Source organism: Streptomyces sp. NPDC008086 (assembly GCF_042957325.1).
GTDB lineage: Bacteria > Actinomycetota > Actinomycetes > Streptomycetales > Streptomycetaceae > Streptomyces.
In genome coordinates this window covers 616392-673114 of record NZ_JBIBIA010000006.1, presented here as the reverse complement: position 1 = coordinate 673114, position 56723 = coordinate 616392, and the positions used below count along the sequence as shown (strand labels likewise).

Below are 56723 nucleotides of genomic sequence, written 5' to 3'. Positions count from 1 at the left end.
GGGCTGAAGGTCTGCCCGGACCTCGACACGGTGATGTACACGCTCGGCGGCGGCATCAACGAGGAGCAGGGCTGGGGCCGGGCCGACGAGACCTTCCATCTCAAGGAGGAGCTGGCGGCGTACGGCGTGGGGCCCGAGTGGTTCGGGCTCGGCGACCGGGACTTCGCCACGCACATCGTGCGGACGCAGATGATCGGCGCCGGATACCCGCTGAGCGCGGTGACCGAGGCGCTCTGCGACCGCTGGAAGCCGGGAGTCCGGCTCATCCCCATGACCGACGACCGCGTCGAGACCCATGTCGCCGTCGATCTGGACGGCGAACGCCGGGCCGTCCACTTCCAGGAGTACTGGGTGCGGCTGCGGGCCTCGGTGCCGGCGGAGGCGATCGTGCCGGTCGGCGCGGAGCAGGCCAAGCCGGCACCGGGCGTTCTGGAGGCCGTCGCCGCGGCGGACGTCATCCTCTTCCCGCCGTCCAACCCGGTCGTGTCGGTCGGCACCATCCTCGCCGTGCCCGGCATCCGCGAGGCCATCGCCGACGCCGGGGTGCCCGTGGTGGGGCTCTCCCCGATCGTCGGGGACGCGCCCGTGCGCGGGATGGCCGACAAGGTGCTCGCGGCGGTCGGCGTGGAGTCGACGGCCGCGGCGGTCGCCGAGCACTACGGCTCGGGACTCCTCGACGGCTGGCTCGTCGACACCGTGGACGAGCACTCCGTGGCACGGGTCGAGGCGGCCGGGATCCGCTGCCGTGCCGTGCCGCTGATGATGACCGACCTCGACGCGACCGCGCGGATGGCCCGGGAGGCGCTGACGCTGGCGGAGGAGGTGCGGGGAGCTTGAGCGAGGTGTCATCCGACGGTTACCGGGTCTGGGCCGTCGCCGGGATCCCCGAGGTCCAGCAGGGCGACGACCTCGCCAAGCTGATCGCCACCGCCGAACCCGGCCTGGTCGACGGGGACGTCCTCCTCGTCACCTCGAAGATCGTGTCCAAGGCGGAGGGGCGGATCGTCGAGGCGACGGACCGCGAGGCCGCGATCGACGCGGAGACGGTACGGGTCGTGGCGCGCCGCGGCGCCCTTCGTATCGTCGAGAACCGGCAGGGCCTGGTGATGGCCGCCGCCGGGGTCGACGCCTCCAACACCCACACCGGGACCGTGCTGTTGCTGCCCGAGGATCCGGACGCGTCCGCGCGGGCGATCCGGGACGGGCTGCGGGACGCCCTCGGCGTGGAGGTCGGGGTCGTCGTCACCGACACCTTCGGGCGTCCCTGGCGCGCCGGCCTCACCGATGTCGCGATCGGCGCCGCCGGTATCCGCGTACTCGACGATCTGCGTGGGGGCACGGACGCGTACGGCAATCCGCTCAGCGCGACCGTCGTGGCTACGGCGGACGAGCTGGCCGCCGCCGGTGACCTCGTCAAGGGCAAGGCGGCGGGGCTGCCGGTCGCCGTCGTGCGCGGACTGGCGAGCGCGGTGACCGAGGACCACGGGGAGGGGGCCCGGGCCCTGGTGCGCGACGCGCGGGACGACATGTTCCGGCTCGGGACGTCGGAGGCCGTACGGGAGGCGGTGACCCAGCGGCGTACCGTACGGGCCTTCACCGACGAGCCCGTCGACTCCGGGGCCGTACGGCGGGCGGTCGCCGCGGCCGTCACCGCGCCGGCGCCGCACCACACCACGCCGTGGCGGTTCGTGCTGCTGGAGTCGGAGGAGTCGCGGACGCGGCTGCTCGACGCCATGCGGGACGCGTGGATCGCCGATCTGCGGCGGGACGGCAAGAGCGAGGAGTCCATCGCCAAACGGGTGCGGCGCGGGGACGTGCTGCGCAACGCGCCGTATCTGGTGGTGCCCTGCCTGGTCATGGACGGTTCGCACACCTACGGCGACGCGCGGCGGGACGGGGCCGAGCGGGAGATGTTCGTCGTCGCCACCGGGGCCGGGGTGCAGAACTTCCTGGTCGCGCTGGCCGGGGAGCGGCTGGGGTCGGCGTGGGTGTCGTCGACGATGTTCTGCCGGGAGGTCGTACGGGAGGTCCTCGGGCTGCCGGAGGACTGGGATCCGATGGGGGCCGTGGCGGTCGGGCATCCGGCGGAGGAGCCGCGGGCTCGGGCTGAGCGGGACGCGGGGGCGTTTGTCGTGGTTCGGTGACGGGGTGGGCTGGCCGGGGGCTGACGGGGTGAGTCTCAAGGTGGCGGTAACAGTGGTGAGGGCGGGCCTAGGCTCGTAGGGCGCCCGGTCGTAGGACGCCCGCTTGCAGGGGTGCCTTCCGGGGCATGTTCGACGGCTCCTTTTCGGTGCTCATAGTTAGTTGTAGACCCCTCCGCATTCCTCAGGACCTCAGACGTGGCAGGACGTTTCGCTCCGCGACCCACGCGTACGACTGTGCGTGGTGGGCATGTCGCCGTGCCCGGGGGTGTGCCGCGGCAGGCTGTCGTGGCGGGGAAGGTGCGGACCGTCGTGCCGGACGGTCCGCTCGATCTGGGGCTGGTGCTGGGGCCGCTGAGGCGGGGGCCCGGGGACCCGACGTTCCGGGCGATGCCGGACGGGTCCGTGTGGCGGGCCTGTCGTACGCCTGCCGGGCCCGGGACGCTGCGGGTCGGTGTGCGCGGGGCCGAGGTGCGGGGCGAGGCGTGGGGGCCGGGGGCCGAGTGGCTGCTCGAACAGTTGCCGGAGCTGCTCGGGGCCGCCGACGATCCGTCCGTGTTCGTGCCTCGGCATCGGCTGGTGGCGGTGACTCGGCATCGGCGGCCGGGGCTGCGGTTGACGCGGACCGGGCTGGTGCTGGAGTCGTTGATTCCGTCGATTCTGGAGCAGAAGGTCACGGCCGATGAGGCTTACCGGGCGTGGCGGTTGCTGGTGCGGAAGTTCGGGGAGCCGGCGCCTGGGCCCGCGCCGGAGCGGATGTGTGTGATGCCGGACGTGGAGACGTGGCGGTTGATTCCGTCCTGGGAGTGGCATCGGGCCGGGGTCGACAACAAGCGGGCGTCCACGATCTTGCGGGCTGTGCGGGTGGCTGCGCGGATGGAGGAGGCGGCTCGGATGTCTCCGGGGCAGGCGCAGGCTCGGTTGGAGGTTGTGCCGGGGGTGGGGCCGTGGACGTCTGCGGAGGTTGTGCAGCGTAGTCATGGGGCGGCGGATACGGTGACTGTGGGGGATCTGCATCTGCCGGGGATCGTGGGGTGGGCGCTTGCGGGGGATCGGGACGCGGATGACTCCGTGATGTTGGAGTTGTTGGAGCCGTATGCGGGGCAGCGGCATCGGGCGGCTCGGTTGATCTTGTTGAGTGGGCGGGTGCCGGCGCGGCGGGCTCCTCGGATGCCTCGGGGGGATATCGGGCGGTTGTGAGGGGTGGGCGCCGGGCCGCTTTTCGCCGTTGTCCTCTTCGCCCCCGGCCGCCCCACCCGTCCCGTCCTTGACCGGGGCCCCGCACGCGGTGGTGGTACTGGATCTGCCAGCCGATCCGTCAGCCGTCGGGCCCAGTGACGACGCGCCCGTAACGCTGCGCCGGTCGGCGACGGGAACCTGGCCTCGGAGTCCGGCCCTTGCCTCGCTGCGGGCGCCGCTACCGCGGCGAACAGCTCCGCAGCACGTGGTGGATCGAGGCGCGGTCTCGAGGACTGAGGTGATTTGGCTCTATCGGTGGCTGTTCCTCGGGAGAAATCCTTGATCCACGCGGCGCCTCACCCTCAAGACGGGGGCACCAGCGCGGCGCACACCTCCCAGATATGAAAGAGGCATCACTGTGCCGACGGCAAGGCAACCCTCGAAGCGTCCTCTGAACCGCCCTCTGGCGATGCTCCTCGCCGCTGGAGCCGGGCTCGGCATGTTCGCGGTCTCCGGCGGTACCGCCTACGCCGCACTGCAGCAGCCCGGCGGAGGCCTTGTCCCGCTGTGGGTCCAGGGCGGGCCGGTCAGCCTGCCCAGCGGGACCAACAGCGTCAAGGTCACCCTCGTGGGAACCAGTTCGAGCTGCATGGCTGTCAACAGCACCAACAATCTCAACTCGGGCTTCCTGGTCAGCGAGGGCGATCAGATCACGATCGACGAGTACACGGACAAGGCGTGCCAGGGGACACAGATCGGGGCCGGCATCGCCTACACCCTGACCTACGACGGGCCGAGCCCGCGAGACAGCTTCTCGCAGGTACTGGTCCGGGGGCAGAACGCGAGCGTCTCCGTCTGCTCCAACAGCGGCTGGACCGATGGGAACCCCAGCACGTGTCGGCCAGCCTGACATCCGTACCTTCCGAAAACCATTCGTTCTGGCCGTCCTCCCTTTCGGGTCCGGCCCTCTTCCCCCTTTCTCGTACTCGAAGCAAGGAACCGCAATGAGCATGCTCACTCGCGCCCGCCGCATCGTTCCCGTCGCCTTGTTGGCGGGGGTCTCCGCCGTGGCGCTGGCGGCCTCTCCAGCCTCCGCCGCCGTGAACCAGATCAACGTCAGCACCTCGGCCATTCCGAGCGGGGCCAACTGCGTATACATCACGGCGGAACCCTCGTCCGGCTCCGGCCGGATCGGCGGCCCGTACTCCTTCAGCACGGGCGGGAGTTTCGAGATCGGCAGCTTCCCGGTGAACGCCGGTGAGACCGTCCGCTTCGAATGGCACAGCAACAACTGCGGCCGGCAGTCGACACTGCGGACGACCTCCTATGTCGCCCCGAACGTGAGCACCTGGAACATCAGCTGATTCGCGCCCACGGGCGCGGTCCGTGGGCACCCTGCGCAGAGAGCCGGCCGGTTCACGTGAACCGGCCGGCTCTCTGCCGCGCGGACCCGATGCCGCCGAGGGCTACCCGCGCCGCGAAGTCACAGGTGACCGGGCGCAGTTGGTTCGATATACCCAAGCCAGCGCAGGATCGCCTCCGACTGGCTCCGCACGTCGAGCTTTCGGTAGATACGGCTCAGATAGTTCCGGACGGTCTTGTCGGTCAGGAACAGCTCGCGGGCCACCTCCCCGACCCTGCGGCCGGAGGCGAGCAGGTCCATGACCTGACGCTCCCGCGGCGACAGTTGCGGCCGTCGGCCCGCTACCGCGACGCTCGCGGCGTCGGTCTCGTCCCGCGTTCTCCCCGTCCTGGCCCTGGAGGCCAGCCTGTGCTGCTCCGCGGCGATCGCCGGGTCGAGGCAGCTGGCGCCACGGGATGTGCACACCAGAGCCTCCGCGAGCAGACAGGAGTACCGGTTCTCCAGCAGGTAGCTCACTGCACCGAGATCGAGTGCCAGAGACACGTCGTCCCAGTCGAGCCAGGGCGCGAGTACCGCGGTGGGCGGCAGCGGCCCCTCCGTCTCGGCTGCGAAGCGCTTCAGTTCCTGCGCCATACCGATGCCATGGAGCAGCAGGATGTCGTCGCTCGGGCACATGTCACCTGGCTCTCGCACCGGCCGGACGCGGAGCCGGGCCAGGGGGGTCGGTGCGATGCCGTGTCGGCTGAAAAGAGCAATGGACAACGATGTCACATTGGCCGGGGCAGTCTGGTGATCGTTCTGACCGTGCACGATGTCTCCTCGTGAGGAGGGTGTGCGGAGCCTGGGGGGTGACTCACTCCACATACTTGAAACTTCTAGCATGCTTCTCACGTGCCCGTGCGGTGAGTTTGCGGAATATCACATGAACTGGCGGCTGTGCCGCCGCGAGCCTCGCCGTTCTTTCCCCGGAGCCCGGGCCCTGGTCGCCGACACAATCCCGCCCGGGCAACCGGCCAGACCGAGGCGGGAGTCATAGCGGAACCGGTGTTGCCTCCGACGGAGAGGCCGCACGGCGTAGGGCGGGTCGAGCATGAGGCGGCCGAGGGTGCGCACCGTCCGGTTCCCCGAGGAGGCGACGCAGGCACCCCGCAAGCGGGGCGACCCAATCGGCGGGAAGGGGTCACACGTATCGATCGCACAGGCGATTTGGCGGACGCTGCCGTACGGCAGGAGTCATCCACCGCGGCACGACTTCCTCAGCGGCCGTGGCGGCAGCGATCCGGACACCGTCCCTCGCGTCCGTGCCGCGTGGAGCCGGCACGGGAGCGGCGACCCGCTGAGGCCGGGCTTGCCAGACCCGTACCGTGCCCACGGCCGTCTTGGCGACGGAGGCGCGTCGCTCGGCCCTGAGCGTGAGGAGAGTCGTGTCGAGCGGACTGCGGCCGAAGGGGCTCCTCCCCTCCAACCCCGCCCAGGAGGCTCCGCTCCCCCGACCCCCTCGGCCTGGATGGTCTCGTCCTCAAACGCCGGGCGGGCTGAAAGGTCGGGCCCGACGATGGGCATCACCCACGGCGGCCGGGAGGGGCTCGTGCTGGATGCGCAGGGGGCAGGGATGGTGTGGCCTCGTCGTCGAACGCCCGACGGGCCGGCGATGTCCGTCGCGGCGCCGAGGAGTGATCGTCTTCGGCCGCGAGTCCATGTCCGCTGTGGGTGGGTGAGGGCTCGGGACGGCAAATGGATCGCCCTTACCCACTCAGCGGCCGGAAGATCCGGTCCGGCCCGGAGGGTGGCCTCAGGACCGGCCCGGGCGCTTCCCTCCGCGAAGCGGACCCCGTCCCCCTACAGGTCCGGTGAGAACCTCACCGCCCCCGCCGGGATCCTCGCGTCGCACCACACTCGTACGCCCTCGCGGAGTTCGTTGTCGGCGCCGATGATGGCGCCGTCGCCGATGACCGTGCCGGTGAGGACGGAGCGTTCGCCTACTCGGGCTCGGGTGCCGATGAGGGAGTCGGTGATGATGGCGCCGGGTTCGATGACGGCGCCGGGGAGGATGGTGCTGCCGAAGACGCGGGCGCCCTCCGCGACGAAGGCGCCCTCGCCCACGACGGTGCCGCCGGTGAGCTTGGCATCGGGGGCCACGGTGGCCGTGGGGAGGATGAGGCGGTCGCCGCAGCGGCCGGGGACGGCGGGGGACGGGGCGTGGCCGAGTACGAGGTCGGCCGAGCCTCGGACGAAGGCGGCGGGGGTGCCGAGGTCGAGCCAGTAGGTCGAGTCGACCATGCCCTGGAGGTGGGCTCCGGCGGACAGGAGGCCGGGGAACGTCTCGCGTTCCACCGAGACCGGGCGGCCTGCCGGGATCGTGTCGATGACGGAGCGGCGGAAGACGTAGGCACCCGCGTTGATCTGGTCGGTGACGATCTCCTCGGGCGTCTGGGGCTTCTCCAGGAAGGCCGTCACCCGGCCCGTGTCGTCCGTGGGGACCAGGCCGTACGCCCTCGGGTCCGTCACCTTGGTGAGGTGCAGGGAGACGTCCGCGCCCGTCGTCTCGTGCGTGCGGACCAGGGCCCTGATGTCCAGGCCGGTCAGGATGTCGCCGTTGAAGATCAGGACGGGGTCGTCGGGGCCGGAGTGGAGTCGGGAGGCCACGTTGCGGATCGCGCCGCCCGTGCCGAGGGGCTCCTCCTCCGTGACGTACTCCAGACGAAGGCCCAGCGACGAGCCGTCGCCGAAGTACGGCTCGAAGACCTCGGCCAGGTACGACGTGGCCAGGACGATGTGGTCCACGCCCGCCGCTCTCGCTCTCGCCAACTGGTGTGTGAGGAACGGAACCCCGGCCGCCGGAACCATCGGCTTCGGCGTGTGCACGGTGAGCGGACGCAGCCGAGTGCCCTTGCCGCCGACCAGGAGGATCGCTTCTGTCACCTGTCGTCTCTGCTTCCTGCCGGGACCGGCCGAACTGTCTTTCGGCCGGCCAGTGTATGCAGTCCGTTGTTCGGCGCCTTCGACGGCAGTGCGGTACTTCGCGTTCCTCCCCCTCCCCCGTCAACTCCCGGGGGCTTTCCACTCGCCTTCGGCTCAGCGGCCCTGGTAGCGGGCCGATGCGGCGCGGGCCGAGCCGAGCTTGCGGTAGAGCTGGATGCCGGGGCACTCCGTGGAGTAGCCGTCGCGGTGGCCGGAGATCACATTCAGTCGTACGTTCTTTCCCTTTCGGTACAGATTGCCACCGCCGGACGTCAGGTATGTCTTCCCGCGCGGATTGGCACCGTAGAGGCCCAGCTTCCAAGCCGTGAGCCGGGCCACGGCCTTCACCGAGGCGGCGGTCGGCCTGGTGGTGCCGTAGCTGCCGAGGACGGCGATCCCCATGCTGTTGGAGTTGAAACCGAGAGTGTGGGCGCCCAGGACGGCCTTCGCCACGCCCCCGGCGCGTCCCTCGTAGATGTTTCCGCACTTGTCGACGAGGAAGTTGTAGCCGATGTCGCGCCAGCCCATGCTCTTGACGTGGTAGCGGTAGATACCGCGAATGAGCGAGGGGGCCTGCGAGCACCGGTACTTGCTGCCGGTGGCCGTGTGGTGCACGAAGGCCGCCTTCACCTTCTTCGTGTAGGCGAACCTCCGCTCCCGCCAGCTCTCGTTCGCGCCCCAGCCGCGCCGTGTGACGATGCGCGGCCGCGGCCCGATGTACGGCTTCGCCCGCTGCGCCTGCGTCAACTCGGACCCACGCAGGGCCAACAGCTCCCGCTCGGTCGCTTTGCGGTCCAGCGCGGCGATCTCGGCGGCGCCGACGGGGGCGAGTGCCGCGTTGGCGCCGGAGGCGGCGAGGGCCTCGGCGGTCTCTACCGTCTCCGTCTTCAGGGATCCGGGGCGGGTGGCGCCGCCGGCGTCGCCGCCCTTCACCGGGGCGGCCTCACCGGGGTCGACGAGTTCGAGGCGGAGGCCGGCGGGGAGGGTGGTGGCGTTCTCGGGGGCGGCCGTCGAGTCGTCGCCGCTGACGTCCTCTGCGGCTTCCTCCGCGTCATCCGACCCGGACTCCTCCCCGTCCTCCGCCCCGACTTCCTCCTCGCCCTCGGGTTCGGGTTCGTCGGTCGGCCGGGGGCGTACGGTCTCCGTCTCCGTCTCCGGGGTGACCCTCACCTCCACGGCGTCCGACTCCCCGACCCACAAGGGCGCCGTGGAGCCGCGTACCCGGCCCGAGACGGGCTCGTCGGTGCCCGGGTCGGCGGCGTGTTCGCTGTTGTGCGTCTCGAGTTCCTGCCAGCCGGACCAGACGCCCGTGCCGACGGCGCGGGTACGGACCAGGACTCGGCCGTGCAGTTCGGCGCCGGGGCGGTCCCAGGTGACGCCGACGAGGGAGAAGTGCGGTACGTCCCGGGGGGACAGCCCCTGTTCGACGGGGGTACCGAGGATGCGGTCACGGTTGAGGGGGGTGAGGGGCAGCGACTGGGTGCTGCCCTGGACGTTCGCGTCGGCGTCGTCGTGACGCCCCGTCGGCCCGGCCACCGTCCTCTCGCTGGTGGCCGCTTGCACTCCGGGCGCCGGTCCCGCGGTGGTCGCGGCGGCGGGTGGGGTGAGCGGGAGGGCTAGAGCGGCCGCGCACGTGACACCGATCGAGGAAGCAAGAAATCCACGCATACCACTGATGTTGGGCATGGTCATACAAACCTGTCCATCGGGGAACTGACGACGCGTCTGGCCGCCGTTCGTCCGAACCGGTGGCGGACGGGCGGCCCCACACGGGGGTGCTCGCCCGCTCGCCCGCGTACGCTTGCGCGAGTGAACGCCACCGATCGCACCCCTGCCGACCTGCTGCGTTCCGCGCTTGCCGCGGATCCTGGACGACCTCTGGTCACCTTCTACGACGACGCCACCGGGGAACGTGTCGAATTGTCCGTGGCCACCTTCGCCAATTGGGTGGCCAAGACCGCGAATCTGCTCCAGGGGGATCTCGGGGTCGGGCCGGGTGACCGGGTCACGCTGCTGTTGCCCGCGCACTGGCAGACGGCGGTGTGGTTGCTGGCGTGTTCGTCGGTGGGTGTCGTCGCGGATGTGGGGGGCGACCCTGCGGTGGCCGACGTGGTGGTGAGCGGGCCGGAGGGGCTGGAGGCCGCGCGGGCGTGTCGGGGGGAGCGGGTCGCGTTGGCGCTACGGCCGCTGGGGGGTCGTTTTCCGCAGCCGCCGATCGGTTTCGCCGACTACGCCGTGGAGGTGCCGAGTCAGGGGGACCGCTTTGCTCCTTACGCTCCGGTGGATCCCGAGGAACCTGCGCTCATCGTGGCGGGGCGGGAGTTCAGTGGTGCGGAGGTCGTGGAGCGGGCTCGGGCGGAGGCGCCGGGGCTCGGGCTCACCGGGCCCGGGTCGCGGATTCTCTCGGCGCTGTCCTATGACACGTGGGAGGGGCTCAATGCTGGGCTGTACGCCGCGCTTGCCTCCGGCGGTTCGGTTGTGTTGTGTCGGCATCTTGATTCGCTGGCGGAGGACGCCTTGGCCAAGCGGATCGACGACGAACGGGTAACCACGACGGCCCGCTAGCCTCCCCGACAAGCAGTCCTCGCCCCCGCCGCCCCTACCCGTCCCATCCCCAAGGGCTCCGCCCCTTCGACCCCACTGGGGCTGCCGCCCCAGACCCCGCCATCGGCCCTCCGGGCCTCGTCCTCAAACGCCGGACGGGCTGGGGTGCCTGGGCCTGCGTAGCCCCTGCGGGTGGGTGGGGGATCGGGATGGCACAACCTCGTCCTCGAACGCCGGACAGGCTGAAAGTGCCTCTGTGGGTAGGTGGGGGCTCGGGACGGTCTTGTCCTCGAACGCCGGACGGGCTGAGAGTGCCTGGGCGGGTGGGGCCAGGGTCTCTTCGGTGAGCGGAGGTTGGGGGCGGAGTCCCCTCGGGGCGTCGTGGACCCGGACGTGGTTCGGGCAGGGAGTCGTAGGCACGGCAGGTCGCTGGACGGCGTACCCCCACGAGCCTGCGGTCGCCGACGGCGGCAAGGGGACGTGTCGGGGGGTGTCCGCCCGCAGAGTCCGGTGTCAACACGCGGCACCTCCTGGCCCACGCCCGCCCGCCGGACCGAGGACGGACACCCCCCGGCACGGCCCCGACCCAGCCACCCACCGAACCGCGCCACACGCACCCCCACCGGACACCAGCAGGCCGCCGCAGGCATCGTCACCCGTTCAGCCCCCCACCACCCACCACCCACCCCCCATCCGCGCCATGGTCGTAACAGCAGCCCACACCGCACGCAGCACGCAGCACGCAGCACGCACTGAGGGGTGGACCAGCCGTGACCGACACCGCACGCGCGCGTAGTAGGAGGGGGCCCATGCGGCGGTGGGTGCGGCGTGGGGCGGTCGGGGTGGGGGGTGTGCTGGTGGTCGCCGGCGGGGTCGGGTGGGCCGTGTACGCGAAGCTGGACGCGAACATCACGCCCGACGAGGCCGCCGCGGCCGAACTGGCCCGGTACGAGAAGGAGCGCCCCACCTCACTGGTGCGCGACGCGCAGAACATCCTGCTCATCGGGTCGGACTCGCGGGCGGGCCGGGCGAACCGGCGCTACGGACGCGACTCGGGGACCGAGCGTTCCGACACCACGATCCTGCTGCACCTCTCCGCCGAGCGCCGCAGCGCCACCGCCGTGTCGATACCCCGCGACCTCATGGTGAACGTCCCGAGCTGCCGCCGCCGCGACGGCACCCGCACCCAGCCCATGTTCGCGATGTTCAACTACGCCTTCCAGAAGGGCGGTTCGGCCTGCACGATCCGTACCGTCGAGCGGCTCACCGACATCCGCGTCGACCACCACATGGTCGTCGACTTCCACGGGTTCAAGGAGATGGTCGACGCCGTCGACGGCGTGGAGATCTGCCTCGCGAAGCCCATCGACGACAAGGCGGCCAAGCTACGCCTCCCGGCCGGCAAGGTGACCCTCGACGGCGAGCAGGCCCTCGGCTACGTCCGCGCCCGCAAGTCCCTCGGCAACGGCAGCGACACCGACCGCATCGAGCGCCAGCAGCGCTTCCTCGCCGCCCTCGTGCACAAGGTCCAGAGCAACGACGTCCTGTTGAACCCGGTCCGGCTCTACCCCGTCCTGGACGCGGCGACGTCCTCCCTCACCACCGACCCCGCCCTGGCCAGTTTGCGCGGTTTGTACGAACTCGCTCGCGGAGTGCGCGACATCCCCACCGAACGCGTGCAATTTCTCACCGTCCCTCGGGAGTCGTACGCATACAACGCCAATCGCGACCAACTCGTGGAGCCCGAAGCGCGGCGGCTCTTTCAACGGCTCCGCGTCGACGCCCCGGTGGAAGTCGTGAATTCGCCCGAAACGTCCCAGGGTTCATCACGCGATTCTTCGCACAAGGGTTCGCACGACAGCGACGGGAAGCCCCGCAGCGGTCCGGCGGATCACCCGACCGACCCCACTCCCCCGGCGCCCACCTTTCAGGGCAACACCGCCGCCGAGAACCCCTGCGAGTAAAACGCTCACCAAGTCGGCGAACCCCAGTTCAAAGAAATGCGCCGGATTGCCCAGTTGTATGGACGTGGAATTTGTCACCGTCGTCGCTCCACGCTGAACTGGGCGGATAGTGTGAGCGATCCGGTGCTCCCTGCCGTAGTTAGGCTTGCGCACTGTTTGACCGAGAGACCCGAGCGCCTTGGAGGGGGAAGGCGCCGCGTGGCCCCGACGGAGGATTCAGACAACCGTGGACGCGCAAGGCCGTGGGCGGGCGGACGACATCGATCCCGCAGACCAGTGGGTGCTCAATCCGAACACCGGTGAATACGAACTGCGACTGACTCCTTCCGCTCCGCAGTCGTCGGTTCCGGGACCGCGCAGATCCGCCTCCCGGGCCGGCGCAGCCGCACGAGCCGGCGGAGCGGGCGCGGCGGGTGCGACGAACAGCGCCGCCGGCGCCGGAGGTACCGGAGGCGGCGTACGCAGCCGGACCGCCGCCCCGGCCCGCGACGGACGGGACGGCCGCGACCCGCGCCCGGACCGCAACGCGCCCGGCCGGGAGGTCCCCTCGCAGCGCAGGCGCCGCGGCGCGCCCGAGGAGCCCTCGGCGGGGCGGCGCGGTCGCCGGCCGGTGAAGAAGAAGAGCAAGGCGAAGAAGGCCCTGCTGTGGACCGGCGGTGTGACGGCGTTCGTCGTGGTCGCCGCCGCGGTCGGCGGGTACCTCTACCTCGAGCACCTCAACGACAACATCCAGTCCGTCTCCGACGACGGCGCGAGCACCGGTGGCTTCTCCAAGGACAAGGCCATCAACATCCTGCTCATCGGCACGGACAAGCGCACGGGTGCCGGCAACGACAAGTACGGCGACTCCGGCAGCGCGGGACACGCCGACACCACGATCCTGCTGCACGTCTCCAAGGACCGCTCGAACGCGACCGCGCTCAGCATCCCGCGCGACCTGATCGTCGACATCCCGGACTGCCCGACCACGCAGGAGGACGGCTCCCAGAAGGTCATCCCGGGCGAGACCGGCGTGCGCTTCAACACGAGCCTGGGCCAGGAGGGCCGTTCGCCCAGCTGCACCAGCCGTACCGTCACCGAGCTGACCGGGATCAAGCCGGACAACTTCATGGTGGCCGACTTCAACGCGGTGAAGACGCTGACGACGGCGGTCGGTGGCGTCGAGGTGTGTCTGGGCAAGGACATCGACGACCCCGACTCGCACCTCAAGCTCAGCGAGGGCAAGCACGTGATCGCGGGCGAGCAGGCGCTGGCCTTCGTCCGCACGCGGCACGCCGTCGGCTTCGGCGGCGACCTGAGCCGGATCGGGCTCCAGCAGCAGTTCCTCAGCGCGCTGATGCGCAAGCTGAAGTCCAACGACACGCTCTCCAGCCCGACCAAGATGATCAAGCTGGCGGAGGCGGGCACCAAGGCGCTGACCGTCGACTCCCAGCTCGACAGCATCGACAAGCTGAAGGACCTCGGTCTGGAGCTGGGCAAGCTCGACACCAAGAACCTGACCTTCACGACGGTTCCGGTGATCGACAACCCGGCCGAGAAGGTCAAGGCGACGGTCGTGCTCAACGACGCGACGGCTCCCCAGGTCTTCCAGGCGATCCAGAACGACGTCTCCTTCACCGCGGTCAAGCAGCAGAAGAAGAAGGAGGCCGCCGCCGTGGCCGCCCGGCTCAAGGGCACCAAGGCCGACCCCTCCGAGGTGCGGGTGCAGGTCTACAACGGCGGGGCGCCCTCGGGCAGCGCCCAGGAGACGCTCACCTGGCTGCAGACCGAGGAGGGCGTGACCAAGTCGGAGAACGCGGGCAACGCCCCGGCGACGCTGGCGAAGACGACGCTGGAGTACGCGCCGGACCAGGCGGACCAGGCACGCCGGCTCGCCGCCATCATGGGGTTGTCCGGGTCCGCGATGAAGCCCGGCAAGAGCGTGACCAACTCCCAGGGCCTGCCCACCATGACGCTGACCCTGGGCAAGGACTTCAAGGGAGCGGGCGTCTCGCTCACGGCCCCGACGAAGGCCCCGGACGTGGAGAAGTCCACGGCCGACAAGGTCGAGTGCGCGAAGTAGCCCCCGGCCTGCCGCTCCCGCCACGAAATCAGCGTCGGGAACGCAACTGTGCCGGACTCTCGTTGGTCTGACACACGACGCCGGTGTGTCGGCCGGCGTCGGCCGGGCGCGGCGCGCTGCCGCCCCGGCGTGGATTTTGCCGACGCGTGGCCAACCCGGTCCGGACCCACAGAGGTCTGACAGGTAGCGAACCGGTGTCGGACAGGGTGGTCTGCCATGGTGCGCTGCGCACCGGACAGGGAGGTCCGGGGCGGAGCGAAGCCGTGTCGGGCAAAGGGCGGGGAAGGGCAGAGAGTTGGCGCAGAGCAGTGTGCGAGGGGAGGCCCCCGCGGTGGAGGACACCATGTCCCTCACTCCGCAGGCCGACCAGGACACGCCGGCCGACCAGGGCGGCCGGCACGGTGGCGGGGGTCGCAAGGGCGGCCGGGGTACCGACGGCAGGCGCCGCAGACGGCGTGCGCTGCGCTGGTCGGCGACGGTTCTGGCGGTGGTGATACTGGGCACCGCGGGTGCCGGGTATCTCTACTACCAGCACCTCAACGACAACCTGAAGAAGGACGACCTCAACATCGGCGACGCGAAGGACCGCGCCGCCAGGACCGAGGCGAACGCGGCCGGTCAGACGCCGCTGAACATCCTGCTGATCGGCTCGGACGCCCGGGACAGCAAGGAGAACCAGAAACTCGGCGGCGCCAAGGAGACGTTCGGCGGCGTCCCGCTCGCCGATGTGCAGATGCTGCTGCACGTGTCCGCCGACCGCACCAACATGTCGGTGGTGAGCATGCCGCGCGACACCCTGGTGGACATGCCCAAGTGCACGGACCCGGACAGCGGGGACGTGTACCAGGCCCGCGAGCGCGCGATGACGAACCAGTCGCTGGGCCGCGGCGGCCCCGGGTGCACGGTGGCGACGTGGGAGAAGCTGACCGACATCCACATCGACCACTTCATGATGATCGACTTCTCCGGCGTGGTGTCGATGGCCGACGCGATCGGCGGCGTCCCGGTCTGTGTGAACGCCAACATCGAGTCCAAGGACAGCAAGGGCCACGGCTCCGGGCTGAAGCTGGAGAAGGGCACCACCTACGTCAAGGGCGAGCAGGCCCTGCAGTGGCTGCGCACCCGGTACGGCTTCGAGGACGGCAGCGACCTGGCCCGCGCCAAGGCGCAGCACCAGTACATGAACGCGATGGTCCGCGAGCTGCGCAAGAGCGCCAAGCTCAGCAACCCGGGCAAGCTGCGCGCGCTCGCCGAGGCGGCGACCAAGGCCCTCACCGTCGACCCGGGCCTGGGCACGGTGGCGAAGCTGTACGACCTGGCGGGCGAGCTCAAGAAGGTGCCGACGTCGCGCATCACGATGACGACGATGCCGAACGCGTACGACACGATCCAGACCGGCCGGGTGGTGCCCACCGAGGACGCGACCAAGCTGTTCCGGCTGGTGCGTGAGGACATCGCCCTCGACGGCAAGGACAAGAAAAAGAAGTCCACCGAGGACAAGGGCTCCACCGACCCGGCCGCGGCGGACGACGAGATCGCCGTCCAGGTGCAGAACGGCACCCGCACCGACACGCTCGCCCCGGCCTCCGGTCGCGCGACCACCGTCGCCGGACTGCTCGTCGACAAGGGCTTCACCCGGGCCGTGGCGGACGCATCGACGACGCCGGTCGAGGACACCACACTCGTCCGCTACCCGAGCGCCGACCTGGAGGGCGACGCCCAGCGGCTCGCCAAGGCCCTCGGCATTCCCACCAGCGCCGTGGAGAAGTCCACGAACGTCTCCGGCGTCACCCTCGTCGTCGGCGCCGACTGGCGGGAAGGTACGGCGTACAAGGCGCCGAAGCAGGACGACAGGACGCCGGACACGGCGGAGGCGCTGAACGCCTCCGACACCAAGGCGTGCATGAAGGTGGACCCGGACTTCACCTGGTGACGGGCACCGCCCGCCCGGTGGGGCTCAGTTGGCGCTGAGTACCGCCGGGCGGCGCGAGGCGATGACCTTCTTCGCCAGGGAGCGCGGGCTGGTCAGGAAGCCGTAGCCCCAGGACATGTGCATGGTGGCGAGGGCGACCGGGATCTGGAGGCGTGCCTTCAGCGGGAGTCCCTTGCCGGCCGGGACGGAACCGGCGGCGATGGCCGCCAGATAGCCGCCGGGGACCACCAGCGCCCACGGGGTGACCAGGGCGCCGGCCACCAGGCCCGCCGCGATCGCGCACACCGCGGTCGGCGGGGCGAGGTAGCGCAGGTTGATGGAGCCGGCGTGGTAGCGGGCGACGACGTGCCGCCAGCGGCCGTAGTCCTTGTACTGCTTGGCGAGGGCCTTCACGCTCGGCCGCGGGCGGTACGACACCTTCAGCTCGGGCGAGAACCAGATGAGGCCGCCGGCCTCGCGGATCCGGAAGTTCAGCTCCCAGTCCTGGGCGCGGATGAACTCCTCGTTGTAGCCGCCCTGTTGCTCCAGCGCCTCGCGCCGGAAGACACCGAGGTAGACGGTCTCGGCCGACTGGGCCTCGCCACCGGTGTGGAAGGCGGCGTTGCCCACACCGATCTTCGAGGTCATCGCTGCGGCGACGGCGTGCTCCCAGTCGTTCTCGCCCTCGGCGTGCATGATGCCGCCGACGTTCTGCGCGCCGGTCTCCTCCAGGAGCCGTACGGCGGTGGCGATGTAGTTCGGCGAGAGGATGCCGTGGCCGTCGACGCGGACGACGATCGGGTGGCGGGAGGCCTTGATCGCGGCGTTGAGCGCGGCGGGCGTGCGGCCGGTGGGGTTCGGGACGGTGTGCACGCGAGGGTCTTCGGCCACGAGCTCGGCGGCGATCTCGTCCGTGCGGTCCGTGGACGGACCGAGGGCGATCACGACCTCCATCTCGCCGGCGTACTCCTGCGCGAGGATCGCTTGGACGGCTCCGCGCAGATGCCGCTCCTCGTTGAGGACGGGCATGATGACGGACACGGCGGGGAGCTGCACGTCGGGATTGGCGTTCATAGGGGCCTCACGTTACCGCGAACGGGGGACAGCGGTGCGCGCCACCGGGGTCGCTGCCCCGGTCAGCAGATCGTATGGGCCTACGGTGCTCACGGATCCCACGTACGGCCCCCAGGGCAACCCCAGCGGAGGTATCCCCCCATGCCCACGCCGCCCCGCCGCTCCCCCGCCTCGCCGCAGCGCAGTCCGCAGCCGTCCCGTGGCGGGGCGCGGCCGGTCGCGCCCGTACGGCGCAGGCGGCCGCGCTGGGCCATGCGGACGGTGACCACGCTGTCGGTGGTGATCCTGGCCTCGGCCGGTATCGGGCACGCCGTGGTCACCAGCCTGGACGCGAAGATCGCGCGCGTGGACCCGTTCAAGGACATGAAGAACCGGCCGCAGGCCGGACACGGGATGAACGTCCTGCTGGTCGGCACGGACGGCCGCGACCGCATCAGCGACGAGGAGCGCCGCAAGTACCGGCTCGGCGGGGCCCCCTGCCACTGCACCGACACGATCATGATCGTGCACATCTCGGAGGACCGGGAGCGGGCGAGCGTGGTGAGCCTGCCGCGCGACTCGTACGCCGAGGTGCCCGGAGGCGACGGGCGCAAGACGCATCCCATCAAGATCAACGCGGCGTACGCGGAGGGCGGTCCGAACCTCACCGTGCGCACCGTCGAGCACATGACGCACGTCAAGATCGACCATTATCTGGAGGTCGACTTCACCAGCTTCATGAAGACCGTGGACGTGGTCGGCGGCGTGCAGATCTGCACCGCCGAGCCGCTGAGGGACTCCTACACCGGGCTGGACCTGCCGGCCGGGCGGCATCGCCTGATGGGCGGTGAGGCGTTGCAGTACGTCCGCGCGCGGCATGTCGACAGCGACTCCGACCTGGGCCGGGTGCACCGCCAGCAGCGGTTCATGGCGGCGCTGGTCGAGCGGGCGACGTCGTCCGGGATCCTGCTGAACCCGATGAGGTTCCGGGACGTGACGCGGGCCGTGCTGGGCTCGGTGCGGGCCGACAAGGGCTTCGGGACGGGCGAGCTGCTCGACCTCGGGCGGGCGATGCGGAACTTCTCGCCGTCGTCGTCGGAGTTCACGACCGTGCCGATCGGGCAGCTCGAGTACGAGGTGAAGGGTGTCGGCTCCACGGTGAAGTGGGACACCGCTCAGGCCGAGCGTCTCTTCCGGTCCCTGCGTGAGGACAAGCCGCTGTCCGCGCACCGGCCGAAGCGCCGGGCCGTGCCCGTGGAGGTCGCGCCGCAGCAGATCCGTGTCCAGGTGGAGAACGGCACGAAGGAGAACGGCCTCGGCAAGCGCGTCGACGCGGCGCTGGCGGCCACCGGGTTCCGTACGACGGGGCGTCCGGTGGCCGCGGCGGACCGGGCGCTGAAGCGGACGGTCGTCGCCCACGACCCGGGCTGGGACCGCTCGGCGAAGTCGCTGGCGGCGGCGCTGCCGGGGAGCGAGCTGCGTCCGGTGAAGGGGCTGGGGCCGACGCTGAAGGTGATGCTCGGGGCGGACTTCGACAGGGTGCGCAAGGTACGGGCCGAGGACCCGACGCAGGGCCAGTCGATCGTGGTGCGGGGCGACGAGGCGGGGTGCTCGTAGGGGGTGTCTGGAAAGTCCCGTGCGGTGCTCGTGGCGAGGATGCGTGCCGGGCGCCGCGGGTGCTGTGCGGGACTTTCCGGGCAGCCCCTGGCACCGTCCATAACCTCAATGGACGTGTGCGGCGGCATTCGGCGGAATGCCGGACGCGTTGGCCCGTGCGGCATCTGGTGTGAATTGTTCGTGTCCGCCCGATGGCGCGGCGCGGTGGGCGGGCGTAGGACAGAAGGGCACGGGGCCCGCCCCGGGCTCCCGCGTCCCCCAGGAGGAGCCATGACCCAGCCCGGAACCATGCCTGCCATGACCAAGGAGATGCAGGACTGCGTCGACGCGTGCATGACCTGCCACGGCATCTGCGAGGAGACCATGAGCTCCTGCATGCAGATGGGCGGCCAGGCCCAGATGCAGATCATGCGGGCGCTCATGGACTGCGCCGAGACGACCCGTATGTGCGCGGACATGATGATGCGCCGCTCGCCGATGTCGGCCGAGATGTGCGCGATGTGCGCCAAGGCGTGCGAGATGTGCGCCGAGGCGTGTATGTCCATGCCGGACGACGCGCAGATGATGCGCTGTGCCGAGGCGTGTCGTCGCTGTGCCGCCACCTGTCGCGCGATGGCGGGCGCCACGATGTGACGCACGCCTGACAGCGGTCGAGGGCACCCGGAGCCTGCCGGGTGCCCTCGATGTGTCCGTTGCTCAGTTGCCCGAGACGGTCACCGTCTCGTCGTTCTTCAGCTGCTCCACCAGCTGCTTCACCTTCGCGGTGTCCCACTGGAGGTTGCCGTTCGAGGTGTTGCCCGAGATCGGCATGTTCAGGGACTTGCCCTCGCCGCTGCTGACGCCCTTCATCGCCCAGAACATGGACGCCAGGTCCCACAGGCCCATGTCCTTGTCGACGATCAGCGAGTCCAGGCCGGCGCCCATGGTCGGGTACAGCTTGAACGGGTTGAGGACGGTGCCCGGGGTCGCGACCTGGTTGGCCAGGGCGGACAGGAACTTCTGCTGGTTCTTCGTCCGGTCCAGGTCGGAGCCGGCCAGCGCGTACCGGGTGCGGACGAAGGCGAGCGCCTCCTCGCCGTTCAGGGTCTGCTTGCCCTTCTTGAAGTCGGCGCCGGACTTGGAGTCCTTGATGTCCTGCGGGATGTCGATCTCGACGCCGCCGACCGAGTCCACGATGTTGGCGAAGCCGGCGAAGCCGATCTCGACGTAGTGGTCGATGTGCAGGCCGGTGTTGGCCTCGACGGTGCGGACCAGCAGTTCGGGGCCGTCCTCCGCGTACGCCGCGTTCAGCTTCACCTGGCGGCCCGTGCCCTGGTACGTCTTGCCCGACTCGGAGCCCACGAAGGTCGGTATCTCCACGTTCGAGTCACGGGGCAGCGAGACCAGCGTCGGGCCGTTCCCGCCGGTGTGCAGGATCATCATCGAGTCCGTGCGCTTGCCCTCGGCGGAGCCGGTGTGCAGGTCCTTCTTCTGCTCGGCCGTCATGCCCTCACGGCTGTCGGAGCCGACGATCAGGTAGTTCGTGCCCTCGCCCGCCTCCGGCCGGTCGATGACCTTGGACAGGTCTACCTCGCGGTTGAGCTTGCCGTCGGCCCAGAAGTACGTGGCGACGGTCGTCACGACCAGCACCGTCACCAGTGTGATCGCGGTGATCTTCATCCGGCGCCGCCAGTTCGGCGCGGGGCGCGGCTCGTGCGTGCCTCTGCCGCCGGGGCCGCCCGGGCCGCCGCCGTAGACCTGGCCGGTGTTGTAGCCGCTGTCGTAACCGTCGTCGGCGCCGTCGTAGCCGCCGTGGCCCTGGCCGTTCACGTACGACGGCTGCTGCGGGACCCCGCCGTACCCCTGGCCGGGCGGCGCCGCCGGACCGCGGCGGACCTGCCGCATCACGCGGGCACCCTCGGGCTGTGCGCTCGAGCTGCCGCGTCCGTAGCGGTTACCGCGATTGTCGTCGGACCATCCACCGGGCCAGTCATTCATGCGCCCCAGTGTGCAGGGCACGGCCGGGTGCCTTACAAGGTTCGGGGGAAAATAGAGGCACGGCTGTTGCGAAGCCAACACAAAGTCCGCGAATGTGGGCTCGGCATAAGGTGGAGGCCATGACAGACCAGGTCACCACAGCGGAGTCGGGCACTCAGGAGATCCCGGGCAAGCCGACGTCCGCGTCCCGCACCACCCTCAGCCACATCATGACCCACAACGACACCAACCTGCTGGGGACGGTGCACGGCGGTGTGATCATGAAACTCGTGGACGACGCGGCGGGTGCGGTGGCCGGTCGGCACAGCGGCGGCCCCGCCGTCACCGCGTCCATGGACGAGATGGCCTTCCTGGAGCCGGTCCGCGTCGGTGACCTCGTCCATGTGAAGGCGCAGGTCAACTGGACCGGCCGGACCTCGATGGAGGTCGGCGTACGGGTCCTCGCCGAGCGCTGGAACGAGTCGGCCCCGCCCACCCAGGTCGGCTCGGCCTACCTGGTCTTCGCCGCGGTGGACGCCGACGGCAAGCCGCGCCGGGTGCCGCCGGTGATACCGGAGTCCGAACGCGACAAGCGGCGCAACCAGGAGGCCCAGATCCGCCGCACCCACCGACTGGCCCGTCGCCGCGCCATCAAGGAGCTGCGGGAGAAGCGGCTGGCGGAGGGGTTCGAGGACTGAGTGTCCGGAGCGGGGCGCCGGGCCATGTGGTCGCCCGCGGCACAACCTGCAACCTTTCAGGATCGGCTGAGACCGGGACTGAGCCATGGTGGATGCCGGCCCGGCCCGTGCAGGGCGTCGACGGTGAACACGTCCACCAGGTGGGGCATCGCGTCGAACCAGACCGCTTCGAACAGGGGGAACGGAAGATCATGCTTAGTCGACTGAGGTTCGGGGCTGTCGCGCTCGCGGCGGCCTTCGGTTCGCTCATCGCGGTGGGCAGCCCGGCGGCGGCCGCCGACGACCACTTCTGGACACGTAGCTGTGGGAGCAAGTACTACGCCTACGCGGACAATTACATCGCGTGGACCAAGAAGTACTCGGGCGGTTCGTGCTCGGGGCACGCCTGGGTCCGTGTGAAGGTCAACGGCGACTGGACGAAGTGGTATCACGCCAGCGGCAAGATGACCCTGAACAACGACTACGGGGAAATCGAGCTGAGCGAGCACAAGGGCTGCGCGGACTGCAAGCCCTACTTGCTCATCCCCTGACGAGGGCGGTCGGTCCTCCCATGCCGGCCTCGGGACAACGCGGATCCGCGTACGACGAGGCCCCCGGCAGCACGCCGGGGGCCTCGTCGTAGGTGCAGGCCAGTGTCCACTCAGGCTCAGGGGAGGTTGCGGGCCATCACGATCCGCTGGACCTGGTTCGTGCCCTCGTAGATCTGCGTGATCTTGGCGTCGCGCATCATACGCTCGACCGGGTAGTCACGGGTGTAGCCGTAACCGCCGAGGAGCTGGACGGCGTCCGTGGTGACCTCCATCGCCACGTCCGAGGCGAAGCACTTGGCGGCGGCGCCCAGGTAGGTGAGGTCGGCGTCGCCGCGCTCGGAGGCGGCGGCGGCCTGGTAGGTCAGGGCGCGGGCGGCCGAGATCTTCATGGCCATGTCGGCGAGCATGAACTGGATGCCCTGGAAGTCGGCGATCGGCTTGCCGAACTGCTTGCGCTCCTGGACATAGCCCTTGGCGTAGTCGAGGGCGCCCTGGGCGATGCCGAGGGCCTGGGCGGCGATGGTGATGCGGGTGTGGTCCAGCGTCTGCATCGCCGTGGCGAAGCCGGTGCCCTCCTCGCCGATCATGCGGTCCGCCGGGATGCGGACGTTGTCCAGGTAGACCTCGCGGGTCGGGGAGCCCTTGATGCCGAGCTTCTTCTCCGGGGCGCCGAAGGAGACGCCCTCGTCGGACTTCTCGACGACGAACGCCGATATGCCCTTCGAGCGCTTCGTCGGGTCGGTGACCGCCATCACCGTGTAGTAGTCGGATACGCCGGCGTTGGTGATCCAGCGCTTCACGCCGTTCAGCACGTAGTGGTCGCCGTCGCGGACGGCCTTCGTCTTCATGCCGGCCGCGTCCGAACCGGCGTCCGGCTCGGAGAGGCAGTACGAGAACATGCCGTCGCCCTTGGCGAGCGGGGTCATGTACTTCTTCTTCAGCTCCTCGGAGCCGGAGAGGATCACGGGCAGCGAGCCGAGCTTGTTCACGGCCGGGATGAGGGAGGAGGACGCGCACACGCGGGCCACTTCCTCGATCACGATCACCGTGGCGAGGGCGTCCGCGCCCGCGCCGCCGTACTCCTCGGGCACGTGCACCGCGTGCAGGTCGTTCGCGACCAGCGCCTGAAGCGCCTCCTGCGGGAAGCGGGCGTCCTCGTCCACCGCGGCGGCGTACGGCGCGATCTTCGCCTCGGCCAGCGAGCGGATGGCGTCGCGGAGCATGTCGTGCTCCTCGGACGGGCGGTACAGGTCGAAGTCAGCCGATCCGGCCAAGGTCTCTCACGCTCCAAGGACGCTGGTTAGCAAGTGCGGTGCTGGCGCTAATTACCGTTAAGTAACTCAAATTTTAGAGGGCGGCCCACGGGACGGGTACGTGAGCTTGGCGACAGCTGGGAAGTTGCCCTTCGGAGCCTCCGACTATGCTCGGGCGCGCACCTCCCCCGTACCCCTTTCTGGAGTCCCCATGGCCCTCAAGATCACCGTGATCGGCACCGGCTATCTCGGCGCCACCCACGCCGCGGCCATGGCCGAACTCGGCTTCGAGGTGCTGGGGCTCGACGTCGTGCCCGAGAAGATCGAGATGCTCCGGCGCGGCGACGTCCCGATGTACGAGCCGGGCCTCGAGGAACTGCTGCGCAAGCACGTGGCCGGGATCGAGGGGTCGACCGGGCGGCTGCGGTTCACGATGGACTGGGCCGAGGTCGGGGAGTTCGGCGATGTGCACTTCGTGTGCGTGAACACGCCGCAGCGGCACGGTGAGTACGCCTGCGACATGTCGTACGTCGACAACGCCTTCGCGCAGCTCGCCCCGCACCTCAAGAACGCCGCCCTCGTCGTCGGCAAGTCCACCGTGCCCGTCGGCTCCGCCGACCGCCTCGCCGCCTACCTGGCCGAGCACGCGCCGGCCGGCGAGGGCGCCGAGCTGGCCTGGAACCCGGAGTTCCTGCGCGAGGGCTTCGCCGTGAACGACACGCTGCACCCGGACCGGATCGTGATCGGCGTGCGCGGGGAGCGGGCCGAGAAGCTGCTGCGCGAGGTGTACGCGACGCCGATCGCCGACGGCTCCCCCTTCGTGGTCACCGACTTCCCCACCGCCGAGCTGGTCAAGACGTCCGCCAACTCCTTCCTCGCCACCAAGATCTCCTTCATCAACGCGATGGCGGAGGTCTGCGAGGCCGCCGGCGGCGACGTGGCCAAGCTGGCGGAGGCCATCGGCTACGACGACCGGATCGGCAGGAAGTTCCTGCGGGCCGGGATCGGCTTCGGCGGCGGGTGTCTGCCCAAGGACATCCGCGCCTTCATGGCCCGCGCCGGTGAGCTGGGCGCCGACCAGGCGCTGACCTTCCTGCGCGAGATCGACTCGATCAACATGCGCCAGCGCGGCCAGATGGTGGAGCTGGCCCGGCAGGCGCTGGGCGGCGGCCCCTTCCTGGGCAAGCGGGTCGCGGTGCTCGGCGCCACCTTCAAGCCCGACTCGGACGACGTACGGGACTCGCCCGCGCTGAACGTCGCCGGGCAGATCCACCTCCAGGGCGGCCAGGTCACGGTCTACGACCCCAAGGGCATGGACAACGCCCGCCGTCTCTTTCCGACCCTCGGCTACGCCGACACCGCGGTCGACGCGGTGCGGGGCGCCGATGTCGTCCTGCATCTGACGGAGTGGCGGGAATTCCGTGAGCTGGACCCGGCGGCGCTCGGTGAGGTCGCGACGGTCCGGCTCATTCTGGACGGCCGCAATGCCCTGGACCCGGAGCTGTGGCGGAAGGCCGGCTGGACTTATCGGGCGATGGGGCGGCCGACGGCCTGAGGAAAGCCGCGACTTTCCGGCGGGGGAGAATCCGGCGGGAGAATGGTGACGCGCAGGCCCATCCGCACGGCGGAGGGCCTGTTGTCGTGTGCCCGCCGCTTGCGGTTGCTTGCGGCGAGCCCGTACGAGGCCCCGCGGAGGCCCGCGCAGGCCCGCGCAGGCCGCGCCGAGCCCGTCCGGCGACATATGCGGTTCTCCTTGAAATCCCCACTCCTTTTCGAATTCCATTCGAGTAGCGTGAAGGAATGGAAAGGACTGCATGCGAATTCTCCACGGCTGCATTTGCGTGGAATGGCGGAGGTCTCACCCGGTCTCACAGTGGGGGTACCCCCGAAAGAGAGGCACCGCAACAGTCACTTAACTGACGTGTAGCCGCATGGAATTCGCCCGCCACTCCACTGGTCGACGTTCGCCCGTTTGAACGGACCATGCCAGGAGTGACCATGCCCCTGTTCCGCCGGGCCCTGTGGCCTCACGACCACCGCGACGAACTGGTCGCGGGAGCGCTCGTCGGCGCCGTGGTGGTCGTACTCGGATACGCGTCGGGCATCGGCGCCCCCGCCGCCGCCTCCCTCCCGAGCGCGGCCCCGCCCGCGGCCACCGCCCCGACGCCCCCGGCCGACTCCGCACCGACCGGAGATCCGGCCGACGGCTCCGGAGGGACGGCCGGAACCGGCGGGCTGCCCGCCACCGGAGGCGGCGTCTACTACCCGGGCGGCGGCACCGGCGTCCACTACCCCGGCGGCACCGGCGAGGACCACACCGGCCACACGGGCGGCGGCACCGGCGACACGGGCCACTCCGGCCACGGCGCCTCCCCCACGCCGTCCGACTCCGCGCCCCCGTCCTCCCCCGCTCCCGGGACCACCCCACCCACCGACGACGCCACCTGCGCCGACGGCGAGGTCCGTCTCGTGCGACCGCTCCTCACCGGCGTCACCGAACCCGTCTTCGGCCTCCTCGGCCCGACCGGCGACAACTCCACCGACGTCAGCACTGCAGCCCCCGCACCGCAGCCCTCCCCCTGCGTCGGCCTCGCACCGCTCTCCTCCCTGCTCGGCGGCGCCGTCGCGGCCGAGGACCCGTCGCCCTCCCCGGAGGCGACGCCGTGACCCTCCGCCGCACCCTCGCCCTCCTCGCCCTCACCCCGCTCCTCTACGTCCTCTCGGGCACCGCCCAGGCCTCCGCCCACACCGAGCTGGTCACCTCCAGCCCCGCGAACGGCGCCGAGCTGAAGCGGGCCCCCGACCACCTCACCCTCACCTTCGACGAGCCCGTCGACGTGGCCGAGGTGCGTGTGATGACCCTCGACGGCGACCGGCTCCCGGTGTCCCTCGTGCCGGGACACAAGGGAGCGGTCGTACGAGCCGCCCTCGGACACCCGGCGGACGGCGACTTCGCCGTCGTCTGGTCGGTCGTCGACGAGGAGGACGGGCATGCTTCCTCCGGACGGCTGGACTTCGGCGTCGGCGCGCCCGCCGCCACCCAGGACCGCGGCGACGAGGCCGCGCCGGCACCGTCCCCCCTGGTGCGGAAGGGCCTCGTCGCCGCCCGCTGGACCGGCTATCTGTCGCTGGCTGTGTTCATCGGGGGCCTCGCCTTCATCACGCTGCTGTGGCCGCGCGGCGCGCACGAGCCGCGGGCCCGGGCGCTGCTGGGACTGGCCTGGACGTGCGGACTGCTGGCGTCGGTGGCGGGCATCGGGCTGCAGGGGGCCTACGCCGCGCTCGGCGGCCTGCGTGACGCCCTGCGCGCCGAGACGTACGTGGACGTCCTGACCACCGAGCCCGGTGTCGTCCTCGCCGCCCGGGTCCTGCTGTGGGTGCTCGCGGCAGTGGTGCTGAGCGCACTGCTCCAGGGCGGCCCGCGCACCTCCCGCTCCCCCGGCTGGCGGGTCGGCGCGCTCGTCGTCTGCCTCGGGCTGTTGCGGGCGACCGGCATGGCGGGCCACAACTCCGAGGGCGGTGAGCCCACTTGGGGCGCGATCGCCGACCTGGTGCATCTGCTCGGGGTCGCGCTCTGGATCGGCGGGCTGGCCATGCTCGCGCTGGCGGTGCTGCCCCGGCGGCGGCCCGGTGAGCTGGCCGCGGTGGTGCCGGGCTACTCGCGGCTGGCGGCGGTCAGCGTGGCGGGCATCGTCGCGGCCGGGCTGGTGCTGGCGTGGCAGGTCGTGGGGTCGTACGACGCCCTGCTGCACACCTCGTACGGGCACCTGCTGCTGGCGAAGACAGCCGTGCTCGGGGTCGTCCTGCTCGCCGCCCTCGCCAGTCGCCAGTGGGTGCGCACCCGCCTCGACGTCGCTGTGCTGCTGCGCGGCGACGCCGCCACCGTGCGGCCCTTCGGTTACTCGGTCGCGGCCGAGACGGGGCTCGTCCTCGTCGTGCTCGCCGTGACGAGTCTGCTGGTCACGACCAACCCTGGCCAGTGAACTCCCAGAAAAATATAAGGAGTTGTGTTGAAACGACGTAATGAGAGCGACGCGGCACCGCGCCGCCGGGCGCCCTCGGGCAACCGGGGTCTGCTGGTCGCCGGAGTCGGCGCGGCGCTGACCGCGGTGCTCAGCCTGGGGCTGCTCCAGGCCGCCTCGGGCACCTCGGCGGCCGGGGCGTCCTCCACGGCGGACGCGGGCGCGGCTCAGGCGCCCGCAGCCGTCGCGGCGGCCCAGCCGGCGGCCGACGCGGCGCCGGACCACCAGGTCGACATCATGAACAACAAGTTCGGCGACGGGAAGCAACTCGTCGTCAAGGTCGGCGAAACGGTCCGCTGGACCAACCACGACAGCGTGCCGCACACGGTCACCACGACCAAGGGCCCGAAGAAGTTCGACTCCGGCACGCTGGAGCAGGGCGACTCGTGGTCGTACACCTTCGCCACGGCCGGGACGTACGAGTACTACTGCGCGGTGCACCCGGACATGGTGGCGTCCGTGAAGGTCGTCGCCGCGGATGACGGCGGTTCGTCGGGTGGTTCGACCGGCGGCTCCTCGGGCGGCAGCACCGGCGGCGGCACGGGTGGTACGTCCGGCGGCACCTCCGGAGGTTCGACGGGCGGCAGCACGGGCGGCAGCACGGGCGGCAGCACGGGCGGCAGCACGGGCGGTACATCCGGCGGCACCTCCGGGGGTTCGACCGGCGGCAGCACCGGCGGTACGTCCGGTGGCGGCTCCGGTGGCGGTGACGAGCAGTGCACCAGCGTCCAGAACGTGCTGCTGCCGATCCTCCAGCACCTCAACGCGGCCCACCTGGAGCGTTCCCCGGGCCAGCAGGTGCAGGACGCTCTGGCGCTGGACTCGTACATCAAGCTGCACACGGTGTGGGTCGAGAGCATCCTGACGCCCGCCGTCGAGGACGGCGGCACGGTCCTGGACAGCACGCTCAGCGTGCTGTTGAACCACATCAACAAGGCGCACCTGGAGGAGTCGCCCGGGCAGCAGGTCGCCGATCTGCTGAATCCCGACAGCTACGTGCAGATGCACACGGTCTGGGCCGAGCACCTGCTCGCCCCCACCGAGGACTACATCACCAGCAGCTGCTGACACAGCCCGCGCGCAAGACGGACGCCGGTCCGGCCGAGGCTCAGTCGGCCGGACCGGCGCTCCCTCATTGTCCCCATCACCGCCGCCCCGACGGAACCGCTTTCCAAGGAGACCGGGATGACAACCGTCACCCTGCCCATCGGCCCGACCCCGCCCGGGGTGCCCGGTCCGGCCCCCTGGCTGCCGCTGCCCGGCCGCTACACCGTGGCCTCCGGCCGCTCACTCGTCGAACTCACCGCACTCTGCGGCCCGTTGCCCGTGCATCGCCGTCGCCTCACCCTCGCGGACGCCTCGCTCACCGTGCCCGAGACCGACGAACACCCCACCCTCCGCTTCGAGTTCGACGACGCCCACCTCAAGGGCGCCCTCACCCTCGACCACGCCCATGCCCACGCCCACGCGTCAGCCGACACCGTCCAGTTGACCGGCGGCCTCGGCATCGACGGCACCGACTTCCCCGCGCTGCTGCGGCTACGGGTCGTCGAGCGGGCCGACGACCGGCTGCTCGGCGTGGGTGTGGTCCGGCTGCCGTACCGGCTGCTGCGGCGCGCCACCGGCTTCCGGTTCGGCCGACTGCGGCCGGCGACCCGGCTGCGGCTGCTGGTCGCCGGGGAGTTCGCGTGAGGGCGGCCCGGCGAGCGGTCCAGGGGGCCGTGCTCGCGCTGTCCGTCCTGCTCGGGCTGCTGTTCGTGGTGCCGGGCGGCCGGGCGTCGGCGGCGACGTACCAGGTGGCCATGAGCGGGTACGCCTTCAGCCCCGCGACGCTGACCGTCACCGCCGGCTCCACGGTGACCTGGACCAACCAGGACACCGCACCGCACGACGTGAAGACCACGTCCGGTCCGGCCGCCTTCCACTCCGCCATGCTGAACAAGGGCGGGAGCTGGAGCTTCACGTTCACCACGCCGGGGACCTACGCCTACTACTGCACCGTCCACCCGAACATGACCGCCCGGATCGTGGTCCAGCCGGCGGCACCGGCGACCTCGGCGGCCGCGCCGACACACGACCACTCGGGAGCCGGGGCGAGGTCGGGGAACCAGTCGTCCGGGAACCAGACCTCGGGAAACCAGTCGTCGGGCCATCATCACGCGACCGCCCCCAGCCAGACGGCGACGACGAGCTCACCGACGTCCTCGCCCGCCCGGTCCACGCCGTCCACGTCGGCCTCGGCAGCCGCACAGCCGCCCTCGCCGTCACCGGCGCCCACGGCGGCCTCGATGCCACAGACCCAGGTCACCGCGGCGACGGCCCGCCCGCTGGACCCCTTGCTCGTCCTGACCGGGATCGTCGCGGGCGTCGCGGTGCTGTGCCTACTGCTGGTGGGCTCGCGGGCGTCGCGGACACGGCAGGAGGTGGAGGACTAGCGACCGTCGACGGTCCGCCTGCTCACTTCGCCCGATAGCGCCGCATCTTGGCGCGCGCCCCGCACACCTGCATCGAGCACCAGCGGCCGCACCCCGCCGGGCTGCGGTCGTAGTACGCCCAGTGGCAGTCGACCGCCTCGCAGGCCTTCAGACGGGTCCAGGTGTCCTCGACGAGGGCCTGGGCGATCGCCGCCGCCACGCGGGAGAGCAGCGGACCGTCGGCGGCGGGGGCGAGGGTGGCCGAACCGTCGGCGGCGTCGACCGCCACCACCAGCGGGCCGGCCGCGAGCAGGTCGCCGAGCGGGGTCACCGCGCGGTGCGGCGGATGGCCCGCGTGGGCGAGGAGGGCCACGCGCAGGGACTCCCTCAGCTCCCGCGCGCCGGGGAGGCCCTCCTCGGCCAACCCGAAGCGCGCCCGGCCCTCCGCCGTGTCCAGCGAGTCGGCGCCCGACTCGATGTCCAGCGTGTTGACCAGGGACTGGACCAGCTCCAGGCCCCCGGGCGCGGGCGATCTCTCACTCATGGATGAACGCTATCCCTCGCTCTTCGAATCCCCTTGCGAGGTTACCGTCAATGCGGGAGCATGAGGTAACCACGTTACCTGTTGCGGCGAGATATGGGTAACCAACAGGTACCCGGCACAGGTAACCAAGGCTTCAAGGAGGACGTCATGGCCATCGCCACAGTGGGCGCCGTCGTCCTGGACTGTCCCGACCCCCACGCCCTCGCCGACTTCTACGCGCGCGTGCTCGGCGGCAGCATCAAGGACGAAGGGGACTGGCTGGACCTCAAGGTGCCCGGCGGGCCGACGTTGTCGTTCCAGGCCGCCCCCGGTTACGTACCGCCGCAGTGGCCCTCGCCCGAGCACTCGCAGCAGTTCCATCTGGACCTGACCGTCGAGGACCTGGACGCGGCGGAGGAAGAGGTGCTGGCGCTGGGGGCGAAGCCGCTGGAGGCCGAGGACCGCACACGGACCTTCCGGGTTTACACGGACCCCGCCGGGCACCCGTTCTGTCTGTGCGCCTGCTGATCCGACTGCGCCTGCTGATCACGCCCTGATCCCGGGAGGAACCCATGGCTCCAGCCGCACGTCTGCGTTCCGTCGTCATCGACTGCCCCGACCCACGCGCCCTCGCCCGCTTCTACGCCGGCGTCGGCGGCGGTACGCCCGAGGACGACGACCCCGAGTGGGTCGTACTCCAGCTGCCGGGCGGGCCGCGGCTCGCCTTCCAGCCGGCGCCCGGCTACGCCCCGCCGGAGTGGCCGCGGGCCGACCGCAACTCCCAGCAGTTCCACCTCGACTTCGACGCCGGGTCCACCTGGGAGGAGGTCGAGGTCGCCCAGGAGAGGGTGCTGGGGCTGGGGGCGCGGTTGCTGCACGCGGAGGACAAGGAGGACTTCCGGGTGTACGCCGACCCGGCGGGGCATCCGTTCTGCCTCTGCCGGATCGAGGGCCCCTGAGGGCTATCCGTCCAGGTCGGAGATCTTCATCGTCGACGGGGCCCGGCGTCGCTGTGCCTCCCGGGCCGTGAAGTCGGCCTCGCGCAGGACGCGCTGGACGTTGCCCCAGGTCAGCAGTGCGATATCGGCCTCGGACCAGCACCGGCGCAGCAGCTCGGCGACGAGGTACGGATAGCAGGAGGCGTCGCCGAGGTCCTGTGGGTGGGCGGTCCCGGCGTCGTAGGTGCCGGACAGGCCGACGGACTCGGCGCCCGCGACCTTTCGGACATGGTCGAGGTGGTCGGCGACGTCCCGGATGGACGGGCCGGTCTGCTCGGCGGTGAGCGGCACCATGCACAGGCCCTTGACGGCGCCCAGCTCGGCGAGCAGCTCGTCGGGGAGGTTGGCAGGGTGCGGGCGCAGGGCGCGGGCGGCCGAGCGGGCGCACAGGACGGGGGCCTTGGAGACCGCGCACGCCCGGCGCACGGTGTCCTCGGAGGCGCCGGAGAGGTCGGCCAGCACGCCGAGCCGGTTCATCTCGCGCAGGACCTCCTCGCCGAACCGGGTCAGCCCCGCCTCGCTCGGCCAGGACACCCCGGTCAGCGTGAGGCGTGGCGCAGGGCCCACGGCAGGCCGCTGTAGCCGTCGGCGACGGGATGGTCGGCGAGGAGGGCGTGGGCACGGTCGAGGAGGCCTGTGTCGGGGCCCTCACCGGAGCCGGTGACGGGCGGGGACGGCTTCCCGCGGAGCGCGTCGGGCTGGTCATCGAGCTCGGCGACCTCGGGGCTGGGGTCCAGTTCGTACTTGAGGTCTGCCATGGCGGTCTCCGTGCGTGATCGGCGTCCTGATCAGCAGTACGGTTCACCGTCGTACGGCCCCGGAGGCGCTTCCTGGTGGGTGGTGCGTTCGGGGGTACGGGGCGGCGACCTGCGTGGAACGGTGCGTTCGGGGGAACGCGCGCGTGCCGTCGCCCGTGCCGCCGACGGACAGGCGGCACGGGCGACGGCAACTCTGCCCCGCGGTTCCTCCGGTACCGTCGGCCGGTCAGCCGTCCAGTTCCTCGATCGTCGCGTTGGACGGCCCCCGCGTCGCCTGGAGCTCCCGCGCCACGTCCTCCGCCGCGCCCAGCACCCGTACCGCGTTCTGCCAGGTCAGCTTGGCCAGGTCGGTGCGCGACCAGCCGCGGTCCAGGAGTTCGGCGATCAGGTTCGGGTAGCCGGAGACGTCGTTCAGACCGTCCGGGGTGAAGGCGGTGCCGTCGTAGTCGCCGCCGATGCCGAGGTGGTCGATGCCGGCGACCTCGCGCATGTGGTCCAGGTGGTCGGCGACCGTGGACACCGTGGCGACCGGACGCGGGTGGGCCTCCTCGAAGGCGCGGTGCACCTTCATCGCCTCGGCGGTGGTGTCGAGGTGGTGGAAGCCGTGCGCGCGCATGTTCGCGTCGGCCTCGGCCGTCCAGTCGACGGCGGCCTGGAGCACGAACTTCGGCACGAACGTCACCATCGCGACGCCGCCGTTGCCCGGGAGGCGTTCCAGGACGTCGTCGGGGATGTTGCGCGGGTGGTCGCAGACCGCGCGGGAGGAGGAGTGGGAGAAGATCACCGGGGCCGACGTGGTGTCCAGTGCGGCGCGCATCGTCGTCGCCGCCACGTGCGAGAGGTCGACGAGCATGCCCTCGCGGTTCATCTCCCGCACGACCTCGCGGCCGAAGGCCGACAGACCGCCCACGCCGGGCTCGTCCGTCGCCGAGTCGGCCCACGCGATGTTGTCGTTGTGGGTCAGGGTCATATAACGGACCCCGAGCGCGTACAGCGACCGCAGCGTCGCGAGCGAGTCGGCGATGGAGTGGCCGCCCTCCGCGCCGATCAGCGAGGCGATCCGGCCCTCCGCGCGCGCCGCCTCCATGTCCGCCGCCGTCAGCGCGGGGCGCAGGTCGGCCGGGTAGCGGGCCAGCAGCTGCCGTACGCAGTCGATCTGTTCGAGGGTGGCGCTGACCGCCTTGTCGCCGGCGTAGTCCGAGCGGACGTACACCGACCAGTACTGCGCGCCCACCCCGCCCTCGCGCAGCCGCGGGAGGTCGGTGTGCAGGTGGGCGCCCTGGTGGGTGGCGATGTCGCGGGCGTCGAGGTCGTAGCGGACCTGTTCGCGCAGGGCCCACGGGAGGTCGTTGTGGCCGTCGACGACCGGGAACTCGCGCAGGAGTTCCCGGGCTGCCTCCAGGGAGGTCATCGCCGTCACTTCCCCGAGCCGAAGCCGAAACCGCTCGCGCCCTCGACCTTGGCGCGCAGCCGCTTGCCCTTCTCGGTGGCCTGGTCGTTCAGCTCCTGCTGGAACTCGCGCATCCGCTGGAGCAGGTCCTCGTCGTGGGCGGCGAGGATGCGGGCGGCGAGCAGGCCCGCGTTGCGCGCGCCGGCGACGGAGACCGTGGCGACCGGGACGCCGGCCGGCATCTGCACGATCGAGAGCAGCGAGTCCATGCCGTCGAGGTACTTCAGCGGGACCGGGACGCCGATGACCGGCAGCGGCGTCACCGAGGCCAGCATGCCGGGGAGGTGGGCGGCGCCGCCGGCCCCGGCGATGATCACCTTCAGGCCCCGCTCGGCGGCCTGCTCGCCGTACGTGACCATCTCGCGCGGCATCCGGTGCGCGGAGACGACGTCGACCTCGTACTCGATCTCGAACTCGTCGAGGGCCTGGGCGGCGGCCTCCATGACGGGCCAGTCGGAGTCCGAGCCCATCACGATGCCCACGACGGGGCCGGCAGCGGTGCTCATTCGGTGATCGTGCCTCTCAGGTAGCCGGCTGCGTGACGGGCGCGCTCCAGAGCGTCGTCGAGGTCGTCGCCGTAGGTGTTGACGTGCCCGACCTTGCGGCCCGGCTTCACGTCCTTGCCGTACATGTGGATCTTCAGCTGGGGGTCGCGGGCCATGCAGTGCAGGTACGCGGAGTACATGTCCGGGTAGTCGCCGCCGAGGACGTTGACCATCACCGTCCACTTGGCGCGCGGGCGTGGGTCGCCGAGGGGGAGGTCCAGGACCGCGCGGACGTGGTTGGCGAACTGCGAGGTGATCGCGCCGTCCTGGGTCCAGTGGCCCGAGTTGTGGGGGCGCATCGCCAGTTCGTTGACGAGGATGCGGCCGTCGCGGGTCTGGAAGAGCTCCACGGCGAGGTGGCCGACGACGTCCAACTCCTTGGCGATCGTCAGGGCGAGCTCCTCGGCCTTGAGCGCGAGGCTCTCGTCGAGGTCGGGGGCGGGCGCTACGACCGTGTCGCAGACGCCGTTGACCTGCTGGGACTCCACCACGGGGTAGGCGACCGCCTGGCCGTGCGGGGAGCGGACGACGTTAGCCGCGAGCTCGCGGACGTAGTCGACCTTCTCCTCGGCGAGGACCGGGACGCCCGCACGGAACGGGTCCTCGGCCTCCTCGGCCGAGTCGACGACCCAGACGCCCTTGCCGTCGTAGCCGCCACGGACGGTCTTGAGGACGACCGGAAAGCCGTCGCCCTCGGCGCCCTCGGGCAGGCCCTCGGCCGCGAAGACGGCCACGTCCTGTGGATCGGTCACGATGCGGTGCCGTGGGCACGGCACGCCGATCGCGTCGAGTCTCGCTCGCATCACCCCCTTGTCCTGGGCGTGCACGAGCGCGTCGGGGCCGGGGCGCACGGGGATGCCGTCCGCCTCCAGAGCCCTGAGGTGCTCGGTGGGTACGTGTTCGTGATCGAAAGTGATCACGTCGCAGCCCCTCGCGAACTCGCGGAGCGTGTCGAGGTCGCGATAGTCGCCGATGACGACATCGCCGACGACCTGCGCCGCGGAATCCTGAGGGGTGTCACTGAGAAGCTTGAACCTGATGCCCAACGGGATGCCCGCCTCGTGTGTCATACGCGCGAGCTGGCCCCCGCCGACCATGCCGACTACCGGGAACGTCACGCCCCTAGGGTATCGGCCGCTCCGGGGCGACCCTCTTACCGGACTTTTTCAGGCCTCTTCCCGTCCTATGTCCCGACCTATGAGCTCGCCCACAGGCAATCGACCAGGGGGGTGGTTAGCATGGCTGGGTTGACGGAAACCGACCGACAAATCGACCGACAGGAGCCTTCACGACCATGGGACGTGGTTCCTCGGGGCTTCAATCGGCGCCTCCTCCGGTACCTCGTAGTGCCGTACGGCAGCGCTTTGACCGGCTGGTGCGTGAGGTCGCCAAGTTCGGCGCGGTGGGTGGAGCGGGGCTTCTGGTCAATCTCCTCGTGTTCAACCTGGTGCGGCATGTGACCGATCTCCAGGTGGTGCGGGCGAGTGTCATCGCCACCGTCGTCGCGATCGTCTTCAACTACCTCGGGTTCCGGTACTTCACGTACCGGGATCGGGACAAGAGCCGGCGCACCAAGGAACTGGGGCTGTTCCTGCTGTTCAGCGTGGTCGGTCTGGTGATCGAGAACGGGGTGCTGTACGCGGCGACGTACGGCTTCGGGTGGGACAGTCCGCTCCAGAGCAACGTCTTCAAGTTCCTCGGTATCGGTGTGGCGACGCTGTTCCGGTTCTGGTCGTACCGGACGTGGGTGTTCCGGGCGCTCCCCGCGGAGGAGCCTGCGGCGGGCGCGGAATCGTTCCTTGAGCGGGGTCGGGGACCCGAGAAGCCCCGAGTCCGCCAGCGCGTGGGCTGACCCGACCTTCCCTCGCCCCCGCCGCCCCTACCCGTCCCATCCCTGGGGCTCCGCCCCCAGACCCCCCTGAGCGGCCCTTCGGGCCTCGTCCTCAAACGCCGGACGGGCTGGGGGTGGCCTGGGCGGGCGTAGCCCCCTGCGGGTAGGTGGGGGTTCGGGATGGCAGTGGCTCTGTCCCGACCGGCGAAATTCAGCGTCGGCCCGGCAAATCCAGCCCCTCCGGCGTTTGAGGAGCGGGGTCTGGGGCGGAGCCCCAGAAAGGGGCGCGGGGCTGTGTCGATATGCGGCTCCGCCGCGTGGGCGCGACCAGCCCCCACCCACCCGCACCCGAAGGACGACCGACCGGGGTCGAAGGGGCGGAGCCCCTGGGGATGGGACGGGTAGGGGCGGCGGGGGCGAGGGCTGCTGTTATCGCACCGTCGGGCCCGAGTCCTGGCTCGGCTTCGGTGGAGGGGTGCGGGAGAGGAAGAGGGCCAGGACCGGGGGGTTGGTCTGGAGCATTTCCAGGCGGCCGCCGTCCGCTTCGGCGAGATCACGGGCGACCGCGAGGCCGATCCCGGTGGAGTTGCGGCCACTGATGGCCCGCTCGAAGATACGGGCACCGAGGTCGGCCGGGATCCCGGGCCCTTCGTCCGTGACCTCGATGACGGCCTGATTGCCGGTGACGCGAGTACGGAGGGCCACCGTGCCGCCGCCATGCATGAGGGAGTTCTCGATCAGGGCGGCCAGCACCTGGGCAACCGCGCCAGGCGTCCCGACGGCCTCCAGATGCCGCTTGCCCGAGCTGACGATCGCCCGCCCGGCGCTGCGGTAGGCGGGCCGCCACTCGGCCAGCTGCTGCTGGATGACCTCGTCGAGGTCGAAGGTGACGGCGGAGCCGTTGCGGGGGTCGCGGGAGTTGGTCAGGAGGCGCTCGACCACGTCCGTGAGCCGTTCCACCTGGGTCAGGGCGATCGTCGCCTCCTCCTTCACCGTGTCGGGGTCGTCGGTGAGGGTGATCTCCTCCAGCCGCATGGAGAGCGCCGTGAGCGGGGTCCGCAGCTGGTGGGAGGCGTCGGCGGCCAGTCGGCGCTCCGCCGTGAGCATGCGGGCGATGCGCTCGGCCGAGGAGTCCAGGACGTCGGCCACGCGGTCCAGCTCATGGACGCCGTACCGCTTGTGCCGGGGACGCGGGTCACCCGAGCCGAGGCGCTCCGCCGTCTCCGCGAGGTCGGTGAGCGGGGAGGCGAGCCGGTTGGCCTGGCGGACCGCCAGCAGCACCGCCGCGATCACCGCGAGCAACGCCACCGCCCCGATGATCAGCAACGTCCGCCCGACCTCGCGCGTCACCGACGAGCGCGGCTCCTGCACGCTGACCGTCTCGCCCTCCTCACCCGTCTCGTGGGCGCTGATGACGTCCCCGGTGGGCTTGGTGCCGACCTCGATCACGGGCTTGCCCGGGATGCGGATCTCGGCGTAACGATCCCCCTGGATCTGGTCGCGCAACGCCGAGGCGTTCACGGTCTGGTCCCCGAGGAGCCGGGTGTCCACGATGCTGGCCAGCCGCACCGCCTCGGTGTCCACACGCTCCTGGGCGGTGCTGGTGATCGTCCGCGTCTCGACGATGACGAGGGACACGCCGAAGACGGCGATCACGACGAGAACGACGGCGAGGGTGGACTGGATCAGTCGACGACGCATGTCCTGTTATCTGTCTGGCGGCGCATGTCCTGCTATCTGTCTGTGCGGCTCACGGGGCGGGACGGACGGGCCCGATGCCCGACGGCCCGTCAGCTCTTCTCGAAGCGGAAGCCGACGCCCCGCACCGTCGCGATGTAGCGAGGGTTGGCCGCGTCGTCGCCCAACTTCTTACGCAGCCAGGAGATGTGCATGTCGAGCGTCTTGGTCGACGACCACCAGGTCGTGTCCCAGACCTCGCGCATCAGCTGGTCCCGGGTGACGACCCGCCCCGCGTCGCGCACCAGCACCCGCAGCAGGTCGAACTCCTTTGCCGTGAGCTGGAGTTCCTCGTCGCCCATCCACGCCCGGTGCGACTCGACGTCGATCCGGACGCCGTGCGTGGCGGGCGGCTGCTGGGGCTCGGCGGCACCGCGCCGCAGCAGGGCCCGGACCCGGGCGAGCAGCTCGGCGAGCCGGAACGGCTTGGTCACGTAGTCGTCGGCGCCCGCGTCCAGTCCGACAACGGTGTCCACCTCGTCGGCGCGCGCGGTCAGGATGAGGATCGGCACGGCGGTGTGGCCCTCGGCGCGCAGCCGACGGGCGACCTCAAGGCCGTCCATGCCGGGCAGACCGAGGTCCAGTACGACCAGGTCGATCCCGCCCTGATTTCCGGCGTCGAGCGCGGAGGGGCCGTCCTCCCGCACCTCGACCTCGTACCCTTCCCGGCGCAGTGCGCGGGCCAGCGGCTCCGAAATGGACGCGTCGTCCTCGGCGAGCAGTACACGGGTCATGAGCTGATGGTAGTCCGCCCACGACACGGGCTGGGGTGTGATCGGCGCCTTGATTCTTACTCGCTCTTGGCAGGTCTCTTACCTTCGAGCACTGTGGTACGGACCTATGCCACGAGGTGCGATCCTGGAAAGGACCTTGGAAAGGGTGCCCGCGGTTCCCTCGACACCTGTGATCCGTGTCTCAAGTCCTTCCATATCCGGCAGTGTCGTGACGTATGGTGAATCTACGCCTGTAGCACTGCGGCGACCTTCGGCGGCACTTGACGCTGAGGGTCTCTTTTATGTGCGGACCGAAAACGAACGACCTGTGGCCGGGCCCCCGAAGGCGGGGGCGTGGATCCCGGCGGTCGCCGTCCTCCGCTTCGCGATCCGAAGCGGACTCCCCTCGGGCGTGGGACGGACGGCCGTGGCCGCCGGTGCCGGCCGCCCCCCACAGGGCGCGCGACCGTTCTGCGTCGATGCGCGTCCCGACCAGCAAGGATCGACCATGGCGTCCAGCCTGACGAAGGACTCGGCCTCCCCGGGCACCCCCGGCACCGAGAAGACCTTCTTCGGCCACCCCCGCGGTATGGCCACGCTCTTCATGACGGAGATGTGGGAGCGCTTTTCCTGGTACGGGATGCGCGGCATCCTCGTCCTCTATCTGATCGCGGGTGTCCTCGACGGCCCGCTCGCCGGCCGGGAAGCCCTGGCCGCGTCGATCTACGGTGTGTACAACGCGGTCGTGTACATGGCCGCCATGCCCGGTGGCTGGGTCGCGGACCGCCTCTGGGGCGCCCGTAAGGCCGTCCTCGTCGGCGGCATCGTCATCGCCGCCGGCCACTTCACGCTGGCGATCCCCGCGGACATCGCCTTCTTCTGCGGTCTCGGCCTGATCGCGATCGGCACCGGTCTGCTGAAGCCGAACATCTCCGCGATGGTCGGCGGCCTCTACGAGGGCCAGCCCAGCGCCCGCCGCGACGCCGGCTTCACGCTCTTCTACATGGCGATCAACATCGGCGGCATGGCCGCCCCGCTGGTCGTCGGCTACCTCGGCGAGAACGTCAACTGGCACCTCGGCTTCGGCGTCGCCGGTGTCGGTATGACCCTCGCGGTCATCCAGTACGTCCTCGGCGGCCGCCACCTCGGCGACATCGGCAAGGAGCCGGGCACCCCGGCCTCCCCGGAGGAGAAGCGCGCCGCGCTGCGCAAGGTCGTGCTGTGGGGCGGCATCGCCCTCGGTGCGCTGGTCATCGACATCGCGCTGGGCACGTACGATATAGAGCACGTCGTCAACGTCCTCGCGGTCCTCGGCATCGTGGTCCCGATCGTCTACTTCGTGACGATGTACCGGAACCCGGCCCTGGCCAAGTCCGACAAGCCCAAGATCCAGGCCTTCGCCTGGTTCTTCGCCACCGCCGTGCTGTTCTGGATGATCTACGACCAGTCCGGTTCGCTGCTGACGATCTTCGCGGACACCAAGACCGACCGCATGATCGGCGGCTGGGAGTTCCCGGCGTCCTGGTACCAGTCCGTGAACCCGGCCATGGTCATCGTGCTCGCCCCGATCTTCGCCGCGCTGTGGGTGAAGCTGGCCCGGCGCGACCGTGAGCCCAGCACGCCCATGAAGTTCGCCCTGGCGATGCTCCTCATCGGTGGCTCCTTCGGCATCATGGGCCTGGCCGGTGCCGCCGCCGCGAACAGCGACACGGGCAAGGTCACCGTCTTCTGGCTGCTGAGCGTCTACCTGGTGCAGACCCTCGGCGAGATGTGCCTGTCGCCGGTGGGCCTGTCCCTGTCGACGAAGCTGGCGCCGAAGCAGTTCGTGGGCCAGATCATGGGCCTGTGGTTCCTGGCCACGGCGACGGGCAACGCGCTCAACGGCTGGACCACCAAGTTGAACGCTCCGCTGGGGGACGCGGTGTACTACACGATGTGGGCCGTCATCGCTGTTGCCGCCGGGTTGGTGTTCATGATGGCCGGGCGGAAGATCCGGGCGTTGATGGGTGACGTTCGCTAGCGCTCCGCCTGAGCCGTGGGGCCGTTGAGATCCAGGTGGGTTTCAGCGGCCCCTTTCTTCTGCCTCGGTGCGCCCACGCGGCGGAGCCGCAAATGGATACAGCCCCGCGCCCCTGAGCGGGGGTTACCTGGCCCTCCTTCCAGGCATGAACGTGAACACCGCTCCTCCCAGCAGCAGCGCCGTTCCCGCCACCAGGCCCAGTGCCTTCAAGGAGCCCTGGTCCTCCGCGCCCGTGGCCGCCAGGCCGCCGTCGGTCGAGGAACCCCCGGCGGAGCCGCCCGCCGAGCCGCCGGTCGAGCCGCCGCCGGACGCGCCGCTCGCCTGTTCGGTGGTGTCCAGGGTCAGGGAGACCTCCGACTTGGCCGGGGTGCAGGTCGTCGTCGTGCCCAGGGCCTCGATCGTGAGGACGCCCGGGGAGAGAGTGGACTCGCCGCTCGCGCCCGGCTTGTAGGTGCCGGTGAGGTCGGGGATCTCGATCGGGTCGCCCGACTTGATGGGCTCGGCGTTGGTCGGGCCCTCGACATGGACCGTGCCCTTGTCGGCGCCGCCCAGGGCGACCTCCATCGACGGCTTGACGGAGTCCTTGGGGATGTCGGCGGGGCTGTCCATCACCGACTTCTTGAACTGGACGGTGAGGTCGAAGCTGCCGCCGTTCTTCCTGGCGTTGATCTGGACCGGCGAGGTCGCCTCCTTGTCGCCGATCGGCGTCTTGCACTCGTAGGGGACCTGGACCTCCTTGCCCGTGAAGTCGGTCTGCCCGCCGTCCCCGCCTCCGGTGCTGGTCCCGCCGTCGTCGCCGGTCTCGGTCTCACTCGGCGTGGGCGTCGGGCTCGACGGCCCCGTCGGCGGATCGGTCGGCAAGCTCGTCGGCAGTGTCGGGACGACCGTCGGCTGTCCTCCCGTCGTCCCGCCCGGGCCCCCTCCCCCGTCCGTCACCTTGATCGTGGCCGCCGGCTTCACCGTCTCCTTCGGCGCGCACTTGGTGTCGGTGGAGATCGGCTTGTTGACGTTGATGTTGTACGCGTCCGGAGTCAGCGACACCTCGCCCGGTGCCGTCAGTTTGAGCTTGCCCTTCATGCTGGACAGCTTCATGTCGGTGTTCTTCGGGATGGGCGGGTTCTCCCGGGGGCCCTGCATGGAGATGGCCGCGGTCTGCGCGCCGGCCGCCTTCAGGGTTCCGGTCGGCTGGACGGTGTTGGCCTCCAGGTCGAGGATGTTCGGGTTCTTGGACGCGGCCTGGACGAACTTCCAGACGATCTCCACCTCGTCGCCGACCTTCGCCTCGGCGGGTGCGGTGATCTCCACCTTGGTGGTGCCCTGGACCGGTGGCAGCCCGGAGATGGCGGGCGGGATGCACTCGGTCGCGTACGCCACCTCGGCGGCCTGCGCGGGCGCCGCGGCCACGCCGAGCAGTACGCCCGCGCCGCCGAGCATCAGGGCGGCGCCCGCCGCGGTCGCTCTCCGGGGACGTACCGGTGTGACTCTCCTTGGCTCGCTCACGGGGGTGCCTTCCTGGTGGGGGTCGTAGGACTCGTCGAACTGTCGTCGTACGGTGCGGAGAGCCGATCGGCCGTGCCGTCGTCATGCGGTGCGGAGAGCCTGCCGGTCGTGCCCGGGTCGTTGTCCGGGGTGAACCACGGCAGGGTCGAGGGCGGGGAGGCGAGGGCGTGTCTCGCCTCCGCACGGGGCTTCAACCCCGGGATGCGCAGGGCCGGTCCGGGGAGGCGGAGCCGGCGGCGCCGGGTGGTCTGCCGGGGGCGTACGCGGTCCACGACCGCCATGCCGACGCGGAACACGGCCGCCGGTACGACCAGACAGACCAGGATCCAGAACAGCGTCACGCCCCAGGGCCGGCCCACGCCCCAGGGCTGCTCGGCCATCACCTTGCCGCCGTACTTGAGCGAGACCGTGTAGTCGCCGTGCGCCCCGGCGGCGAGCTCCACCGGCAGTTCGATCCGTGCCTTCCCGCCCGGCTGGATCGTGCCGCGCCACTGCTGTTCCTCCCACTGCGGCGCGAACACGCCGTGCGAGGTGCCGACCTGGAAGACCGGGTTCCGCACCGGCGAGGTGCCGACGTTGCCGACCGTGAACACCAGCGTGCGCGCCGGTGGGGCGCCGAACCAGGTGAGCAGGCCGCTGGAGCCGTCCAGCCGGGTGTCCGTGAGGACCGACACGCGCCCGCCGGCCGGCTCGGGGGGCAGCGGCTCGACCGCGTGCCCGGCCACCTGGAAGATCGCGTCGGCCTCGGCCTTCGCCCCGGTCACCGTCGCCACGTGCACCACGCACGGGCACGGCACGGGCGGCTCGGCCACGGGCAGCTTCCGGCTGAACCGGCCCTCGGCGTCGGTCGTCACGGCCCTGCCGTCCGCGTTGGCACAGGAGTTGGTGCCACCGGTCACGCCGGACGACGGCACGGACCGGCCGCAGATCAGGATCATCAGCAGGGCCCGCGCCCGCCAGCCGCTGCCGGTCACCGTGACCGAACCGCCCGTGCCCGCCTGGGACTTGGACAGCTTCACGCTGGGCGGATCGGCGGCCGCCGCCGTGCTCGGGGCCGCCATCGGCAGCAACAGCAGCGCCAGTACCGTCACCAGCGCCGGAATCCGCACCCTGCCCGTCACGTCCCCGCTCCCGTCAACTCCGACTGCTGCACGGGCTGTTCGACTTCGACCGCCTCGCCGCCATGGCGTGCGCGGCGCCTTCGACGGCGTACGGCGAACAGGGCGCCCGCCGTCGCGAGCGCCCCCGCGGTCCCCGCCACGGCACCCCACGGCACGAACCGCGCCGACACCTGCGCCGTGTCGCCGGCGCCGCCCGCCGCCGTCACCGTCAGCCGTATGTCGACCGCGTCGAGCGCGGGCCGGTCGGGCCACGGCTCGGTGAGCTTCGTACGGCTGCTCGGGGGCAGTTCGACGGGGAGGGGGCGCGGGGCGCGGTCGAGGAGGCGGCCGAGGACACCGTCGGCGCGGACCGCGAGACTCGGGACCAGCGCGGTCGTACCCCTGTTGACCAGCACGTATGTGATGCCCTCCGCGTGCACCGCCACCTGTTCGACGGTCAGCGCGGACAGTTCGGGGCCCGTGACGCGCAGCCGCAGGGCGCTGCTCCGCGTCCGGCCGCCGGAGTCCCGGGCGACGATCTCGCCGGAGCGGTCGCCGGGGGCCGCACCAGCCCCGACGGTCACCGTGAAGGGGATCTCGGCGCGGGTGCGGGCAGGGACGCGTACCCGGCTGTCGGCGAAGGCGACGGGGACGCCGGTGCCGTGGAGCCGTACGGTGACCGGCGCGGCGCCCCGGTTCGTGACGGACACCGTGTCCTCCAGGACCGTCCCGGGCGCGCCCTCGGCGTAAAAGGACGGGCGGCCACCGCCGGAGGGCGCGACGGACCAGCCCTCGGCGGCGGTCGCCGTGGGGGCGGCCGTCGGCAGCAGGAGAAGGGACAGGGCCAGGACACGGACGGCTGACGACATCGGCGGCTCCATCAAGGAGGTGCGGCGCCAAGCGCCTCGTTGAGGGGCGGTGGTCGGGCGGCGGGGCGGGATCCCACGAAACGGTCAGCGGCGTGCCGTCTGGCTCCTGCGCGTCAGCCACAGCGCGCCCGCCGCGCCCGCGAGCAGGACCGTGCCGCCGAGGGTGCCGAGGGCGAGCGCGGAGTCCTCGGGTCCGGTCTGCGGGAGCTCGGCGCCGGAGCCGGAGCCGCCCTGGCTCCCGCTGTCGGATCCGCCGCCGCCCGCCGCCGTGACGTCGAGGGTCAGCGACGGTCCGGGGCCGTTGGTGGGCGTGCACGTGGTCGTCGTGCCGAGCGCCTTGATGGTGAGCACGCCCGCCGTGAAGGTGACCTTGCCGGTCTTCTTCGGGGTGTAGGTGCCCGTCAAGTCGTTGATCTTGATGGGGGTGTTGGCGGGAATGGCCTCCTGGTTGGCGGGGCCGGTGACGTTCAGGGTGCCGCTGTCGGCGCCGCCCAGCTTGATGGTGGCGCTCGGGTTCATCGCGCCCTTGCCCAGTTCGACGGGGCTGGACGAGACGCCCTTCTGCCACGACATGGTGATCTTGTAGCCGCTGCCGCTCTTGACGCCCTTGATGTCGATGGGCGAGACGGCGCTCTTGTCGCCGATCGGCGTCTTGCAGGCGTAGTTGACGTCGACGACCTCGGCCATGGCCGCGGGGGCGGCCATCAGCACCGCCGATCCGGCCAGGGCCGCGGCGGTCGCGAGCGCGGCGGTTCGCTTCTGCTTCGACACGGTCCCCTCATTCCTGACGGCACATCAGATCGGCCGTCAAGGTACGCCCGGGGCCTTGAGGAAGGAAGACACGGCGCACGCCGGAGTTGTGACGATCCGGCGTGCGCGTGGAGGGGTTCGGGTGGAGGGGGTGACCGCTGGTAACCCGGGGCCGGGCTCAGAGCCTGCCGTATGGATCTCGGCGGAGCAGTACGGCCGAAACGATCACGCCGGTGCTCCCAGCTCCGCCCACACGGTCTTGCCCGCCACTCCCGGCGTCCGCATGACGCCCCAGTCCAGGCAGAGCCGCTGGACGATGAACATGCCGTGGCCGCCGGGGCGGCCCGCGCGGTGCGGGGTGCGGGGTGCCGGCTGACCTGTGCCCTTGTCGGCGACCTCGACCCGGATCACCTTGTTGTCGCAGGCGATCCACAGCTGCTCGGGGCCCTCGGCGTGCAGACAGGCGTTGGTGACCAGCTCGGAGACGACGAGCAGCACGTCCTCGGCCGCGGCCCGCTGGTCGGCGGTGGCGGCGGGCAGCCAGCCCCACGCGTACAGCGCCTGGCGGGCGAAGTCGCGGGCGAGCGGCACGACCCCGCTCTGGTCACCGAAGTCCAGCCGGCGGACCTGACGCCCCGCTGCCGCCTGCGCCGCCGCCTCGGGCGCCGTGGACGGCTCGGGCCGCAGGGACGGCACGGCGCCCCCGTCGGACGCCTCGGCCGCCGGAGCGCCCGCGTCGGAGCCCTCCGCGGCGGGCACGTCCCCCTCGGGCACCCCGGAAGCGCCGCTGGGCTCAGGGCCGCGGTCGCCCGGCGAGAAAGGCCGGGTGGTGCTCATCAGCGCTTCACCTCACCGATTCACCAGTTCAACGTTCACACGATTCAGAAGTCAGTACGCAGAGTCAGTACGCCAGTACACAAGGTCCTTGTCTGATACGCCGGTCACACACGCCCCCCACTCCCGGTGGCCGACATCACAGCCGACAGGTTTCAGGATGTCTCCTGCCCGAGCAGACCGAGGGAACACCCCCGTATTCGGCACGAATGATGTGACCTCTGCTGCAGGGCCGGACGTGCGGGGTCAACCCGCCCCGTCGGCCTCGTCGGCCCTGCCGGTCTCGGCGGCCAGAGCGGCGTCGAGCGAGTCGTGGACGGTGAAGACCGCCTCGGCCCCCGTGATCTCGAACACGCGCGCCACCACGGGCAACATCCCCGCGAGATGCACGCCGCCACCGGCGGCCTCCGCCTTCAGTCGCGCCCCGAGCAGCACGTTCAGCCCCGTGGAGTCACAGAACTCTAGCCGCGAGCAGTCGACGACCAGCCGACTGAAGCCCTTCTCCAGGCAGTCCTCGAGTGGCTCACGCAACAGATCGGCGGTGTGGTGATCCAACTCACCCGCCGGGGTCACGACGGCACTGGAGCCCTCTTCCCGCACCTCGACCAGAAGTCGGCCAGACTGTGCGCTGCCGACCGTCCCGCGGTCCATGCCGTGTCTCACTCCCGACGTCGTGGCTGCTGACTGACGCTGTCGAACACTACGCCTTCCCTACGCCCTCCAACACCCGAACATCCACCCAGAATCGGACATTTCGGACCAGAGCGCACTTGCGGTGGGCTCACGAAAGCGGGTAGGGCTAGTAGAGACACGTAACCGAACTCGGCCGGCTTTGGAGGCGCCGCACACCGCAGTGCACGCACAGGCTTCGGCAGCCATATGCCGAGAACGATGGAGGACATCATGTCACCCCGGCTCGACGCATCGCATACCCAGAGCGCGACGTCGGCATCCCAACCGGAACATCTGGATCCCATCGAGCTGAACAGCGACGTACGCCCCGAACCCGGCTTCGGTCAGGAGTTCGACCAGGACGACGCGCTCGCCGGGCTTCCGGACATCCCCCCGTACGACGAGGTGGGGCCGGTGGACGCGCGGGCCCTTTCCAAGACCCTCTTCGAGCGGCTGGAGTCGCTGGAGGAAGGGACCCACGAATACTCGTACGTCCGCAACACGCTCGTCGAACTCAACCTCGCGCTGGTCAAGTTCGCCGCCTCCCGCTTCCGCTCGCGCAGCGAGCCGATGGAGGACATCATCCAGGTCGGCACCATCGGCCTGATCAAGGCGATCGACCGCTTCGAACTCAGCCGCGGAGTCGAGTTCCCCACCTTCGCGATGCCAACCATCATCGGCGAGATCAAGCGCTTCTTCCGCGACACGTCGTGGTCGGTGCGGGTGCCGCGCCGACTCCAGGAGCTCCGGCTCGACCTGGCCAAGGCCGGTGACGAGCTGGCCCAGAAGCTGGACCGCGCCCCGACGGTGGCGGAACTGGCGGAGCGCCTCGGTCTGAGCAACGACGAGGTCGTCGAGGGCATGGCGGCGTCGAACGCGTACACCGCCTCGTCGCTGGACGCCCAGCCCGAGGAGGACGACGCCGAGGGCGCGCTGGCCGACCGGATCGGCTACGAGGACCACGGCATCGAAGGCATCGAGTACGTGGAGTCCTTGAAGCCGCTGATCGCCGAACTCCCGCCCCGGGACCGGAAGATCCTCTCCCTGAGATTCGTCGCGGGCATGACCCAGTCGGAGATCGGCGAGGAACTCGGCATCTCGCAGATGCATGTGTCCCGCCTGCTGTCACGGACGTTGATCCGGCTCCGCAAGGGGCTGACGGTCGAGGAGTGATGCCTTGCGGCGGAGGCACGCCCCCCTCCCGCCGACCCGCCGCTGTGCCCGGTACCCCGCCGAATCCGTCGGCCGGATACCGGGCACAGCACGTTTGTGCGAAGCGCTGGCAAGGCGTCCGGACGGACGCCGGGCAGCGCGTTCAGGCGGATAACGGGCAAGCCGTCTCGGCGGTTCACACCAGGCTCATGTGTTACCCACAGAAACCCTTTTCCGCAGGCTCCCCTTCCTTCACTATGAGCCGTCATACCCGCCGGTAGAAACTCACTCCGCGCGGGCGGCGAGGCTGCGAGGAGGCAGGCGGATGGCTCGGGCCGACGACGGCAGGGACCGTGACCCCGGGATGCACGCCGACGCGTCCGACGCGCGGCTCACCGAACTGCTGCGCACCGACACCGCCACCGCATACCCGGCGCTGCGCGAACTACGCGCCCGCCATCATGCCTCCGTCCTCGCCTACGCCAGGCTGTGCACCCCGAACGAGTCCATGGCACGGCAGTTGGCGGCCCAGGCGTTCACGCTGGCGGCCCGTCAGACGGCCCGCGGCGCCGACCCGGGTCTGCCCTGGCGGCACCGACTCCTGCTGTTCACCGCCCGGTTGGCCGGAACGTGGGCCACGGACGAGCGGGCCGCGGGCCTCGACGCGGGCCTGCTGCTCATCCTGAACACGGCCGGCCCCTCCGGTCCCGTCCCGCCGATGCTCACCGCCTTCCAGTCCCTTACGGCCCGCGAGCAGGGCCTGATCTGGTACGGAATCGTGGAACGGGAGCCGGTGGAGCGGACGGCCGGTCTGCTCGGCCTCAGCCGCGAGGACGTGACCTACGGCGTCGAGCCGGCTCTCCAGCGCCTGGCCCGGGCCTGCCTGCGCGCCCGCCTCAACGACTCCGACGACCCGGACTGTCCCGATTTCGGGCGCCTCATCGAGGAGTCGGTACGGCCGGACAGTCCGCGCGAGAGCGCCGATCTGCACACCCACATGGCGCACTGTCCGCACTGCACGACGGCGTACGAGGAGTTGTCGGCGCTGCGGGACGCACCGCCGCGGGCGCTCGCGGAGGGACTGCTGCCGTGGGGCGGTACGGGGTACGCGGCGAGCGCGGGCGAGCCGGTGTCCGCTCGCCCCGCGACGGAACGGAGTTGGCCACTGGCCGGCCTGGCGTGGGACCGTGGCCGGATCGTACTGGTCTCCGCGGCAGTCGGCGTGGCGATGCTGCCGCTGGCGATGTTCCTGGCGTCGCAGGGCGCTCCGCCTCCGGCACAGGATCCGGTGGCGGCGGTCAGGACCGCCGTGAGCGTGCCGCCGGTGGCCGTGACGGTGACGACCACGGTGTCGGCGACACCCTCCACGTCATCCCCCTCGCCATCGCCGTCGAAAACGTCCAAGTCGCCGTCCCCGACCAAGAGCGAGGCCCCCACGAAGGCCGCTCGTCCCAAGCCGCCGTCCCCCTCCGTCCACCCGCCGAACGGCTCCTTCGCCCAGGTCGTGAACGTCGCTTCGGGCCGGTGCCTGGACATCGACGGCCCACCGTGGAACGGGGCGGACGTCATCACCGCCCCCTGCACGTCCGCGCCCGACCAACGCTGGCGCGTCGACGCCGAACTCGGCCTGTTGCAGTCGTACGACTACCCCGACTACTGCCTGGACAGCCGGGGTTCGGTGGACCTGGGGCTCGGCATCTGGGAGTGCGGCGCGGTGTACGGGTACAACGGCCGGAACCTGAGGTTCACGGTGGACTCCCACGGGGTGATCCGACCTGGCATCGCCCTCGACCACGCGCTGACCGATGCCGGGTACGGCCGGCCGTACCTGGTACGGGAGGCGGGGCGGGAGGACCAGCGGTGGCGGGCCGGCGACGCCTGATCAGACCGCCCGCAGTCCCCGTCGCCACACCTCGCTGACCAGCGGTACGCCCGGTCGGTAGGCCAGGTGCACATGGCTCGGCGCGTCGAGGAGGAGCAGGTCGGCGCGGGCGCCCGGGGTGAGGCGGCCGATGTCGTCGCGACGCAGGGCCGCCGCGCCGCCCGCCGTGGCCGACCAGAGCGCCTCGTCCGGGGTCATCCCCATGTCCCGTACCGCGAGCGCGATGCAGAAGGGCACGGAGGACGTGAAGGACGAGCCCGGGTTGCAGTCGGTGGAGAGGGCGACGGTGGCGCCCGCGTCGAGGAGGCGGCGGGCGTCCGGCCACTCGGCGCGGGTGGAGAACTCGGCGCCGGGGAGCAGCGTGGCGACGGTGTCGCTGTGCGCGAGCGCGTCCACGTCGGCGTCCGTCAGGTGGGTGCAGTGGTCGGCGGAGGCGGCGTCGAGTTCGACGGCGAGCTGGACGCCGGGGCCGTAGGAGAGCTGGTTGGCGTGGATACGGGGGTGCAGGCCCTTCGCCTTGCCCGCCGTCAGGATCGCACGGGCCTGGTCGCCGTCGAAGGCGCCCTTCTCGCAGAAGACGTCGATCCAACGGGCGTACGGGGCGCAGGCGTCGAGCATCTCGCCGGTGACGAGGGCGACGTACGCCGCCGGGTCCTCGGCGAAGTCCGGGGACACGATGTGGGCGCCGAGGTAGGTGACCTCGTCGGTGTGGGCGGCGGCGATGCGCAGGGCGCGGGCCTCGTCCTCGACGGTGAGGCCGTAGCCGGACTTGGTCTCGAACGTGGTCGTGCCCTGGCGGAGGGCCTCGTGGAGGTAACGGGTGAGGTTGGCCTCCAGTTCCCGGTCGCTCGCGGCGCGGGTCGCGGCGACGGTCGTGCGGATGCCGCCGGCGCTGTACTGACGCCCGGACATACGGGCGTTGAACTCCTGCGTCCGGTCGCCCGCGAAGACGAGGTGCGAGTGGGAGTCGACGAAGCCGGGGACGACCGCCCGGCCGCCCGCGTCGACCCGATTGTCAGTGGCGGGTGCTTTGCTTTGATCACCGGTCCACACGACGCGGTCGCCCTCGATGACGACGGCCGCGTCCTGGATCAGTCCGAGGGGGGAACCGTCACCGAGGGAGGGGTTGTTGGTGACCAGGCTGGCGATGTTCGTGATGAGCGTGCTTGCGGTGCTCGCTGAGTGGGCGGGGCTGACGGTCGTCGCGTTGCTCATGGCGTCCTTGGTGGCCTGGTCTGCGGTGGGGTCGGGTTCGGGGGCGGAGAGGGATACGGGCGCGGGCCGCGCGGGCGGGAGGCTCGCGGTCATCGGCCGCGCAGGGCTTCGACGGCGTCCGCGAGGGCTTTCGGCACATCCGGTACGAGGGCGTGGACCCCGTCCCGCACGACGTGCCGACCTGCCACGACCGTATGCGACACGTCTGCTGCCGACGCGGCGAATACGGCCGTCTCGGCCCCGAGCCGCGGAAGCGGCCCTGCCGTCCTGACCGAGTCCAGCGCGATGGTGGTGAAGTCGGCGAGCGAGCCCGTCTCCAGGGTGCCCGCGCCGTCCCAGCCGAGCGCCGCGTGGCCGTCGGCCGAGGCCGCCCGCAGGAGGGCCGCCGCCGTCCAGTGACCCCGCCTGCGGGTGCGAAGGCGCTCGTTCAGCTCCATCGCACGGGCCTCTTCGAGCAGGTCGATCACGGCGTGGCTGTCGGAGCCGAGGGAGAGCGGGGAGCCGGCCTGCTGGAGGGCGACGGCGGGTCCGATGCCGTCGGCGAGGTCCCGTTCGGTGGTCGGGCACATGCAGGTGCCGGTGCCGCTGCCACCGATGAGGGCGATGTCCTCGTCGGTGAGGTGGGTGTTGTGGACGCCGGTGGTGCGCGGCCCGAGGACTCCGTGGTCGGCGAGCAGCCGGGTGGGTGTGCGGCCGTGGGCCTCCTGGCAGGCGTCGTTCTCGGCGGTCTGCTCGGACAGGTGCACATGGAGCGGGGCCCGCCGCTCCTCGGCCCACCGCGCCACGGTCGCCAACTGGTCGGCGGGCACGGCCCGTACGGAGTGGATCGCCGCCCCGATCCGTGCGTGATCCCGGTCCTTGAGAACTGAACAGCGTTCGGCCCAGGCCTCGGCCGTTCCGTCGGAGAAGCGGAGCTGGTGGTTGTTGGGCGCCTGCCCGAAGCCGGAGGAGAGGTAGGCGGTGTCGAGGAGGGTGATCCGGATGCCGGCGTCGGCGGCGGCCTCGACGAGGGCCTCGCCCATGGCGTTGGGGTCGGCGTACGGGGTGCCGCCGGGGGCGTGGTGCACGTAGTGGAACTCGCCGACGCTCGTGATGCCGGCCAGCGCCATCTCCGCGTACACCGCGCGGGCGAGCGCGCGGTAGCTGTCCGGGGTCAGCCGGTCGGCGGTGGCGTACATGACCTCGCGCCAGGTCCAGAAGGTGCCGGAGCCGACCTGGACGGTGGAGCGCAGGGCGCGGTGGAAGGCGTGCGAGTGGGCGTTGGACAGACCCGGGAGGGTCAGACCGCGCAGGACCTCGGCGCCGGGCGGCGGGGTCGCCACGTCGGTCCGGACGGCGGTGATCCGACCGTCCTGGACGTCGAGGGCGACGCCCGGCTCGACGTGGGTGTCGAGCCAGGCGTGCTCCAGCCAGTACGTACGGGTCCGCTGGGTGGGCGTCACGTGCAGGCCAGTCCTTCCAGTACGTCGGCGAGGGCGGTCACTCCGGCCACGCAGTCGTCCTCGGCGGCGAACTCGGCCGGGGAGTGCGAGACGCCCGTGGGGTTGCGTACGAACAGCATGGCGGTCGGGATGGTCCCGGACAGGATTCCGGCGTCGTGTCCGGCACCCGTACCCAGGACGGGCACGGTGATGTCGGTGTGCTTGCCGAGGATGCGGCCCAGTTCGTCGCGCAGGGCGTGGTCGAACTCGACGACCGGCGTGAAGGACTCGCGGACGACCTCGAGGTCGATGCCGTGGGCCGCCGCGTACTCCCGGGCCGCCCGCTCGATGCCGTCGACCACGCGGTCGAGGCTCGCCTGGTCCTCTGCACGGGAGTCGAGCCAGCCGCGCACCAGGGATGGGATGGCGTTGACGCCGTTGGGCTCGACGGAGATCTTGCCGAAGGTGGCGACGGCACCGGCGAGTTCGGCCTCGCGGCGGGCGGCGAGCACGGTCTCGGCGTACGACAGCATGGGGTCGCGCCGGTCCACGAGGCGGGTGGTGCCGGCGTGGTTGGCCTCGCCCCGGAAGTCGAACCGCCACCGTCCGTGCGGCCAGATGGCGCTGGCGATCCCGACCCGGTCCCCGGACAGGTCCAGCGCCCGGCCCTGCTCGACATGCAGCTCGACGAACGCGCCGATCCGGCCGAGCCGTTCGGGGTCGGCGCCGATGGCCTCGGGGTCGTAGCCCGCTGCCTCCATGGCCCGGGGCAGGCTCACCCCGTCCCCGTCGGTCAGCTTGTGCGCGCCCTCGACGGTGAGCTGCCCCGCGGTGAGCCGCGACCCCACGCAGGCGAGCCCGAACCGCGCTCCCTCCTCGTCGCCGAAGTTGACGATGGCGAGCGGCTTGGCGAAGTGGACGCCCCTGCCGAGCAGTTCGTCGAGCGCGGCGAAGGACGACACGACGCCCAGGGGCCCGTCGAAGGCTCCTCCGTCCGGCACGGAGTCCAGGTGCGACCCGGTGACCACGGCGTCCCCGGCGGCAGGGTCCCCGAGCCAGGCCCACTGATTCCCGTTCCGGTCGACCTCGTAGGCGAGCCCACGCGCCTCGGCCTGCTCCTTGAACCAGGCCCGGCATTCGAGATCGGTCCCGGTCCAGGCGAACCGCCGGTAGCCGTGGGAGTGGGGGTGCCTGCCGATGGGAAGCAGCTCGCGCCACATCTCGTGGAAGGAGTTCCCGCCCCGCACCGACGCGGGCCGCGCCACGCCGGTCGGCTCAGGCTGTGCCCCGTCGGCCGATCCAGGCTGCGGACAGTCGTTCCGCAGGGCGGAACGGGTGGGCACAGCCGGACCCGCGCCCGGCGCCGAGGCCTCGGCCCCCATCGGGCGGTTGCCGCCCCGCTCATCTCCCGGAAGGGTCACGCGTCGTCACCCTCGCGCATAGGAACCCGCACGCCCCGCTCGTCGGCGACGGAGTCCGCGATGTCGTAGCCCGCGTCGACGTGCCGGATGACGCCCATCCCGGGGTCGTTGGTCAGCACTCGGCGGATCTTCTCGCCGCCGAGCTTCGTGCCGTCGGCCACGGTCACCTGTCCGGCGTGGATGGACCGCCCCATGCCGACGCCGCCGCCGTGGTGGAGGGAGACCCAGGAGGCGCCGGAGGCCACGTTCACCATGGCGTTCAGCAGCGGCCAGTCGGCGATGGCGTCGGAGCCGTCGAGCATGGCCTCGGTCTCCCGGTAGGGCGAGGCGACGGAACCGCAGTCGAGGTGGTCGCGCCCGATCGCCAGCGGCGCCGCCAGCTCACCGCTCGCCACCATGTCGTTGAACCGCTCGCCCGCCTTGTCCCGCTCCCCGTACCCGAGCCAGCAGATGCGCGCGGGCAGGCCCTGGAAGTGGACCCGCTCGCCGGCCATCTTGATCCAGCGGGCGAGCGACTCGTTCTCCGGGAAGAGGTCGAGGATCGCCTTGTCGGTCTTGGCGATGTCGGCGGGGTCGCCGGACAGGGCGGCCCAGCGGAAGGGGCCCTTGCCCTCGCAGAACAGGGGGCGGATGTAGGCGGGGACGAAGCCGGGGAAGGCGAACGCCCGCTCGTATCCGGCGAGTTGGGCCTCGCCGCGGATCGAGTTGCCGTAGTCGAAGACCTCGGCGCCGGCATCCATGAAGCCGACCATGGCCTCGACGTGCCTGGCCATGGACTCGCGGGCGCGAGTGGTGAACCCGGCCGGGTCCTTCGCGGCGGCGTCGGCCATGTCCTCGAAGGCGAGGCCGACGGGGAGGTAGGCCAGCGGGTCGTGGGCGGAGGTCTGGTCGGTCACGATGTCGATCGGGGCGCCCTCGGCGAGCATCCGCGGGAGCAGCTCGGCGGCGTTGCCCAGCAGGCCGATGGAGAGCGGGCGGCGGGCGTCACGGGCCTCGGTGGCGAGCTGGAGCGCGTGGGCGAGGTTGTCGGCCTTGACGTCCAGGTACCGATGCTCGATGCGGCGCTCGATGGCGCGCGGGTCGCAGTCGATGCAGATCGCGACGCCGTCGTTCATGGTGACGGCGAGCGGCTGGGCGCCGCCCATGCCGCCGAGTCCGGCGGTGAGGGTGATCGTCCCGGCGAGGGTGCCGCCGAACTTCTTCGCGGCGACGGCGGCGAAGGTCTCGTAGGTGCCCTGGAGGATGCCCTGGGTGCCGATGTAGATCCAGGAGCCGGCGGTCATCTGGCCGTACATGGTGAGGCCGAGGGCCTCCAGGCGGCGGAACTCCTCCCAGTTGGCCCAGTCGCCGACGAGGTTGGAGTTGGCGATGAGGACGCGCGGGGCCCACTCGTGGGTCTGCATGACGCCGACCGGGCGGCCGGACTGGACGAGCATCGTCTCGTCCTGCTTCAGCCCCTTCAGCGTGCGCACCATCGCGTCGAAGGAGCGCCAGTCGCGGGCGGCCTTGCCGGTGCCGCCGTAGACGACGAGCTTGTCGGGGTGCTCGGCGACCTCGGGGTCGAGGTTGTTCTGGAGCATCCGCAGGGCGGCTTCCTGCTGCCATCCCAGGGCACTCAGTTCCGTACCGTGCGGTGCTCGGACGGGGCGGGGTCCTGACATGGTCTGCCTCCCAGCGGACTGTGACTGCGAACTGTTGAGGTGGATATTCACATCCTGAACTGCTGAATAGAACTAGTCAATATGTTCGCGGGCCAGCACGCGCGCGTCCTGGATGTTTGGCTGGATGCATGGGCTCGTACGACGACATGACGGGGGATGCCATGGACACCGGAGCGGACGACGCCGAGCGGGTGGCCCGACGGGACGACGCCGTGCGGGCTGCGGTGGAGCAGGGGCTGCTGGCCCCCGGCGCCCCCATCGTCGGACTGCTGGACGTCACCGGTATCCGGGAGTCGGCGGCGGCGCTGCGGGCGGCGTTCGACGCGGTCGTGGCGCCGGGCACGCCGGTGCTGCACGCCTTCGCGGTGAAGGCGACCCCGCTGGTGCCGGTGCTGCGGCTGCTGCGCGAGGAGGGCGTCGGCGCGGAGGTGGCGAGCCCGGGTGAGCTGGCGTTGGCGCGGGCGGCGGGGCTGCCTCCGGCGATGACAGTGCTGGACTCGCCCGCCAAGACGCCGGCCGAGCTGCGGGAGGCGCTGGCTCTGGGCATCGCCGTCAACGCGGACAACCCGCAGGAGCTGGACCGCATCGACGCCCTCGTGCTCCCCCACAGCCCGAAAGGCGTGGGAGATACCCCCATGACCGCGAGCCGCTCGCCGCTCGGGATCCGGGTGAATCCGCAGGTCGGCGGGGGTTCCATCGAGGCGACGTCCACGGCCACGGCGACCTCGAAGTTCGGGGTGGCGCTGCGCGACGAGGGGGCCCGGGAGTGGGCCGTACGGGCGTACCAGGACCGCCCGTGGCTGACCCGGCTGCATGCGCACACCGGCTCGCAGGGCATCCCGCTGTCGCTGATGGCGCAGGGGGTCGCGGCGGCCTACGAGCTCGCCGAGGAGATCAACCGGCGGATCGGACGGCGGCAGATCGACACGCTCGACATCGGCGGCGGGCTGCCGGTGAACTTCGCGTCGGACGCCACCAGCCCGACGTACGCGCAGTACGCGCGGCTGCTGAGCGAGGCGGTGCCGGGGCTGTTCGACGGGCGGTACGGGCTGGTCACGGAGTTCGGTCGCTCGCTGCTCGCGAAACACGGGACGGTGGTGGCGCGGGTCGAGTACGCCAAGAGCGCCGGCGGGCGTCCGGTGGCGGTCACGCACGCGGGGGTGCAGGTCGCCACGCGGACGGTGTACGCGCCGGGGAGCTGGCCGCTGCGGATCGGCGCCTACGACGGCAAGGGGCGCCCGAAGGAGGGCCCCGCGGTGGTGCAGGACGTGGCGGGGCCGGCCTGCTTCTCGGGCGACCTGCTGGCCGAGGGGGCGGCGCTGCCGCTGCTGGAGCAGGGGGACCACGTGGCGGCGCTGGACACGGGGGCGTACTACTTCGCGCACCACTACGCGTACAACTCCCTGGCCCGGCCCGGCATCTACGGCTTCGCGCCGGACGGGGCCGGGGGCATGGCCTTCGCGACGGTCCGGGAGGCGCAGTCGCTCGACGAGATCGTGGCCGAATCCGGAGGGGCGCACACGGCCTCGCTCACCACCCTGACCACACCGACGCACCGTTGACGCAGGCCGATCCGGAGCCGTGGTCCATACGCGATCAAGTCACGTGAAACAGGGGCAGTCGACCCACCCTAGTCACTCGGCGCATGTTCCACTGGAAAATGCCCGAACGCTCACTCGCCGCACACACGTTGCGTAGTTTGGCCGTCACTCAGCCGGACCCCGAGGTGGGAGGGGAGCGACGGTGCCCGGAATCGACGAGTGCTTGCTGGAGACGATGCGGTTGCCCGGTGCGCGGGGCGCCGCGCTGGTCGACTGGACGAGCGGGCTGGCCCTGGGCACGGTGGGCGACCCTCCGGGCGGTGATCACGAGACGGCGGCGGCCGAGGCGGCGGAGCTGGCCCGACTGGCCGCCGAGCAGCAGGCGTTCGGCCCCGGCGACGGCACCGACGCCGCGGATCCGCCCGTCGAGGACCTGATCCTCAGCAACCGGGACAGCTACC

49 protein-coding genes and 1 pseudogene (2 of these 50 cut by a window edge) are annotated in these 56723 nt (G+C 71.1%); 27 read left to right on the top strand and 23 right to left on the bottom strand.

Going from position 1 to position 56723, the window contains the following annotated elements:
• From cofD to ACFZBP_RS24400, 5 genes are all read left to right on the top strand, one after another.
• On the top strand, positions 1 to 837 hold the 3' portion of the coding sequence (cofD, locus tag ACFZBP_RS24420) for a 2-phospho-L-lactate transferase (protein ID WP_391416043.1). The gene continues 123 nt to the left of window position 1, outside the view; 837 of the gene's 960 nt are visible here — the last part of the coding sequence; its start codon lies off the left edge, out of view; the stop codon is at positions 835 to 837.
• Positions 834 to 2144, top strand: coding sequence for a coenzyme F420-0:L-glutamate ligase (locus ACFZBP_RS24415; protein ID WP_391416041.1), 1311 nt, complete (start codon positions 834 to 836; stop codon positions 2142 to 2144). The genes cofD and ACFZBP_RS24415 overlap by 4 nt, the downstream gene beginning before the upstream one ends.
• A gap of 195 nt (positions 2145 to 2339) precedes the next feature.
• Positions 2340 to 3341 carry a DNA-3-methyladenine glycosylase family protein gene (locus tag ACFZBP_RS24410; protein WP_391416039.1) on the top strand — a complete coding sequence of 334 codons (1002 nt, stop codon included), beginning with the start codon at positions 2340 to 2342 and terminating at the stop codon, positions 3339 to 3341.
• 448 nt (positions 3342 to 3789) lie between these two features.
• A complete protein-coding gene (locus ACFZBP_RS24405; protein WP_391416037.1) occupies positions 3790 to 4230 on the top strand; it encodes a hypothetical protein in 441 nt (146 codons plus the stop codon).
• 94 nt (positions 4231 to 4324) lie between these two features.
• A complete protein-coding gene (locus tag ACFZBP_RS24400; protein ID WP_391416035.1) occupies positions 4325 to 4684 on the top strand; it encodes a hypothetical protein in 360 nt (119 codons plus the stop codon).
• A gap of 119 nt (positions 4685 to 4803) precedes the next feature.
• On the opposite strand, the gene ACFZBP_RS24395 is transcribed toward ACFZBP_RS24400, so the two are convergent.
• From ACFZBP_RS24395 to ACFZBP_RS24385, 3 genes are all read right to left on the bottom strand, one after another.
• Complete coding sequence (locus ACFZBP_RS24395; protein WP_391416033.1) at positions 4804 to 5493, bottom strand: LuxR C-terminal-related transcriptional regulator; 690 nt, start codon at positions 5491 to 5493, stop codon at positions 4804 to 4806.
• 1029 nt (positions 5494 to 6522) lie between these two features.
• Positions 6523 to 7605, bottom strand: a complete 1083-nt coding sequence (locus tag ACFZBP_RS24390) for a sugar phosphate nucleotidyltransferase (RefSeq protein ID WP_391416031.1) — start codon at positions 7603 to 7605, stop codon at positions 6523 to 6525.
• A 153-nt stretch (positions 7606 to 7758) separates the two neighbouring features.
• On the bottom strand, positions 7759 to 9312 hold the full coding sequence (locus ACFZBP_RS24385) for an N-acetylmuramoyl-L-alanine amidase (protein WP_391416029.1): 1554 nt from the start codon (positions 9310 to 9312) through the stop codon (positions 7759 to 7761).
• 141 nt (positions 9313 to 9453) lie between these two features.
• Between ACFZBP_RS24385 and ACFZBP_RS24380 the strand changes: the two genes are divergently transcribed.
• The 4 genes from ACFZBP_RS24380 (at position 9454) to ACFZBP_RS24365 (ending at position 16147) form a co-directional block, all read left to right on the top strand.
• Positions 9454 to 10209, top strand: coding sequence for a TIGR03089 family protein (locus ACFZBP_RS24380; RefSeq protein WP_391416027.1), 756 nt, complete (start codon positions 9454 to 9456; stop codon positions 10207 to 10209).
• Positions 10210 to 10997: 788 nt separating this feature from the next.
• On the top strand, positions 10998 to 12152 hold the full coding sequence (locus tag ACFZBP_RS24375) for an LCP family protein (RefSeq protein WP_391416025.1): 1155 nt from the start codon (positions 10998 to 11000) through the stop codon (positions 12150 to 12152).
• 226 nt (positions 12153 to 12378) lie between these two features.
• Complete coding sequence (locus ACFZBP_RS24370; protein ID WP_383448426.1) at positions 12379 to 14214, top strand: LCP family protein; 1836 nt, start codon at positions 12379 to 12381, stop codon at positions 14212 to 14214.
• Positions 14215 to 14557: 343 nt separating this feature from the next.
• The gene (locus ACFZBP_RS24365; RefSeq protein ID WP_391416022.1) at positions 14558 to 16147 is read left to right on the top strand and encodes an LCP family protein; all 1590 of its coding nucleotides are present in this window, start codon (positions 14558 to 14560) and stop codon (positions 16145 to 16147) included.
• Between the two features lie 24 nt (positions 16148 to 16171).
• Here the strand turns inward: ACFZBP_RS24365 and ACFZBP_RS24360 are convergent, their stop codons facing one another.
• Positions 16172 to 17200 carry a glycosyltransferase gene (locus ACFZBP_RS24360; protein ID WP_391416020.1) on the bottom strand — a complete coding sequence of 343 codons (1029 nt, stop codon included), beginning with the start codon at positions 17198 to 17200 and terminating at the stop codon, positions 16172 to 16174.
• Between the two features lie 141 nt (positions 17201 to 17341).
• On the opposite strand from ACFZBP_RS24360, the gene ACFZBP_RS24355 reads away from it, so the two are divergent.
• Together ACFZBP_RS24355 and ACFZBP_RS24350 are read left to right on the top strand one after the other, a co-directional pair.
• Positions 17342 to 18796, top strand: coding sequence for an LCP family protein (locus ACFZBP_RS24355; RefSeq protein WP_391416018.1), 1455 nt, complete (start codon positions 17342 to 17344; stop codon positions 18794 to 18796).
• Between the two features lie 270 nt (positions 18797 to 19066).
• A complete protein-coding gene (locus tag ACFZBP_RS24350; RefSeq protein ID WP_383448414.1) occupies positions 19067 to 19429 on the top strand; it encodes a four-helix bundle copper-binding protein in 363 nt (120 codons plus the stop codon).
• A 63-nt stretch (positions 19430 to 19492) separates the two neighbouring features.
• Here ACFZBP_RS24350 and ACFZBP_RS24345 read toward each other — a convergent pair whose 3' ends face one another.
• Positions 19493 to 20773 (bottom strand): LCP family protein, encoded by a 1281-nt coding sequence (locus ACFZBP_RS24345; protein ID WP_391416015.1) that lies wholly within the window; start codon positions 20771 to 20773, stop codon positions 19493 to 19495.
• A 119-nt stretch (positions 20774 to 20892) separates the two neighbouring features.
• Between ACFZBP_RS24345 and ACFZBP_RS24340 the strand changes: the two genes are divergently transcribed.
• The gene (locus tag ACFZBP_RS24340; RefSeq protein ID WP_383448409.1) at positions 20893 to 21450 is read left to right on the top strand and encodes an acyl-CoA thioesterase; all 558 of its coding nucleotides are present in this window, start codon (positions 20893 to 20895) and stop codon (positions 21448 to 21450) included.
• A 92-nt stretch (positions 21451 to 21542) separates the two neighbouring features.
• A complete protein-coding gene (locus tag ACFZBP_RS24335; RefSeq protein ID WP_391416013.1) occupies positions 21543 to 21980 on the top strand; it encodes a hypothetical protein in 438 nt (145 codons plus the stop codon).
• A gap of 116 nt (positions 21981 to 22096) precedes the next feature.
• Here ACFZBP_RS24335 and ACFZBP_RS24330 read toward each other — a convergent pair whose 3' ends face one another.
• Entirely contained in the window at positions 22097 to 23254 is a 1158-nt protein-coding gene (locus ACFZBP_RS24330) for an acyl-CoA dehydrogenase (RefSeq protein WP_383448403.1), read from the bottom strand.
• A gap of 190 nt (positions 23255 to 23444) precedes the next feature.
• On the opposite strand from ACFZBP_RS24330, the gene ACFZBP_RS24325 reads away from it, so the two are divergent.
• The 6 genes from ACFZBP_RS24325 (at position 23445) to ACFZBP_RS24300 (ending at position 29690) form a co-directional block, all read left to right on the top strand.
• On the top strand, positions 23445 to 24788 hold the full coding sequence (locus ACFZBP_RS24325) for a UDP-glucose dehydrogenase family protein (protein WP_383448400.1): 1344 nt from the start codon (positions 23445 to 23447) through the stop codon (positions 24786 to 24788).
• A 443-nt stretch (positions 24789 to 25231) separates the two neighbouring features.
• Complete coding sequence (locus tag ACFZBP_RS24320; RefSeq protein WP_391416010.1) at positions 25232 to 25900, top strand: hypothetical protein; 669 nt, start codon at positions 25232 to 25234, stop codon at positions 25898 to 25900.
• A complete protein-coding gene (locus ACFZBP_RS24315; protein WP_391416008.1) occupies positions 25897 to 27216 on the top strand; it encodes a copper resistance protein CopC in 1320 nt (439 codons plus the stop codon). Before ACFZBP_RS24320 ends, ACFZBP_RS24315 begins: the two co-directional genes overlap by 4 nt.
• Positions 27217 to 27243: 27 nt before the next feature.
• Positions 27244 to 28323 (top strand): plastocyanin/azurin family copper-binding protein, encoded by a 1080-nt coding sequence (locus ACFZBP_RS24310; protein WP_391416006.1) that lies wholly within the window; start codon positions 27244 to 27246, stop codon positions 28321 to 28323.
• A 117-nt stretch (positions 28324 to 28440) separates the two neighbouring features.
• Positions 28441 to 28947, top strand: a complete 507-nt coding sequence (locus ACFZBP_RS24305) for a hypothetical protein (RefSeq protein ID WP_391416004.1) — start codon at positions 28441 to 28443, stop codon at positions 28945 to 28947.
• Complete coding sequence (locus ACFZBP_RS24300; protein ID WP_391416003.1) at positions 28944 to 29690, top strand: plastocyanin/azurin family copper-binding protein; 747 nt, start codon at positions 28944 to 28946, stop codon at positions 29688 to 29690. Before ACFZBP_RS24305 ends, ACFZBP_RS24300 begins: the two co-directional genes overlap by 4 nt.
• A gap of 22 nt (positions 29691 to 29712) precedes the next feature.
• Here the strand turns inward: ACFZBP_RS24300 and ACFZBP_RS24295 are convergent, their stop codons facing one another.
• Positions 29713 to 30213, bottom strand: coding sequence for a CGNR zinc finger domain-containing protein (locus tag ACFZBP_RS24295; RefSeq protein WP_383448380.1), 501 nt, complete (start codon positions 30211 to 30213; stop codon positions 29713 to 29715).
• A 147-nt stretch (positions 30214 to 30360) separates the two neighbouring features.
• On the opposite strand from ACFZBP_RS24295, the gene ACFZBP_RS24290 reads away from it, so the two are divergent.
• Together ACFZBP_RS24290 and ACFZBP_RS24285 are read left to right on the top strand one after the other, a co-directional pair.
• Positions 30361 to 30720, top strand: a complete 360-nt coding sequence (locus tag ACFZBP_RS24290; protein WP_383448377.1) for a VOC family protein — start codon at positions 30361 to 30363, stop codon at positions 30718 to 30720.
• A gap of 44 nt (positions 30721 to 30764) precedes the next feature.
• A complete protein-coding gene (locus ACFZBP_RS24285) occupies positions 30765 to 31151 on the top strand; it encodes a VOC family protein (protein ID WP_383448374.1) in 387 nt (128 codons plus the stop codon).
• A gap of 3 nt (positions 31152 to 31154) precedes the next feature.
• Here the strand turns inward: ACFZBP_RS24285 and ACFZBP_RS24280 are convergent.
• The 4 genes and pseudogenes from ACFZBP_RS24280 to ACFZBP_RS24265 all read right to left on the bottom strand — a co-directional run bounded on the left by ACFZBP_RS24280 (position 31155) and on the right by ACFZBP_RS24265 (position 35061).
• Positions 31155 to 31948 (bottom strand): annotated as a pseudogene (locus tag ACFZBP_RS24280) (membrane dipeptidase).
• A gap of 226 nt (positions 31949 to 32174) precedes the next feature.
• A complete protein-coding gene (locus ACFZBP_RS24275; RefSeq protein ID WP_391416000.1) occupies positions 32175 to 33359 on the bottom strand; it encodes a membrane dipeptidase in 1185 nt (394 codons plus the stop codon).
• 5 nt (positions 33360 to 33364) lie between these two features.
• On the bottom strand, positions 33365 to 33904 hold the full coding sequence (purE, locus tag ACFZBP_RS24270) for a 5-(carboxyamino)imidazole ribonucleotide mutase (RefSeq protein ID WP_383448363.1): 540 nt from the start codon (positions 33902 to 33904) through the stop codon (positions 33365 to 33367).
• Positions 33901 to 35061, bottom strand: a complete 1161-nt coding sequence (locus tag ACFZBP_RS24265; protein ID WP_391415998.1) for a 5-(carboxyamino)imidazole ribonucleotide synthase — start codon at positions 35059 to 35061, stop codon at positions 33901 to 33903. The genes purE and ACFZBP_RS24265 overlap by 4 nt, the downstream gene beginning before the upstream one ends.
• Positions 35062 to 35237: 176 nt before the next feature.
• On the opposite strand from ACFZBP_RS24265, the gene ACFZBP_RS24260 reads away from it, so the two are divergent.
• Complete coding sequence (locus ACFZBP_RS24260; protein ID WP_391415996.1) at positions 35238 to 35795, top strand: GtrA family protein; 558 nt, start codon at positions 35238 to 35240, stop codon at positions 35793 to 35795.
• Positions 35796 to 36203: 408 nt separating this feature from the next.
• Here ACFZBP_RS24260 and ACFZBP_RS24255 read toward each other — a convergent pair whose 3' ends face one another.
• Both ACFZBP_RS24255 and ACFZBP_RS24250 read right to left on the bottom strand, forming a co-directional pair.
• Positions 36204 to 37475, bottom strand: a complete 1272-nt coding sequence (locus ACFZBP_RS24255; protein WP_391415994.1) for an ATP-binding protein — start codon at positions 37473 to 37475, stop codon at positions 36204 to 36206.
• Positions 37476 to 37564: 89 nt separating this feature from the next.
• On the bottom strand, positions 37565 to 38245 hold the full coding sequence (locus ACFZBP_RS24250) for a response regulator transcription factor (RefSeq protein ID WP_062722436.1): 681 nt from the start codon (positions 38243 to 38245) through the stop codon (positions 37565 to 37567).
• 487 nt (positions 38246 to 38732) lie between these two features.
• Here ACFZBP_RS24250 and ACFZBP_RS24245 point away from each other — a divergent pair, with 487 nt between their 5' ends.
• A complete protein-coding gene (locus ACFZBP_RS24245) occupies positions 38733 to 40244 on the top strand; it encodes an oligopeptide:H+ symporter (RefSeq protein ID WP_391415991.1) in 1512 nt (503 codons plus the stop codon).
• Between the two features lie 123 nt (positions 40245 to 40367).
• On the opposite strand, the gene ACFZBP_RS24240 is transcribed toward ACFZBP_RS24245, so the two are convergent.
• The 6 genes from ACFZBP_RS24240 to ACFZBP_RS24215 form a co-directional block, all read right to left on the bottom strand.
• A complete protein-coding gene (locus ACFZBP_RS24240; protein WP_383448544.1) occupies positions 40368 to 41678 on the bottom strand; it encodes a hypothetical protein in 1311 nt (436 codons plus the stop codon).
• A gap of 62 nt (positions 41679 to 41740) precedes the next feature.
• The gene (locus tag ACFZBP_RS24235; protein WP_391415989.1) at positions 41741 to 42865 is read right to left on the bottom strand and encodes a hypothetical protein; all 1125 of its coding nucleotides are present in this window, start codon (positions 42863 to 42865) and stop codon (positions 41741 to 41743) included.
• Positions 42862 to 43713 (bottom strand): hypothetical protein, encoded by an 852-nt coding sequence (locus tag ACFZBP_RS24230; RefSeq protein ID WP_391415987.1) that lies wholly within the window; start codon positions 43711 to 43713, stop codon positions 42862 to 42864. The genes ACFZBP_RS24235 and ACFZBP_RS24230 overlap by 4 nt, the downstream gene beginning before the upstream one ends.
• An 84-nt stretch (positions 43714 to 43797) precedes the next feature.
• A complete protein-coding gene (locus tag ACFZBP_RS24225) occupies positions 43798 to 44484 on the bottom strand; it encodes an LPXTG cell wall anchor domain-containing protein (RefSeq protein ID WP_383448342.1) in 687 nt (228 codons plus the stop codon).
• A gap of 204 nt (positions 44485 to 44688) precedes the next feature.
• The gene (locus ACFZBP_RS24220; protein WP_383448339.1) at positions 44689 to 45300 is read right to left on the bottom strand and encodes an ATP-binding protein; all 612 of its coding nucleotides are present in this window, start codon (positions 45298 to 45300) and stop codon (positions 44689 to 44691) included.
• Between the two features lie 243 nt (positions 45301 to 45543).
• Positions 45544 to 45948, bottom strand: coding sequence for an STAS domain-containing protein (locus ACFZBP_RS24215; protein ID WP_062722131.1), 405 nt, complete (start codon positions 45946 to 45948; stop codon positions 45544 to 45546).
• Between the two features lie 240 nt (positions 45949 to 46188).
• On the opposite strand from ACFZBP_RS24215, the gene ACFZBP_RS24210 reads away from it, so the two are divergent.
• Both ACFZBP_RS24210 and ACFZBP_RS24205 read left to right on the top strand, forming a co-directional pair.
• The gene (locus ACFZBP_RS24210; protein ID WP_383448336.1) at positions 46189 to 47142 is read left to right on the top strand and encodes an RNA polymerase sigma factor SigF; all 954 of its coding nucleotides are present in this window, start codon (positions 46189 to 46191) and stop codon (positions 47140 to 47142) included.
• A 304-nt stretch (positions 47143 to 47446) separates the two neighbouring features.
• On the top strand, positions 47447 to 49003 hold the full coding sequence (locus ACFZBP_RS24205) for a ricin-type beta-trefoil lectin domain protein (RefSeq protein WP_391415983.1): 1557 nt from the start codon (positions 47447 to 47449) through the stop codon (positions 49001 to 49003).
• On the opposite strand, the gene hutI is transcribed toward ACFZBP_RS24205, so the two are convergent.
• From hutI to hutU, 4 genes are all read right to left on the bottom strand, one after another.
• On the bottom strand, positions 49004 to 50311 hold the full coding sequence (gene hutI / locus ACFZBP_RS24200) for an imidazolonepropionase (RefSeq protein ID WP_391415981.1): 1308 nt from the start codon (positions 50309 to 50311) through the stop codon (positions 49004 to 49006).
• Positions 50308 to 51660: a formimidoylglutamate deiminase gene (locus tag ACFZBP_RS24195; RefSeq protein WP_383448327.1), complete on the bottom strand. Its 1353-nt coding sequence runs from the start codon at positions 51658 to 51660 to the stop codon at positions 50308 to 50310. Before ACFZBP_RS24195 ends, hutI begins: the two co-directional genes overlap by 4 nt.
• The gene (locus ACFZBP_RS24190) at positions 51657 to 52859 is read right to left on the bottom strand and encodes an allantoate amidohydrolase (protein WP_391416107.1); all 1203 of its coding nucleotides are present in this window, start codon (positions 52857 to 52859) and stop codon (positions 51657 to 51659) included. Before ACFZBP_RS24190 ends, ACFZBP_RS24195 begins: the two co-directional genes overlap by 4 nt.
• Before the next feature lie 197 nt (positions 52860 to 53056).
• Positions 53057 to 54721 (bottom strand): urocanate hydratase, encoded by a 1665-nt coding sequence (gene hutU / locus ACFZBP_RS24185; RefSeq protein WP_391415979.1) that lies wholly within the window; start codon positions 54719 to 54721, stop codon positions 53057 to 53059.
• Positions 54722 to 54849: 128 nt separating this feature from the next.
• Here hutU and ACFZBP_RS24180 point away from each other — a divergent pair, with 128 nt between their 5' ends.
• Positions 54850 to 56283, top strand: a complete 1434-nt coding sequence (locus ACFZBP_RS24180) for a diaminopimelate decarboxylase (RefSeq protein ID WP_391415977.1) — start codon at positions 54850 to 54852, stop codon at positions 56281 to 56283.
• Positions 56284 to 56464: 181 nt separating this feature from the next.
• Positions 56465 to 56723 carry the 5' portion of a hypothetical protein gene (locus tag ACFZBP_RS24175; protein ID WP_383448318.1) on the top strand. 134 nt of this gene lie beyond the right edge of the window, so only the first 259 of its 393 coding nucleotides appear in the window; its start codon is at positions 56465 to 56467; its stop codon lies off the right edge, out of view.

What these genes read in the sequence shown, in the direction of transcription:
- ACFZBP_RS24275 (WP_391416000.1), bottom strand. Translation starts at nt 33,359, where the DNA reads ATGACCTCCCTGGAGGCAGCCCGGGAACTCCTGCGCGAGTTCCCGGTC.
- ACFZBP_RS24400 (WP_391416035.1), top strand. Translation starts at nt 4,325, where the DNA reads ATGAGCATGCTCACTCGCGCCCGCCGCATCGTTCCCGTCGCCTTGTTG.
- ACFZBP_RS24340 (WP_383448409.1), top strand. Translation starts at nt 20,893, where the DNA reads ATGACAGACCAGGTCACCACAGCGGAGTCGGGCACTCAGGAGATCCCG.
- ACFZBP_RS24375 (WP_391416025.1), top strand. Translation starts at nt 10,998, where the DNA reads ATGCGGCGGTGGGTGCGGCGTGGGGCGGTCGGGGTGGGGGGTGTGCTG.
- ACFZBP_RS24245 (WP_391415991.1), top strand. Translation starts at nt 38,733, where the DNA reads ATGGCGTCCAGCCTGACGAAGGACTCGGCCTCCCCGGGCACCCCCGGC.
- ACFZBP_RS24385 (WP_391416029.1), bottom strand. Translation starts at nt 9,312, where the DNA reads ATGCGTGGATTTCTTGCTTCCTCGATCGGTGTCACGTGCGCGGCCGCT.
- ACFZBP_RS24360 (WP_391416020.1), bottom strand. Translation starts at nt 17,200, where the DNA reads ATGAACGCCAATCCCGACGTGCAGCTCCCCGCCGTGTCCGTCATCATG.
- ACFZBP_RS24260 (WP_391415996.1), top strand. Translation starts at nt 35,238, where the DNA reads ATGGGACGTGGTTCCTCGGGGCTTCAATCGGCGCCTCCTCCGGTACCT.
- ACFZBP_RS24290 (WP_383448377.1), top strand. Translation starts at nt 30,361, where the DNA reads ATGGCCATCGCCACAGTGGGCGCCGTCGTCCTGGACTGTCCCGACCCC.
- ACFZBP_RS24180 (WP_391415977.1), top strand. Translation starts at nt 54,850, where the DNA reads ATGGGCTCGTACGACGACATGACGGGGGATGCCATGGACACCGGAGCG.
- ACFZBP_RS24255 (WP_391415994.1), bottom strand. Translation starts at nt 37,475, where the DNA reads ATGCGTCGTCGACTGATCCAGTCCACCCTCGCCGTCGTTCTCGTCGTG.
- ACFZBP_RS24305 (WP_391416004.1), top strand. Translation starts at nt 28,441, where the DNA reads ATGACAACCGTCACCCTGCCCATCGGCCCGACCCCGCCCGGGGTGCCC.
- ACFZBP_RS24320 (WP_391416010.1), top strand. Translation starts at nt 25,232, where the DNA reads ATGCCCCTGTTCCGCCGGGCCCTGTGGCCTCACGACCACCGCGACGAA.
- ACFZBP_RS24335 (WP_391416013.1), top strand. Translation starts at nt 21,543, where the DNA reads ATGCCGGCCCGGCCCGTGCAGGGCGTCGACGGTGAACACGTCCACCAG.
- ACFZBP_RS24285 (WP_383448374.1), top strand. Translation starts at nt 30,765, where the DNA reads ATGGCTCCAGCCGCACGTCTGCGTTCCGTCGTCATCGACTGCCCCGAC.
- purE (WP_383448363.1), bottom strand. Translation starts at nt 33,904, where the DNA reads ATGAGCACCGCTGCCGGCCCCGTCGTGGGCATCGTGATGGGCTCGGAC.
- ACFZBP_RS24405 (WP_391416037.1), top strand. Translation starts at nt 3,790, where the DNA reads ATGCTCCTCGCCGCTGGAGCCGGGCTCGGCATGTTCGCGGTCTCCGGC.
- ACFZBP_RS24210 (WP_383448336.1), top strand. Translation starts at nt 46,189, where the DNA reads ATGGAGGACATCATGTCACCCCGGCTCGACGCATCGCATACCCAGAGC.
- hutU (WP_391415979.1), bottom strand. Translation starts at nt 54,721, where the DNA reads ATGTCAGGACCCCGCCCCGTCCGAGCACCGCACGGTACGGAACTGAGT.
- ACFZBP_RS24205 (WP_391415983.1), top strand. Translation starts at nt 47,447, where the DNA reads ATGGCTCGGGCCGACGACGGCAGGGACCGTGACCCCGGGATGCACGCC.
- ACFZBP_RS24365 (WP_391416022.1), top strand. Translation starts at nt 14,558, where the DNA reads ATGTCCCTCACTCCGCAGGCCGACCAGGACACGCCGGCCGACCAGGGC.
- ACFZBP_RS24295 (WP_383448380.1), bottom strand. Translation starts at nt 30,213, where the DNA reads ATGAGTGAGAGATCGCCCGCGCCCGGGGGCCTGGAGCTGGTCCAGTCC.
- ACFZBP_RS24220 (WP_383448339.1), bottom strand. Translation starts at nt 45,300, where the DNA reads ATGAGCACCACCCGGCCTTTCTCGCCGGGCGACCGCGGCCCTGAGCCC.
- ACFZBP_RS24355 (WP_391416018.1), top strand. Translation starts at nt 17,342, where the DNA reads ATGCCCACGCCGCCCCGCCGCTCCCCCGCCTCGCCGCAGCGCAGTCCG.
- ACFZBP_RS24345 (WP_391416015.1), bottom strand. Translation starts at nt 20,773, where the DNA reads ATGAATGACTGGCCCGGTGGATGGTCCGACGACAATCGCGGTAACCGC.
- ACFZBP_RS24230 (WP_391415987.1), bottom strand. Translation starts at nt 43,713, where the DNA reads ATGTCGTCAGCCGTCCGTGTCCTGGCCCTGTCCCTTCTCCTGCTGCCG.
- ACFZBP_RS24250 (WP_062722436.1), bottom strand. Translation starts at nt 38,245, where the DNA reads ATGACCCGTGTACTGCTCGCCGAGGACGACGCGTCCATTTCGGAGCCG.
- ACFZBP_RS24190 (WP_391416107.1), bottom strand. Translation starts at nt 52,859, where the DNA reads ATGTGGCGCGAGCTGCTTCCCATCGGCAGGCACCCCCACTCCCACGGC.
- ACFZBP_RS24325 (WP_383448400.1), top strand. Translation starts at nt 23,445, where the DNA reads ATGGCCCTCAAGATCACCGTGATCGGCACCGGCTATCTCGGCGCCACC.
- ACFZBP_RS24215 (WP_062722131.1), bottom strand. Translation starts at nt 45,948, where the DNA reads ATGGACCGCGGGACGGTCGGCAGCGCACAGTCTGGCCGACTTCTGGTC.
- hutI (WP_391415981.1), bottom strand. Translation starts at nt 50,311, where the DNA reads ATGACCGCGAGCCTCCCGCCCGCGCGGCCCGCGCCCGTATCCCTCTCC.
- ACFZBP_RS24240 (WP_383448544.1), bottom strand. Translation starts at nt 41,678, where the DNA reads ATGCTCGGCGGCGCGGGCGTACTGCTCGGCGTGGCCGCGGCGCCCGCG.
- ACFZBP_RS24350 (WP_383448414.1), top strand. Translation starts at nt 19,067, where the DNA reads ATGACCCAGCCCGGAACCATGCCTGCCATGACCAAGGAGATGCAGGAC.